General features: G+C 71.8%; 40 protein-coding genes. 13 read left to right on the top strand and 27 right to left on the bottom strand.

Annotation, left to right across the window (positions count from 1 at the left end):
• Positions 1 to 453: 453 nt before the first annotated feature.
• Complete coding sequence (locus ACFYST_RS02275; protein WP_387859292.1) at positions 454 to 14,766, top strand: hypothetical protein; 14,313 nt, start codon at positions 454 to 456, stop codon at positions 14,764 to 14,766.
• A 158-nt stretch (positions 14,767 to 14,924) separates the two neighbouring features.
• Positions 14,925 to 15,335 (top strand): hydroxyphenylacetyl-CoA thioesterase PaaI, encoded by a 411-nt coding sequence (paaI, locus tag ACFYST_RS02280; protein ID WP_387859293.1) that lies wholly within the window; start codon positions 14,925 to 14,927, stop codon positions 15,333 to 15,335.
• A gap of 35 nt (positions 15,336 to 15,370) precedes the next feature.
• Here the strand turns inward: paaI and ACFYST_RS02285 are convergent, their stop codons facing one another.
• Positions 15,371 to 16,231, bottom strand: a complete 861-nt coding sequence (locus ACFYST_RS02285) for an ABC transporter permease (RefSeq protein ID WP_387859295.1) — start codon at positions 16,229 to 16,231, stop codon at positions 15,371 to 15,373.
• Entirely contained in the window at positions 16,228 to 17,139 is a 912-nt protein-coding gene (locus ACFYST_RS02290; protein WP_387635552.1) for an ABC transporter ATP-binding protein, read from the bottom strand. Before ACFYST_RS02290 ends, ACFYST_RS02285 begins: the two co-directional genes overlap by 4 nt.
• A 133-nt stretch (positions 17,140 to 17,272) precedes the next feature.
• Here ACFYST_RS02290 and ACFYST_RS02295 point away from each other — a divergent pair, with 133 nt between their 5' ends.
• Together ACFYST_RS02295 and ACFYST_RS02300 are read left to right on the top strand one after the other, a co-directional pair.
• Positions 17,273 to 18,469, top strand: coding sequence for a sensor histidine kinase (locus tag ACFYST_RS02295; protein ID WP_387859296.1), 1,197 nt, complete (start codon positions 17,273 to 17,275; stop codon positions 18,467 to 18,469).
• Positions 18,466 to 19,128, top strand: a complete 663-nt coding sequence (locus ACFYST_RS02300; protein WP_387859297.1) for a response regulator — start codon at positions 18,466 to 18,468, stop codon at positions 19,126 to 19,128. The genes ACFYST_RS02295 and ACFYST_RS02300 overlap by 4 nt, the downstream gene beginning before the upstream one ends.
• 249 nt (positions 19,129 to 19,377) lie before the next feature.
• Here ACFYST_RS02300 and ACFYST_RS02305 read toward each other — a convergent pair whose 3' ends face one another.
• Positions 19,378 to 19,746 (bottom strand): DUF6193 family natural product biosynthesis protein, encoded by a 369-nt coding sequence (locus ACFYST_RS02305; protein WP_387859298.1) that lies wholly within the window; start codon positions 19,744 to 19,746, stop codon positions 19,378 to 19,380.
• Between the two features lie 34 nt (positions 19,747 to 19,780).
• Positions 19,781 to 20,464, bottom strand: a complete 684-nt coding sequence (locus ACFYST_RS02310; protein WP_387859299.1) for a polymorphic toxin-type HINT domain-containing protein — start codon at positions 20,462 to 20,464, stop codon at positions 19,781 to 19,783.
• A 212-nt stretch (positions 20,465 to 20,676) separates the two neighbouring features.
• Here ACFYST_RS02310 and ACFYST_RS02315 point away from each other — a divergent pair, with 212 nt between their 5' ends.
• Together ACFYST_RS02315 and ACFYST_RS02320 are read left to right on the top strand one after the other, a co-directional pair.
• A complete protein-coding gene (locus ACFYST_RS02315) occupies positions 20,677 to 21,150 on the top strand; it encodes a hypothetical protein (RefSeq protein ID WP_387635538.1) in 474 nt (157 codons plus the stop codon).
• Positions 21,147 to 21,500, top strand: coding sequence for a hypothetical protein (locus ACFYST_RS02320; RefSeq protein WP_387859301.1), 354 nt, complete (start codon positions 21,147 to 21,149; stop codon positions 21,498 to 21,500). The genes ACFYST_RS02315 and ACFYST_RS02320 overlap by 4 nt, the downstream gene beginning before the upstream one ends.
• A 116-nt stretch (positions 21,501 to 21,616) precedes the next feature.
• Here ACFYST_RS02320 and ACFYST_RS02325 read toward each other — a convergent pair whose 3' ends face one another.
• The 13 genes from ACFYST_RS02325 to ACFYST_RS02385 form a co-directional block, all read right to left on the bottom strand.
• On the bottom strand, positions 21,617 to 22,873 hold the full coding sequence (locus ACFYST_RS02325) for a phenylacetate--CoA ligase family protein (protein WP_387859303.1): 1,257 nt from the start codon (positions 22,871 to 22,873) through the stop codon (positions 21,617 to 21,619).
• A gap of 17 nt (positions 22,874 to 22,890) precedes the next feature.
• A complete protein-coding gene (locus tag ACFYST_RS02330; protein ID WP_387859305.1) occupies positions 22,891 to 23,730 on the bottom strand; it encodes an SDR family NAD(P)-dependent oxidoreductase in 840 nt (279 codons plus the stop codon).
• The gene (locus ACFYST_RS02335; protein WP_387859307.1) at positions 23,727 to 25,010 is read right to left on the bottom strand and encodes an MFS transporter; all 1,284 of its coding nucleotides are present in this window, start codon (positions 25,008 to 25,010) and stop codon (positions 23,727 to 23,729) included. The genes ACFYST_RS02330 and ACFYST_RS02335 overlap by 4 nt, the downstream gene beginning before the upstream one ends.
• A complete protein-coding gene (locus tag ACFYST_RS02340) occupies positions 25,007 to 26,227 on the bottom strand; it encodes a phenylacetate--CoA ligase family protein (protein WP_387859308.1) in 1,221 nt (406 codons plus the stop codon). Before ACFYST_RS02340 ends, ACFYST_RS02335 begins: the two co-directional genes overlap by 4 nt.
• The gene (locus tag ACFYST_RS02345) at positions 26,224 to 27,222 is read right to left on the bottom strand and encodes a RimK family alpha-L-glutamate ligase (RefSeq protein ID WP_387859309.1); all 999 of its coding nucleotides are present in this window, start codon (positions 27,220 to 27,222) and stop codon (positions 26,224 to 26,226) included. The genes ACFYST_RS02340 and ACFYST_RS02345 overlap by 4 nt, the downstream gene beginning before the upstream one ends.
• Positions 27,219 to 28,649, bottom strand: a complete 1,431-nt coding sequence (locus tag ACFYST_RS02350; RefSeq protein WP_387859311.1) for a KamA family radical SAM protein — start codon at positions 28,647 to 28,649, stop codon at positions 27,219 to 27,221. Before ACFYST_RS02350 ends, ACFYST_RS02345 begins: the two co-directional genes overlap by 4 nt.
• Positions 28,649 to 30,412, bottom strand: coding sequence for a class I adenylate-forming enzyme family protein (locus tag ACFYST_RS02355; protein WP_387859313.1), 1,764 nt, complete (start codon positions 30,410 to 30,412; stop codon positions 28,649 to 28,651). Before ACFYST_RS02355 ends, ACFYST_RS02350 begins: the two co-directional genes overlap by 1 nt.
• Before the next feature lie 121 nt (positions 30,413 to 30,533).
• The gene (locus tag ACFYST_RS02360) at positions 30,534 to 31,904 is read right to left on the bottom strand and encodes a flavin monoamine oxidase family protein (protein ID WP_387859315.1); all 1,371 of its coding nucleotides are present in this window, start codon (positions 31,902 to 31,904) and stop codon (positions 30,534 to 30,536) included.
• Positions 31,901 to 32,188, bottom strand: coding sequence for a phosphopantetheine-binding protein (locus ACFYST_RS02365; protein ID WP_387859316.1), 288 nt, complete (start codon positions 32,186 to 32,188; stop codon positions 31,901 to 31,903). Before ACFYST_RS02365 ends, ACFYST_RS02360 begins: the two co-directional genes overlap by 4 nt.
• A 190-nt stretch (positions 32,189 to 32,378) precedes the next feature.
• The gene (locus ACFYST_RS02370) at positions 32,379 to 33,899 is read right to left on the bottom strand and encodes an AMP-binding protein (protein ID WP_387859317.1); all 1,521 of its coding nucleotides are present in this window, start codon (positions 33,897 to 33,899) and stop codon (positions 32,379 to 32,381) included.
• A 578-nt stretch (positions 33,900 to 34,477) separates the two neighbouring features.
• Positions 34,478 to 34,657, bottom strand: coding sequence for a hypothetical protein (locus tag ACFYST_RS02375; RefSeq protein ID WP_387859318.1), 180 nt, complete (start codon positions 34,655 to 34,657; stop codon positions 34,478 to 34,480).
• Positions 34,658 to 35,054: 397 nt separating this feature from the next.
• Complete coding sequence (locus ACFYST_RS02380) at positions 35,055 to 35,798, bottom strand: alpha/beta hydrolase (RefSeq protein ID WP_387859319.1); 744 nt, start codon at positions 35,796 to 35,798, stop codon at positions 35,055 to 35,057.
• A 210-nt stretch (positions 35,799 to 36,008) separates the two neighbouring features.
• Positions 36,009 to 36,566, bottom strand: coding sequence for a GNAT family N-acetyltransferase (locus tag ACFYST_RS02385; protein ID WP_387859320.1), 558 nt, complete (start codon positions 36,564 to 36,566; stop codon positions 36,009 to 36,011).
• A gap of 246 nt (positions 36,567 to 36,812) precedes the next feature.
• Between ACFYST_RS02385 and ACFYST_RS02390 the strand changes: the two genes are divergently transcribed.
• Positions 36,813 to 37,970 (top strand): hypothetical protein, encoded by a 1,158-nt coding sequence (locus ACFYST_RS02390; RefSeq protein WP_387859322.1) that lies wholly within the window; start codon positions 36,813 to 36,815, stop codon positions 37,968 to 37,970.
• Positions 37,971 to 38,165: 195 nt separating this feature from the next.
• On the opposite strand, the gene ACFYST_RS02395 is transcribed toward ACFYST_RS02390, so the two are convergent.
• Positions 38,166 to 38,675, bottom strand: coding sequence for an NUDIX hydrolase (locus ACFYST_RS02395; protein ID WP_387859324.1), 510 nt, complete (start codon positions 38,673 to 38,675; stop codon positions 38,166 to 38,168).
• A 73-nt stretch (positions 38,676 to 38,748) separates the two neighbouring features.
• Positions 38,749 to 39,618: an acyl-CoA thioester hydrolase/BAAT C-terminal domain-containing protein gene (locus ACFYST_RS02400; RefSeq protein WP_387859326.1), complete on the bottom strand. Its 870-nt coding sequence runs from the start codon at positions 39,616 to 39,618 to the stop codon at positions 38,749 to 38,751.
• Positions 39,619 to 39,770: 152 nt separating this feature from the next.
• Between ACFYST_RS02400 and ACFYST_RS02405 the strand changes: the two genes are divergently transcribed.
• Complete coding sequence (locus ACFYST_RS02405; RefSeq protein ID WP_387859327.1) at positions 39,771 to 40,289, top strand: GNAT family N-acetyltransferase; 519 nt, start codon at positions 39,771 to 39,773, stop codon at positions 40,287 to 40,289.
• A 120-nt stretch (positions 40,290 to 40,409) separates the two neighbouring features.
• Here ACFYST_RS02405 and ACFYST_RS02410 read toward each other — a convergent pair whose 3' ends face one another.
• The 3 genes from ACFYST_RS02410 to ACFYST_RS02420 all read right to left on the bottom strand — a co-directional run bounded on the left by ACFYST_RS02410 (position 40,410) and on the right by ACFYST_RS02420 (position 42,111).
• Complete coding sequence (locus ACFYST_RS02410) at positions 40,410 to 40,901, bottom strand: hypothetical protein (protein WP_387859329.1); 492 nt, start codon at positions 40,899 to 40,901, stop codon at positions 40,410 to 40,412.
• Between the two features lie 81 nt (positions 40,902 to 40,982).
• Positions 40,983 to 41,519, bottom strand: coding sequence for a GNAT family N-acetyltransferase (locus ACFYST_RS02415; protein ID WP_387859330.1), 537 nt, complete (start codon positions 41,517 to 41,519; stop codon positions 40,983 to 40,985).
• Positions 41,520 to 41,574: 55 nt separating this feature from the next.
• Entirely contained in the window at positions 41,575 to 42,111 is a 537-nt protein-coding gene (locus tag ACFYST_RS02420) for a GNAT family N-acetyltransferase (protein WP_387859331.1), read from the bottom strand.
• Positions 42,112 to 42,344: 233 nt separating this feature from the next.
• Between ACFYST_RS02420 and ACFYST_RS02425 the strand changes: the two genes are divergently transcribed.
• Positions 42,345 to 42,605, top strand: a complete 261-nt coding sequence (locus ACFYST_RS02425; protein WP_387859333.1) for a hypothetical protein — start codon at positions 42,345 to 42,347, stop codon at positions 42,603 to 42,605.
• Here ACFYST_RS02425 and ACFYST_RS02430 read toward each other — a convergent pair.
• Entirely contained in the window at positions 42,565 to 43,173 is a 609-nt protein-coding gene (locus ACFYST_RS02430; protein WP_387859334.1) for a TetR/AcrR family transcriptional regulator, read from the bottom strand. The two genes, ACFYST_RS02425 and ACFYST_RS02430, sit on opposite strands and share 41 nt — an antisense overlap.
• 55 nt (positions 43,174 to 43,228) lie before the next feature.
• Between ACFYST_RS02430 and ACFYST_RS02435 the strand changes: the two genes are divergently transcribed.
• Positions 43,229 to 44,086: an alpha/beta fold hydrolase gene (locus tag ACFYST_RS02435; RefSeq protein WP_387859335.1), complete on the top strand. Its 858-nt coding sequence runs from the start codon at positions 43,229 to 43,231 to the stop codon at positions 44,084 to 44,086.
• Positions 44,087 to 44,093: 7 nt separating this feature from the next.
• Here the strand turns inward: ACFYST_RS02435 and ACFYST_RS02440 are convergent, their stop codons facing one another.
• Together ACFYST_RS02440 and ACFYST_RS02445 are read right to left on the bottom strand one after the other, a co-directional pair.
• A complete protein-coding gene (locus tag ACFYST_RS02440) occupies positions 44,094 to 44,852 on the bottom strand; it encodes a hypothetical protein (protein WP_387859336.1) in 759 nt (252 codons plus the stop codon).
• A gap of 59 nt (positions 44,853 to 44,911) precedes the next feature.
• On the bottom strand, positions 44,912 to 45,670 hold the full coding sequence (locus ACFYST_RS02445; protein ID WP_387859337.1) for a BTAD domain-containing putative transcriptional regulator: 759 nt from the start codon (positions 45,668 to 45,670) through the stop codon (positions 44,912 to 44,914).
• 301 nt (positions 45,671 to 45,971) lie between these two features.
• Here ACFYST_RS02445 and ACFYST_RS02450 point away from each other — a divergent pair, with 301 nt between their 5' ends.
• From ACFYST_RS02450 to ACFYST_RS02460, 3 genes are all read left to right on the top strand, one after another.
• Positions 45,972 to 46,382: a hypothetical protein gene (locus tag ACFYST_RS02450; RefSeq protein ID WP_387635469.1), complete on the top strand. Its 411-nt coding sequence runs from the start codon at positions 45,972 to 45,974 to the stop codon at positions 46,380 to 46,382.
• Positions 46,383 to 46,645: 263 nt separating this feature from the next.
• Positions 46,646 to 47,062 (top strand): hypothetical protein, encoded by a 417-nt coding sequence (locus tag ACFYST_RS02455; protein WP_387859339.1) that lies wholly within the window; start codon positions 46,646 to 46,648, stop codon positions 47,060 to 47,062.
• Between the two features lie 147 nt (positions 47,063 to 47,209).
• Positions 47,210 to 48,181, top strand: a complete 972-nt coding sequence (locus ACFYST_RS02460) for a hypothetical protein (protein ID WP_387859341.1) — start codon at positions 47,210 to 47,212, stop codon at positions 48,179 to 48,181.
• 52 nt (positions 48,182 to 48,233) lie between these two features.
• On the opposite strand, the gene ACFYST_RS02465 is transcribed toward ACFYST_RS02460, so the two are convergent.
• Together ACFYST_RS02465 and ACFYST_RS02470 are read right to left on the bottom strand one after the other, a co-directional pair.
• Positions 48,234 to 49,466, bottom strand: a complete 1,233-nt coding sequence (locus ACFYST_RS02465; protein WP_387859342.1) for a helix-turn-helix domain-containing protein — start codon at positions 49,464 to 49,466, stop codon at positions 48,234 to 48,236.
• A 136-nt stretch (positions 49,467 to 49,602) separates the two neighbouring features.
• On the bottom strand, positions 49,603 to 49,995 hold the full coding sequence (locus ACFYST_RS02470; RefSeq protein WP_387859343.1) for a VOC family protein: 393 nt from the start codon (positions 49,993 to 49,995) through the stop codon (positions 49,603 to 49,605).
• Positions 49,996 to 50,195: the final 200 nt, after the last annotated feature.

The following is a 50,195-nucleotide window of genomic DNA, read 5'->3' on the forward strand; positions in this document are numbered from 1 at the left end:
GCTCCGCGCAGTGAGTCGCAGCCTGCCGCGCAGGTTCACGAGTCGGTGCCGCGTCAGGAGAGCGTCGCGCCCGCGCGTGAGCAGATGGCGCCGCGCGGCGAGTCGCAGTCTGCTGCGCCTGTGCATGAGTCGGTGCCGCGTCAGGAGTCGGTGGCTCCGGCGCGCGAGAATGTCGCTCCGCGCAGTGAGTCGCAGCCTGCCGCGCAGGTTCACGAGTCGGTGCCGCGTCAGGAGAGCGTCGCGCCCGCGCGTGAGCAGATGGCGCCGCGCAGCGAGTCGCAGCCTGCTGCGCCTGTGCATGAGTCGGTGCCGCGTCAGGAGTCGGTGGCTCCCGCGCACGAGAACGTCACCCCGCGCGGCGAGTCGCAGCCTGCCGCGCAGGTTCACGAAACAGCGCCGCGTCAGGAGAGCGTTGCCCCGGCCGCCGAGCGGTCTGTGCCGCGTCAGGAGTCGGTGGCTCCCGCGCACGAGAATGTCGCCCCGCGCAGCGAGTTGCAGCCTGCGGCGCCGGCCCACGAGTCGATCCCGCGTCAGGAGAGTGCCAACCAGCCTGGCGCGCACGACAGTTCGGCGCCGGACGGGTTCACCCCGCAGAACGATCCGCGGGAGCCGAGGCCGAGCGGCGCGTCCGCGATGCCCAACCTGTCAGGTGTGCTCGGCGGTGCCGGGCAGTTGGCGGGGGCCGGGGGTACCCATCTGGACGGTGGGACCCGCCTGTCCGCAGGGCCGGCGACGGTCCGTCCGGCGGGGCCGGAGCAGGTGGCCGCGCACCTCGGGCCGGACGGTCCGGGCGATGCCCCGGCCGCCGCGAGCACCACGCAGAGCCCGATGGCCGGTGCGCCGATGGCGGGCGGGTTCACGCCCGGCCCGGTCGGCGGTGTCGGCGGTGTCGGCGGGCACGGCGGGTCCGGGGCTTCGGCCCACGCCACGCCGTCCCCGACCGTCCCGCACCAGGGCGGTGCCAAGCCGGCCACCACCCCGGACCCGAACGCCGCCCCGGCCGCTGGCACGATCCGCCCCGGTGCGGGTCGCGCCCCCGAGGCAGGCAGCAACGGCAAGCCGACGGCGGAGCAGGCCCACGACCAGCTGCTGGACCGTCAGCGGCAGGAACGCCAGACCGAGCTCGACCGGCTCGGCCGGGCGACGAACGTCCGAGACGCCGTCCAGCAACTCGGTCGTACCCAGCGGCCCGGCCAGCGGCTCCGTCGTCCGGCCGACGCGGACCGGCTGCGGCAGGACATGCCCGGTATGACGCCGGAGCAGCGGGCGCAGGAGCTCGCCAACCTGAAGCCGGAGAACCGGCGTTGGCTGGCCCAGGACCCCGAGTTCGTGGACACGCTGAAGTCCTCGCTGCCGCCGAAGGACTTCGCCAAGGTGGCCGCCGACCTGATCGTGCACGTGGACCCGCGGGCCGAACAGGCCCCGTCCGCGCGCCACGAGGCGCAGCAGCAGGTCGCCCGGATGCTCCAGGACCCGGACACCGCCGCACAGTTGATGAAGAGCGGCGCGGACGTGGTGATCGTCCCGAAGGACGTCCGGATGACCGACGTCCCCGAACTGCACAACCTGCGCGGCGGGACCAACGACTCCGACGCGGGCGGCGGTCGCGGCTACGACGACATGCGCGGCTCCGGCGGCAAGCACTCCGCCGTCACCGAGGAGAACCTGCTCGGCGAGCGCACCACGATCGGCGCGGGCGGCCACTACGCGGACGGGTACTCCACCACCACGCACGAGTTCAGCCACACGCTGCACGAGCACGGGCTGACCCCCGCGGACAAGCAGACGATCACGGACGCCTTCAACAAGAAGAAGGCCGACGCCCAGGACCCGACGAAGTCCGTGCAGTGGCCGGACGGTTCGAGGCCCGGCAACTACTCCTCGCAGGACCAGCACGAGTACTTCGCGCAGGCCACCAACGCCTACCTGGGGACGAACCACGGCCACGACGCGTTCACCCGCGAGCCGCGCAACAACGGCCCGGAGTGGGTGAAGCAGCACGAGCCCGACCTGTACCCGCTGCTGAAGAAGCTGTACGGCGAGAACCCGTCCGCCATCCACGACGGCCCGGCGAACCCGGTGCGCGAGACCACCGCGCAGAACGCCGCGTACGACGGCTTCCGCGAGTTCATGCAGCACGTGGACGGCACCCCGACCCCCACCGGCGAGCACGTCCCGCCGGCGACCGAGCACACGCCCCCTGCGGCTGATCGCACACCTGCGCCGACCGAGCACCAGCCCCCGACGGGTGACCGATTGCCGCACCCGCCGCCGCCCGCCACCAGCGCGGAGTACCAGCACAAGATCGACGGCAAGAAGACCTTCGAGACCCTCGACAGGTTCCTCAGCGACTCCCCGGAGTTCCAGCAGGTCCGCGAGCAGGTGCGGGGTTACGACCGGGACGAGCTGAAGACCGGCGACACGAACGCGGTGCTCTCCCAGTACCGGAACGAGAAGCTCCAGCACGTGGATGTGCTGTCGCGCAACGCCGAGCAGCTCCCGAAGGCGATCGCCAAGGTCGACGAGCGGTTGCAGGCGGTCGAGCACGAGCTGACCACCGGCAACCACCCGCCCGAGCGGGTCGCCGAACTCCGGTCGCAGCGCGAGGGGTTGGAGAACGCCAAGGCGAGCATGCAGGAACAGCGCGACCGGATGGCGATCTTCGAGCACGAGCGGCTCAAGGACCCCGCGCTGGCCCGGGCCCGGTACGAGGCCGAGGTCCGGGTCCTGCCGGGCAGCATCGAGCGGATCAAGGCCGAGCAACTGCGCAACGACGCCCTGCTGGCACAGGCCACGCAGCACCGGGAGGACGGAAAGCAGCCCGACGGCAGTTACAAGAACAAGGTTCACAACGACCGGTACGAAGACCTGAAGACTCACAAGAAGAACCTGGCCAAGGATCTCACGCAGCGCGAGAACGACCTTGCGACGGCGCAGGCGGAGATCACGAAGCCGGCCCCGTCGGCAGCCCCGGCGGGCAGCACCCGCAGGGGCGGGGTGGAGGCGCCGGCCAGCAAGGAGGCCTGGACGGACTTCGACAACACCTACCGCAAGGCGTTCGGGTACTCCGACCAAGGCGTGATGGGCCATCAGCCGCACGCCGAGAAGGTCGTGGCCCGGATGGAGAACCACGCCCCCTCGATCGGGCCGGCGAACATCAACCGCAACCACGTGATCGCCGACTACATGGTGCACAAGTACGTCACGGCGGCCGTGTTCAAGGCGCGTGCGATGGACGAGGGCGACCATCGGGCGGCCTCGGACGCGTTCGGAGACTTCGTCTCCGCGATGTCCCCGGACCAGCACCGGATCTACGACGTATACGGCAAGAAGGCCCAGGCCCGGATCGGCACGGAGGTCTACGACCTGGCCGGGCTGAGGGAGCACGAGCTGACCCGCACTCCCGGCACCGTCGATCTGAAGGCGACGTACGGCAATGAGCGGTTGCCGGGCGCGTTCGAGACCACCGGGATCACCGACCACGGCAGCGCCGAGACCGCGGCGAAGAACCTGGAGCGAGAACTCGGCCGGTCCGGCCTGGACGTGCCCGCCCGCGAGCAGCTCAACCGGTTGAACGCCGCAGTGGCCGGGGTGCACCCGGACAACCCGACCGCGAAGCAACTCGCCGACGTGCACGGGGCGGTGGGCGCGGTCCACCAGAAGATCAAGGAACAGGCGGTCGACGACCTGGCGCTGGTCCACGGCGTCACCGGGCCGCAGAAGCTGGACGAGGCGGCGGCCGTGCTGACCAAGGCCGCCGAGGGGAAGGGCGGGCTGCAGACGCCCGAGCAGCAGCAGCGGCTGGCCGGGAAGTTGGACGACCTGGCCGACCACCTCCAGGCGGCCGGCAAGGACCCGAAGCCGGTCCGCGACCTGGCGGGCGACCTGCGCGACCACCCGGAGCGGCTCACCGCGGACCGGTACGGCGCCGTCGCGGACAAGCTGACGAACGACCGGCCCGCCGTGCGGGATCGCGAGGTCGACACGCTGCTGAAGGAGCCGGTTCCGAAGGGCACGGTCCGGCGGACGGCGGAGGGCCCGGCGGAGCGCGAGGTGAAGGCCGCGCAAAAGACGGTGACGGAGCGCGAGAAGACCATCGCCAACACGAAGAAGGACTTGGCAGCCGCCGAGGCCACGCACGCCACCGCCGAGCAAGCGGCCCAGAAGTCCGCGAAGGCCGCCGCGGACAACCCGACGACCGCGAACAAGAACAAGGCGGAGGCCGACGTCAAGGCCGAGCAGAAGGCCAAGGCCGCAGTCGACAAAGTCGCGAAGAAGCTGGGCGAGGAGGAGGCCAAGCTGCGCGGGGACAAGCAGCACCTGGACGCCAACAAGGCACTGCGCGACCGGGTGAAGGCGGTCTACGCCGAGCAGGTGTCGGGAGTCACCAAGCCCTCGCCCGCGCAGAAGAACGACGCGGGCCGGGTGGCCCGGGCGACCGTCGACCTGGAGACGGTCGGCAAGCAGTACGGCGGCTCGTACGCGCGCGCCGGGGACGGGGCGAAGCACCCGGCCGCGATGTTCGAGCAGGCACTGACCGCACACCTCGACGATGTGCCCGCGCTGATCGAGAAGCTCACGGCCGACCTGTCCAACAGCGCCTCCAACCTGCGGTTCGGCGATGAGTGGGTGAACAAGTGGATCCAGAACTTCCTGGACCCGCACATCATCCGCGAGCCCGATCTGCTGACCGCCGTCGCCCACGAGCAGTTGCCGCCCGAGGTACTGTACGCGCCGCACACCGCCGACCTGTTGCAGGCGGTCCGCAGCCTGGAAGCGAACGGCCTGGTGCCGCTCGAGCTGCGCGACCTCATGGCCCCCAAGACCCAGGCCGACCTGGAGCACCTCCGGACGGCCGAGAAGCTCAGCGACAGCTCGACGATCGTCGTCGAGGACCTCGGCATCCCGTCCCCGCACGCCGCCAAGCTGCCGGTCTCTTCGTCCGGTGAGTTCGCCAACCGCGCAGACGCCACCAAGCTGACGGACGAGCAGCTTCAGCGCCTCGGCGTGGAGGGCCTGTACCGGCCCGACCACGTGCCGCAGCCGGCGCCCGACCACGACGTGGTGATGGCCGACGCCAGCCAGCCCACCGCCCACACCCCCGACGGGGACGTGCAGATGCACGACGGGACGGCGGACGCCGCGGGGCCCGGCCGCAAGCGCCGCCGGGACGACAGCGAATCCGACGAGGAGTTCAGTCGGGAGACCGCGCGCCTCCGCCTGGACGACCCCACCCCGCCCCCGCCGCCCCCGCCGCCGCCCGCGGCCACCGGGCACGGCGCGGGCACCGGCACTCGCGGGTTCGGCAGCCCGGCTGCGCCGCCGCCCCCGCCGCCGCCCGCGGCCACCGGGCACGGCGCGGGTACCGGCACGCGTGGGTTCGGCAGCCCGGCTGCGCCGCCGCCCCCGCCGCCGATGGGCAGCGTCCACGAGGGCGCGTCGGTCTTCGGACACCAGCCGCCGCCGCCCCCGCCGCCGAGCGCTGTCCACGAGGCGCCGTCCCACGACGCGCCGCCGGTGCACGAAGAGCCGTCGCACGAGCAGCCGCACGCCGCCCAACAACCGCCGCACGCCGAGCCGTTGCTGCCGCCGCCCGGCACGGTGGAGCGCTGGCTGGTGCAGAACCCGGCCGAGCTGATGTCGCAGGCGCCGGTGACGGTGAACTACGCCGACGGCGCGATGCAGCGGATGCCCGGGCTGAACCAGCAGCAGGCCAACTCCTTCGTCGCCGCCGTCGAGAAGGCGGACCAGCACTGGTTCACGCTGGTACCGGACCGCAACCACGTCGGGGCGGGCAAGAACGGCTTCGTGCTGACCCCGGCCTGGGAGAAGTACGCCGAGCACGACCCGTCGTTCCCGCGTCCCCCGGCCGGCACCGCGCTGCCCGCGCCGCAGCCCGACCACCACTACGTGACCGGTTCGTACGTGCCGTACAAGACCGGCCGCCCGGACCCGAACCTGCCCGACGCGATCGGCAAGACCGTGGTCCCGATGCACCCGGACCCGTCCCGGCCGAACGACGGCCTGGTGCTGACCGGCGGCATGAACGGCTGCGCGTTCGCGATCACCGACGTGACGCCGCACGAGTTCACCGTCTGGCACGTCCAGTCGTACTCGGCGTCCTCGAACCTCGGGATGACCGCGGACTTCCGGGCGACCAAGTCGGTCACCGACTGGTTCGGCGTCGAGGAGTACATGACGCCCGGTCAGTCGCGGCCGTTCGCGGTCACCAACATGCTCAAGCACGGCGCGCACGGCTGGGAGGTGATCAGCCACGAAGTGGTGGACCACGGCGGCGAGTTCGGGGTCGGCCGGCAGAACCGGCGTCCGCTGAACTTCACCCCGCCCACCGAGGCCGACCGGGTCCGGATGACGGTCGGCACGTACGAGGTGACCGCCCGCGAGCAGTTGAGCAACTTCGACCGGGCGGCAGAGTTGGCGCTGCGCGAGTTCGACCGCAACAGCCCCGGGTACCGCGTGCTGGAGCAGCAGATCGGCGAGTTCCGCGGCCGTCTGACGGACCAGCTGGACACCGTGGCCGCTCTTCAGCAGTCCGGCCGCAGCCTCCAGGACGTGCGCAACGCCGCTCAGCAGCTGACCGACAACGCCGCGCAGCTCGGGCGGGCCGCGAATGACAGCAAGCTGCTGATCGAGGGCACCATGCGGGCGCTGCTGAAGGAGCCCGTCGGGTACGGCGCGGACGCCGAGCCGCACTCGCGGCAGGGGAAGATCGACACCATGCTGGAGGCCCTCGAACCGCAGCGGGGCGGCCACTGGATCGAACGGATGAACCAGGACAGCGCGAAGCAGCTCCAGGCCCACAACGCGGCCCCGGCCACCAGCGAGGGTTTCGGCTCGCCCGCTGCCGACCAGCGCGGTGCCCCGCCGGTCGAGCACGTGACCGGTCGGGACGTGGAGCCGATGGACATCGAGACCCCGCCCTCAACCGACGTGCGCCAGGCGCCAGTTGAGCAGGGTGGAGACACCGCGCCCCGGGAGCAGGGTGGAGGCGCCGCGCCCCGCGAGCAGGGCGGAGACACCGCGCCCCGCGAGCAGGCCCGCAACGACCGCAAGCGCGGACGGGAGGACGACGAGCCGACGCTGCGCCGGGAGACCGAGCCGACCGGGCCGCAGGCCAAGCGGCAGCGCACCCCCGCGTACGAGAACACCGACGCCGTCATGCACGACCGCGGCTACCAAGCGGTGGGCCCGCAGCACGAGTTGACCGGGCAGCTGGTCGACTACCTCGGTGGCGCACCGAAGTTGCATCCGCCGATGAGCAACTCGCTGCTGCAGAAGGTCAATCCGCACCAGTCGCCGGTCCGGCCGGTCGAGGGCTTCCAGCCCGGCAACGACCTGAAGGCCTGCTTCGAGAACGTCGAGGCGTACCGGGACACCCACTTCGGGCGGCCCCGGGTTTCCGGCCAGACCCTGAACGGCACGGTCGAACCGATCCCCGGCAACGTCCTGTGGAAGCGGCACGACGGGCCCGCGCTGTTCGGCGAAGGGCCGGGCGCGGTCAACGAGTTGATGGCGAAGGTGAAGGCCGGTGGGCCCGGCAGCTTCGCCACCGTACTGGGCGCCGGGCCGACCGGCGCCGGCCACGCCGTCGCGCTGGTCCACGACCGGGACGGCGCACTGCGCTGGGCCGACCTGACCGACCGCCGGGTGGTCGCCGCCAGGCCCGGGGAGATGCCCTACAGCTTCGACCCCTCCTGGACGGTGTGGGCCTCCGTCGCGGACCGGCACGAGACCAACATCTCCGGGCCGCACGACCCCCAATTCATGGAGCGCTACAGCACGTTCACCCGCGGCGAGCCGTCGCACGACACGTCCGAGCCGATGGACATCGACGACGGCTTCGGCACCGAGAGTCCGTCCCGGACGGAGGTGCTGGACGAGCACCCGGGCGGTGCGCCGAACGACGCTGCGCCGCAGCCGGGCGCCCCGCAGCCGAACAGCCGGACCTCGTCCGGCGACGACGGACTGGACGCGCCGGGGCTGACGACGCCCAGCATCCCGCCGCCGAGCACGCCCGGCGGTGCCAGCGGCCACGTGGCGGGTGGCCCGAACCCGGCTGGTGGCCCGGCCTCGACGGGCAGCGGCAGCCGTGCGACGGGCGGACCGAACCGCCCCCGGTCGGCCTCGGCCCCTGCCGAGTTCGGACCGCGCACGCCCGCCACCCCGGCCCGGTCCGAGACCGTCGCCGCTCCCGTCCGGCCGGAGACCGCCACCGGCCCGGTCCGGGCCGAGAGCGCCGCTGCTTCGGTCCGGTCCGAGACCGTCACGGAACCCCGCACCGGGACGGGCCCGGAGAACCCCCTGCGTCCGACTTCCCCCGAGGGGGTCGAGCGCGCCGCGTCGCTTGCACCGAACTCCGAGCACACGCTTGAGCCGGAGTTGGGGCCGCCCGGGTTGAAGTCTGAGCGCGCGCCTGAGGCGGAGCTTGTGCCGCCGGCGCCGAAGTCCGAGTACCTGCCCTCGGCGGAGCCCGCGTCGCCCGGGTCGAAGTCTGAGGGCGCGCCTGAGGCGGAGCTTGTGCCGCCGGTGCCGAAGTCCGAGTACCTGCCCCCGGCGGAGCCCGCGTCGCCCGGGTTGAAGTCTGAGGGCGCGCCTGAGGCGGAGCTTGTGCCGCCGGTGCCGAAGTCCGAGTACACGCCCCCGGCGGAGCCCGCGTCGCCGACGCCGAAGTCTGAGCACGCGCCTGAGGCGGAGCTTGTGCCGCCGACGCCGAAGTCCGAGCACACGCCCCCGGCGGAGCTTGCGCCGCCCAGGTCGAAGTCCGAGCACACGCCCTCGGCGGAGCCCGCGTCGCCGACGCCGAAGTCTGAGCGCGCGCCTGAGGCGGAGCTTGTGCCGCCGGTGCCGAGGTCCGAGCACACGCCCTCGGCGGAGCTTGCGTCGCCCGGGTCGAGGTCCGAGTACACGCCCCCGGCGGAGCTTGCGTCGCCCGGGTCGAAATCTGAGCACACGCCCTCGGCGGAGCCCGCGTCGCCCGGGTCGAAGTCTGAGCGCGCGCCTGAGGCGGAGCCTGCGTTGCCGACGCCGAAGTCCGAGTACGCGCCCCCGGCGGAGCCCGCATCGTCCGCGCCGAAGTCCGAGCACACGCCCCTGGCGGAGTTCCCGCCGCCCGGGCGGCGGGTGCCGGTGGCGGGGGACGGGTACTGCCTGCTCCGGGCGGTCGCGGTCGGCGCGCCAGAACTGGCGGGGCCGCACCAGCTTCAGGCCGCGGTCGGGGGCCACTTCCGGTCGCTGCGTCCGGAGGAGTGGCCTACCGAGGTGGTGTCCAACTACCGCAACAACCTGCTCGGTCGGCCGGACCTGCCCGCCGGTGACCTGCTGGCGTACGTCCGTGCCGAGGACCGTTCCAACTTCACGGGGCTGACCGTCGAGCAGCTGCGGGAGTCCGTCGGCGCGTACCTGACCGAGCACCAGCCGCTTCCGGCGGGCCACGAGCGGGCGGCGCTGATCCGGACCGTCCAGGAGTGGGACACCCGTTGGGGGAGCACCGAGGGCGAGATGCTTCCGGCGGCGACCGCCCACGCGCTGGGTCTCCGCCTGCGGGTCGTCGACCACGACGGGATCACCCAGGCCGTCTTCGGCCCCACGGACGGCCGCCCGGTGACGGTGTACCGCGCCAGCGACCACTACGACGGCAGCGAACCGCCGACGCACACCCGGGAGACCGACCAGACGCCGCAGCCGGCCCCGGAGGCCGAGCAGCAGCAAACGCACACCGCCCCGGAGACCGACCACACGCCGCCGCCGACCCCCGAGGCCGAGCAGCCGCCGTCCCACACCGCCCCGGAGGCCGAGCAGCAGCAACCGCACACCGCCCCGGAGACCGACCACACGCCGCCGCCGACCCCCGAGGCCGAGCAGCCGCCGTCCCACACCGCCCCGGAGGCCGAGCAGCAGCCGCACCCGGCCCCCGAGCCGGCGCCGCAGCAGCCGCACCCGGCCCCCGAGCCGGCGCCGCAGCAGCCCGCCGCCGTCGCGCCGAAGCCGATCGCGGGTACCGACCTGGTGGTCGGTCTGACCGGCAACGAGGCGGCCGTCCGGAAGAAGGTCATCGACGTCATCGCGCAGGCCGTCCCGGGCGACCGGGCGGCGGCCCGGGCGTTCGCGGATGCGCATTTCGGGCCGGCCACGCTGCGCCCGATGCTGGGTGCGCTCTCGCGGGGCGAGGTGTGGACGGCGCCGTTCGAGGGCAACGGCTGGAGCGGCAGCGTGAAGCTGCGCGGCCAGGTCACCGAGTCTACGCATCTGCGTACCGAGAAGATCGAGTTCGAGAACGGCGCCGACCGTACCGTGGCGACCGGGACCAATCGCGGTGCGCAGTGGCAGTTCAACCTTGGCGTCCAGGCCCGGGAGGGGCGTGGGATCGGCGAGCCGTCGGAGCTCGTCGCTTACTACCACGACCGCGGTCAGGCCGAGGTCAACCTGGATCTGGGCGGCATGGTGGCGCGGTCGAAGACCAGCGGGCCCGCCGAGGTGTTCGAGTCGACGATGCGGCTGGAGCTGGACTTCGGCGACCTGCGCCACAACGGTGAGCCGGTGCGCGCCGAGGGGCAGGGCCGTACCGAGGCGGTGAACATCGACCTGACGGTGGCCGTCCCCGAGCGGCTCGAGGCCCCGGCGGCCGGCGAGCAACGGGTGCCCCCGCAAAGGCTGTTGGACGGTCGGGTCGGCGGCCAGGAGATCGTGCTCGACCTCGCGCCGCGTGATACGGCAGGGAACCGTCCGCCGGTGGAGGCGCTGCTCGACCGTGCGGACGCGGCGGGCCGGCAGGAGTTCGGCGGCGACTGGCCCGCAGTGCGCGAGAAGGTGCTCGCGGAGGTCGACTTCGCCCGTCTCCAGCGGGACTTGAAGAGCATGACGGCCGGCGAGCCGGTGTCCGTCACGCTCACCGACCGGCGCGGCAAGCAACTCGGCGAGGTGGAAATCACCGCGCGGGTCGGCGAGTTGAGGCAGACCGGCACCACCAAGGAGACCGAGTTCAACATCGGCACCGCGGTGCAGCAGGTGCGCAGCACCTCCTCGAACAGCGGCCACGCGGGTCAACTCGGATTCTCCGCAGCGGTGAAGCCGGGCACCGGCCTGATCGGTGGCGGCGGCGCTGGGCGGCTCGGCCGCGACCACGTGGAGATCAGCGGTGAGGCCCGGACCGCGCAGCTGACCAGCAAGTCGAAGGTGCCCGGCGTGATCTACGACGGCACCGTCCACTTCGATCTGAAGTTCAACGGCAAGTCCGTTGCGCACGACGCGGGTTCGGCGGACCTCCGGGTGCTGGTCGATCGCGCGGACACCAGCGCGGACACCAGCGCGGACACCACCGCGGAGCACACCGCAACCGCACAGCAGCCGGCCGAGGTGGCCGCCCCGCCGGACAGCGTCTGGCGCGGCGGCGACGACCGGGGCGGGCTCGGCGAGACCGTGGTGGTTCGAGACCTGGAGAGCACGGCGGGGCTTCGCGAGGCGCTGGACCGCAAGGGGCGTGAGCGGTTCGGCGAGGACTGGAACTCCGTCCGCGACCAGGTGATGCAGGGGTTCAGCCAGCCGAACCTGGCGGCCCGGCTGACCGGGATGACCCGCGGTGAGGCGCTGGAGGTGAAGATCCCGGGCAAGGAGGGCCTGGTCGTCAAGGCCGTCGCCCGGGTCGAGGAGATGACCTACCGCCGCGAGGACGGCAAGGCGGAACTCAACACCGTCAACGAGACAGGCGCGTTCAGCGTGGCCCGTCGCCTCGGCGCGCGCACCACGATCGAGCAGGGCCAGCTCGGCGGCGCCGTCGCCAAGGGCACCCCGGGCGCCGAGCTCGGCGCCACCGCGTCCGGTCAGCAGCGCCGGCGTGTCGGCGGCCAGGGCCGGCAGGCGGACCGGGTGTACGCCAGCGGCAAGTACAGTGCCCCGCAGGTCATTTACGGGGCCAGGCTGGTGGTGGACGTGCACGTCGGCCGGCCCGGCGAGGCGGTCGGCGGCCGTCCGGACGTCTCGGCGCCGGTCAAGGTCGAGGTGGGCCTGGACGCGCGGGAGACCGTCAAGGCCGAGGCGCCGTCCACCGGGAGCTTCACGCGTCCGGAACAGCGGCCCGAGAGCACGGCGGCCCCCGCCGAGGCGGCCACGCACACCGCGCCGCGCCGGATGACCGAGCGCCACGAGCTGAACGCTTCCTACGTGGTGCACAGCCTCAGCGGCGCCGACAAGGTGCGTGCGGCGGTGGAGGACGCGGTGCGGACGAAGCACGGCGAGCCGTCGGAGGAGGTGAAGCAGCGGATCGGGGCGAGCTTCGACCGGGTCGCGCTCAGGGCGCAGCTCTCGCAGCTCACCCGCGGCGGGCGGATCACCGAGACGGTGGCCGGCAAGACCTGGTCGGCGGAGGTCACCGTCACGGCCAGGCTGGGGGAGTCCACGTACCACTCCCAGGCCGCCAAGTACGAGTTCGAGTCCGGGACGCGCACGTCCAGCGGCCAGGGCACTCTGCGCGACAGCCGGGACCGGCTGAACGGCGGTGGCCAGGTCAGGGCGAAGGCCCCGTTCGTGGCCGTCACCGGCGGCTACACGTACCGGATGGACCGCAGCTACGGCCAGGCGACGGAGACCGTCGGCTCGGCCTCGAACCGGGGCAAGCACGTCGAGCCGGCCGTGTTCTTCGACGTCGCCGTGCCGTACGACGTCACCGTCGCGTTCAAGCGGCTGGGTGTGCCCGACGGCTCGCACACGGCGCCGGTGGAGACGGTGGCGCGGGTGGCCGTTCCGATGCGTGACGCCGAGCCGGTGTCCGGGCCGGTCGAGCGGACCACGGCGACGCAGCCGAAGGGCTTCGTGGAGGGGCGGCGCCTGGACTCCTCGGCGATCGTCACCGACATCCACGCGCTGCCCGGGCCGACGGCCGGGGCTCCCCGCCGGACGCTCGGCGAGTCGGTCCTGTCGCAGGTGGAGTCCGGCTGGAAGCCCGGCGGGCTGCGCGCGTTGCGGCGGAGGCAGGCCGGGCAGCCGGAGTTGACGCGCAACCCGTTCGGCCGCGACTGGGCGGGCATCCGGAGCAAGCTGGACGCCGAACTCACCCCCGACCGGCTCCAGTCCAGGCTCAAGGGCATGACGGCGGGCGACGAGATCGTCGTGCGGCACGGGCGGACCACCGTCCGAGTCGGCGCCCAACTCCGCGACCGGATGGAGTACTTGGGCGACGCGGGCACCACCGAGTTCAACGCCGGAACCGACGTGCAGCGCAGCTTCGCGCACACCGGCGGCACCGGCAGCGGCCACCAGGGCGCGCTCGGGGCGGTCGCCTCCGTCCCCGTACCGGCGGCGCCCGGCGTCTCGGTGACGGCCGGTGTGACCGGCAGCGGTGGCCGCGGCCACGACCAGGTGGACACCCATAACCGCGCCACCGCGACCGGGTCGGCCACCAAGGCCAAGCTGCCCGGCAGCGCGTACGCCGGTGAGGCGGAGCTCCAATTCACCATCTCCCGGAGGCCGTTGGTCGGCACCCAGGTGTGGCAGCGGCGTACGGCGGCGATCGGGTTCGAGACGCTGGTCGAGTCGGGCGAGACCGTGCCGGTGCCGACCGGCACGGTGTCCGGGTCCGGAACCGTCACTGTGCCCGGCGACGGGCAGCCGCGCACCATCACCGTCCGGCCGCCCGAGCCCGTCACCGTCCAGGTGCCGCCGGAGCGGGTCTGGGAGGGCGGCCTGCGCGACACCGACGTGCTGCGCTGGCTCGGCGACGTCGGCGGCGTGCAGGACCTGGTGCGGCTGCGCGGCCCGGAGTACTTCGGCAAGTCGGCCTGGAAGGAGATGGAACCGGTGGTCGGGACGATCACCTCGCACGGCCACCTCTCGGCGCTGTTCGGCACCGCCACCCAGGGCATGGAGGTGTCGGCGACGGTCCCGTCCAACCGGATCACGCTCGGCGGCGGCAAGGGAGTCGAGGTCGGCGTGAAGGTCGTCTCGCTCGAACACCGGGCGGTCGACGACAAGGTCGAGCTGAGCCCGGCCAACGCCGTCTCGGCCGGCAGCACGCGTTACGACCTGTCGACGGGCAACGCGGGCGTTCAGGGCCAGGTCGGTGCCAAGCTCACCGGCGACGTCACCACCAGCCCGGCGATCGTCGGCGGCGTCCAGCGCCTGTGGCGCGAGGGCGGCGGCCACAGCGACGCCGGCCAGGTGGTGTCGAACGGCAAGTTCGCCGTCCCGATGGCGCGTTACGCCGGGCATGCCGAGGTGGAGGTGACGCTGTTCAACGGTGGCCGAACCCCGGTCAAGGAGAAGGGAGTTGTTCCGTTCGCGGTCGACATCCCGCTGTCCGAGACCACCGCGTCCAAGGTGGCGGGCGACCACTACCTGGCGTTCACCGGGCAGCAGCGGTCCGGTGAACTCCGGGTCGCCGAGGGCGCCTGGCGGCTCGCCGAGGTCCGGCGGCTGCTGGCACCCGACGCGGGCCCGGTCCGTACGCCCGCCGAGCACGAGCGGCTGATCGGCACCGTGCGGCTCGGACAGGCGGTCTACGAAGGGGAGTTCACCGCGAGCACCGAAGCCGGCGCCGCCCATATCCGGGCCACCCACCAGCTGGTCGAACTGGCCGGCGGCACCTCGGAGGGCACCGCCGCCCTGCTCGACGGCCTGCTCGGCGGCACGGACGGCGCGCCGCTGAACGCGGACGACGTGCGCCAGGTGATCACCCACATCGAGCGGAGGACGGCCGAAGGGCCGCTCACGCTCGAGGAGTTGACCGCCGCGGCGCAGAACGGCTGGAACGCCTGATCCACCCGAGGCGGAAGGCCGCCGGGCCCGCTCCAACGGGCTCCGGCGGCCTTCCGATTCCGACAACGAGTGTTTCGGCGTGGGGCGTTGACAGTCGATCTGTCCGGTCGATCTAATGCTGACGCCCGAGCAGCGGGCAGCTCACTGGGGGGAGCCGCATGGGAAGCAGCAGGATCGACTCACTGTTCGAGCGCGACCGGGCCTGCCAGGGCGCGGGCATCGTGCTCGACGAGGTGACCGGCGGCCGGGCGGTGGCCCGGATGAAGGTCACCGCGGAGATGGCCAACGCGCACGGCATCGGGCACGGCGGGTACGTGTTCCTGCTCGCCGACGCCGCGTTCTCCTACGCCTGCAACAGCTACGGCCCGGTAGCCCTCGCGCAGGGTGCGCAGGTCACCTTCCTCGCCCCCGCGCAGATCGGCGACGAGCTGATCGCCGAGGCCGTGGAGCGCACCAGGTCCGGCCGGCAGGGCGTCTACGACGTCACCGTCCGGAGCGCCAGTGGCACGGTGGTCGCCGAGTTCCGCGGCCAGAGCACGCTGGTCGCCGGAGTGCCGCACAGCGCCTGACAGTTGGGCCTCACGGCACCCAGGCACTCCGGGGTTCAGACGTCGCGACGGCTGCCGAAGAACAGGGCGGCCAGCGCGCCGCCCACGGCCCAGGCGGCGTAGACCCACCACTCACCGGCCGGATCGGCCGGGAACGGAATGTGCGGGTTGACCGGCGTGCCGACCAGGTCGTGCAGGACCTGCCAGGCGCGGAACGGCGTCGCGTGGTACAGGCAGGCCGACCAATAGTGGTTCTCGCTCATGAAGTTGGGGATCAGCAGCAGCACCGTGACAGTGGTGACGACGGTCGCCACGCTGTGCCGGACGATGGCCGCCAGCCCGAGGCCGGTCAGCGCGCACACCGGCGGCAGCAGGGTGGAGGCCAACAGCGCCCGCCAGATGCCCGGTTCGGCGAGCGAGATGCCGGCGTGCTTGCTCGACAGCACGGCCTGCGAGGCCCAGAACGACACCGCGGTCGCCACCACGCCGAAGGCCGTCATCACCACCGTCAGCACGACGATCTTCGCGGAGATCAGCGCCCGCCGGGCCGGCACCGCCGCAAAGCTGGTGCGGATCTGGCCCGTTGAGTACTCGCTGACCAGCGCGACCGCGCCCAGGCATCCCGTGATCAGCAGGGTGGCGATGCACGCGTTGTTGGTGAAGGAGGCCGCCAGCGATCCGCCGGGAACGAAGAACTCCCGCATCCCGGGAGAGAAATGGTCCCAGTCGTTCACGTCGGCGATCGCCGCGTTGACGTTCAGGAACACCAGCCCGAGCAGGCCGAGGAGCAGGCCCCAGCGGATCGACCGCAGCGAGATCAGCTTGAACCACTCGCCCAGCAGCAAGTCCCGGAAGCGGGCCCGCGGTTCGTCCACCACGAGCGGTGCGGTGGGGGCGACGGAGGTGAGCGCGGTCATCGGGAGTCTCCTGCGAGGTATTCGACGCTGTCGGCGGTGAGTTCCATGAACGCGGTCTCCAACGAGGCGGCGCTGGTGGCCAGTTCGCGCAGCCGCAGACCGTGCCGGTGCGCGAGGTCGCCGACCGTGTCCGCGTCCAGGCCGGTCACCACCAGCCGCTCCTCCCCGTCGGGCCGCACCTGCGCGCCGGCCGCCGTCAGCACCTCGGCCAGCGCGGTCGCGTCCGGGGTGCGGACGGTGACGCTGCTGCCCCGGCCGCGGGCGGCGAACGTGGACAGCGGCTCGTCGGCGATCAGCCGGCCGCGGCCGACCACCACCAAGTGGTCGGCGGTGTGCTCCATTTCGCTCATCAGGTGGCTGGAGACGAACACCGTGCGCCCCTCGGCGGCCAGCCGCCGGAACAGGCCGCGCACCCAGCGCACACCCTCCGGGTCGAGGCCGTTCAGCGGCTCGTCGAACAGCAGCACCGGCGGGTCGCCGAGCAGCGCGGCCGCGATGCCCAGGCGCTGCTTCATGCCGAGCGAGTAGCCGCCGATCCGCCGCCGCGCCACCCCGGCGAGCCCGACCTCCTCCAGCACCTCGTCCACCCGCCGCAGCGGGATCGCGTTCGTCCGGGCCAGCACCCCGAGATGGGCGGCCGCACTGCGCCCGCCGTGCACGTCGGAGGCGTCCAGCAGCGCGCCGACGTGCCGCAGGCCGCGCGGATGGTCGCGGAAGCGGTGGCCCTGCACGGTGACGGTGCCGCTGGTCGGCTCGTTCAGTCCGATGATCATGCGCAGCGTGGTGCTCTTGCCGGCCCCGTTCGGGCCGAGGAAACCGGTGACGCAACCCGGGCGGACGGTGAAGGTCAGACCGTCGACGGCAACCGTGCGGCCGTAGCGCTTGGTGAGTTCGTTGACTTCGATCACGACAACCACAGTTCCGTGACGGGCCGTCGTCCCGCGTCGGCCTGCCGCCGACACCTCCGGCGGCCGATGTCTACCCAGGTTGTACGCCCCGGGTCCGACGCCCGCCGGCCGGGCGGCTGGCTACGATCACCCCATGCCCGTGAACTCGCCCTCCCTGCTCAGACGCGTGACACCCGGCGGCTGGGCGGCGGTGGCCTGGACGGCCGGCCTCGCGTACTCCTTCGTGGTGCTGGTCCGGCTGCCGGGCGAGTCGCCGGACAACTTCTACCGCGGCCTGCTGATGTCCGACGCCAACCAACGCTGGCTCGCTGTCTGCGCGGTGGTCTCGCTGGCCGGCTGCGTGCTGCTGCGCCGCATGCCGCTGACCGCCCTCGGGCTGCTGCTGGCGGGCGCGGTGTTCGGCGCGTTCGCGATGCACTCCAGCACGATGGACGTCCCGCTGGTCCTCGGCCCCGACGTGGCGCTCTGGTACGTCGCGGCGAGCCTGCCCCGCCGCAAGGTGGTGCTCGGCTCCGGGATGGCCGCCCTGGTGCTGCTCGGCTACCCGATCGGACGGGTGTTCGCCGGCTTCATCATCGGCACCTCCACCGAGCTGGCCGTCCTGCTGACCGCCGCCGTCGCCGTCCTGCTCGGCAACTCCGCCGGGGAGTCCCGCCGGCACGCCGCCGAGCTGAGCGAGAACGCCGCCGCGCGGGCCGTGGCCGGTGAACGGCTGCGGATCGCCCGCGAGTTGCACGACATGGTCGCGCACAGCATCGGCATCGTCGCCCTCCAGGCCGGCGCGGCCCGGCTCGTCCTCACCACCCAGCCGGAGGCCGCCCGGGACGCACTCGGCCAGGTCGAGACCGCCAGCCGCGAAACCCTCTCCGGCCTGCGCCGCATGCTGGTGGCCCTGCGCGCCGCCGAGGACGACGAAGACCGCCCCCCGCTCGCCCCCGCCCCCGGCCTCGCCGACCTCGACCGCCTCGCCCGCTCCACCACTGCCGCGGGCGTCGCCGTCGACCTCCGCTGGCACGGCGAACGCCGCCCCCTGCCGCCCGAGGTGGACCTCTCCGCCTACCGCGTCGTCCAGGAGTCGCTGGCCAACGTGGTCCGCCACGCCGGCGCGCGCTCCTGCAAAGTGACCATCTCCTGCGAGGAGGACTCGGTGTCCGTGGAAGTCCTCGACAGCGGCGGCCTGCGCGGCACCCAGCCCAGCGGCGCGGGCTTCGGCCTGCTCGGCATGCAGGAACGCGTCTCCCTGCTGCACGGCACGTTCGCGGCCGGCCCCCGCCCGACCGGCGGCTTCCGGGTCGCCGCCACCCTTCCCGTCGCGGCGGGTGCCCGATGACCGTCCGCATCCTGCTCGTCGACGACCAGCCGCTCGTCCGCGCCGCCCTCTCCATGGTGGTCAAGGACGCCCCCGACCTGGAGATCGTCGGCGAGGCCGGCACCGGGGACGAAGCAGTGCGCCTGGCCGCGGAGTTGGCCCCTTCCGTGATCGTCATGGACATCCGGATGCCGGGCATGGACGGCATCGAAGCCACCCGCCTGATCACCTCGGGCCCGTCCTCGGCCCACGTCCTCGTCCTCACCACCTTCGACGACGACGAGTACGTCTACGGCGCGCTGCGCGCCGGCGCATCCGGCTTCCTGGTCAAGGACATGGGCCTCGAAGAAATCCTCGCCGCCGTCCGCGTGGTCGCCTCCGGCGAGGCCCTCCTCGCCCCCCGCGTCACCCGCCGCCTGATCGCCGACCTCACCGCCCGCCCCACGCCCGGCAGTTCAAGGCCGCCGCTCGCCCTCACTGCCATCACCGAACGCGAACAGGAAGTCCTCACCCTGATCGGCCGGGGCCTCTCCAACACCGAGATAGCCGAGCACCTCTACCTCAGCGTCACCACCATCAAGACCTACGTCACCCGCCTGCTCTCCAAGCTGGACGCCCGCGACCGCGTCCACCTGGTGATCCTCGCCTACGAGGCGGGCCTGGTGACGGCATCCCGCTGACCTCTTGGGCCGTCAGAAGGGCGGCGCTGTGTGTATTTGGCAGCCGTCGGATTCCTGTGCGCTTCGGCAAGCATCCGGTGAGGACCGTGTATGCCTCGGGACGGAAGCCCAGGGCAGCGTCGATCTGAATTCCCGGCAGGGAATGGCCGCCGTCGATGTGATGCCGCTGGCGCTTTCGGCCCCTGCTGCAAATCGCGCGGTGATAAAGGTGTTGGGCCGCCGCAGAGTGCGGCGGCCCAACAGGTGCTGCTAGCTGTTCAGGTCTTGATCATTGGCGATGATTCCTGCGATCAATTCCGCGAGGAGTTCGGCGGCCTCCCTGGGGTCTTCCGTGAGCAGGAGAACCTGGGCGTCCCTGGACCACGCTTTCGATCGGACGGCATATGTGCCTTCCGATCCCACCGCGACGGTCGGCCACTGCTCATCGATCGGGGCCTTCCAAGCGTACCCATCACGAAACACCACAAGGGTGTTCAGGGAGACGGTGGGAAATACCTGGCGAAGAACCGGGATCTCCGAGGCGGCTTGCAGGAGCGGCCAAAAGAGCGGACTGAACCAGCCATTCGTGCCGTGGGGTGGGCGGAATACGTTGAGGAGGCCCTCCCACTCGGAATCCACGCTTCTGTCTTCCACCCTCGGCCCTTTCTGATTGCTAGCACGGCGCTGGTCCGTTGAAGAACGTGGTTGCTGCTCTCGCTGCTGAATTGCCGCAGATGTATTGAAGCTCAAACGATGTCGGCCTTCCAGGCGCTACTCTTCCGGCCAGCACTCCCTCGACGTCCTGCATCCCCTGAAGATTGAACGATATCTTACCGCCTCCCGCGACGACCCTGTCGATCATGGCTTGACCTGCACTGTCGCTCCAATAGTTTGGGTTCGGGAAGATGTCCTTGAACTCTGGAGCATCGTTCATAACTGCCTGCTGCAAATTGGCGAACTGCCCGAGATTTGCGCCACTTGCGCTATCGAATCTGAACCCGAGCGCGAGATGGATGCCGCAAGGGCCATCTGCGTTGTGTACCAGCACGGGGACAGTCCCGGCCAATACGTAGTATGTGTGGTTGTTTTCGACCGTCAGGTTGAGCATGTCCGCCGTACCCGGCCGCAGTTCAACCGAGGTGATCCGGGCCTGACGGTTCTTGCTTGTGACGAGGACGTGGTCCGGAGCCAGTTGGCCTGCGGGGATCCACTCGTGATCGGTGTCGTCCCAGAACGGATGGTCCGACGTGGTTCGAAGGGTACTGATTGAGCCGGTGCCGTCGACAAGGTTGACGTTGACCAGGTCAATGTCATGGACCGGCGCCCCCTCCCTCTGGGCCATCACCCCCCAGGACACCCTCCACTCCTGGACCGGCACCCGCACCGGCACCCCGGCCGACCCGGCCTTCACCCTCACCGGCCCCAACGCCTGACACCCACCACGGCCGGGCCCCGCTCTCGAACTGACAAGGGCGGGGCCCGGTCTCGTGGTCGGTGCTGGGGACATTCGTCGACGACCTGCTGTGCGGAGCGGGCCCGCGGGCCAACATCCGAGCTACTGTGGATGTCATGACTGCGGCCTACGAGGACGTGCCCTTCAGCGAACTGCTCCACCACCCCGCCGCGACCACGCGCAGACTGGACGCCGTCCGTGCGCTGCGCCTGCGCCGCCGCGACGCGGGCGACCTCGCGCTGATGCGCGTCGAGCAGATGGAACGGGACGCCTCGGTCGTGGACTTCACTTCGCGCCTGCTGGCGGGGCTGGTGCGGACCGAGAACATCGATGCCCTCCGCCAGGCACTGCCCGAAGCCCTGCCGTGGACCACGTTCCTGCCGGCGGAGGACCTCGACACCCTGCTCGCGGAGCTGGTGGACACGGCGTGCGGCGCGGTGGCTCTGGACAACCTGGCCCCGGTCGCAGTCCTGCTCACCCAGTGGCGGCACAGCGCCGAGATCTACGCCGACTCCACCCTCCTCGCCATCCTCACCCGCGAGCCCGACGGCGACCTCGGCCCGGCCCCCATGCCCGAGGTCACGGAGTGAGCCCGAAGCGGGGAGACCGGGCCGCGCCGCCGCCGATCGGCTGTGAGTACGACCTCCGTTTCGCCAACACCGAGGCCGCCGACGGCTGGGATCACCTGGGCCGCCAGGCGGCGGGCAACCTGCGCCGCGCGTTCGAGAAGATCCGTGCCACTCCCCGCGCCGTCGACAACCCCGACCGTCAGCACCGCCTAAAGGGCATGCTCGGTTCCGGCATCTTCAAGGGCCAGGAACTCGAGCGCTGGCAGTACGAGGTCACTGGCGGCGGGCGCATCTGGTACCTGCTGGACGACGCCAACCGCACTGCCTGGATCACCTATGCGGGCACGGGCCATCCCAAGGCCACGGACTGAACCTTCCCCAAGCAGGTCGGTTCAGGCGGCAATGCGGCACTTGCGCCCCAGCCCGGGCCCCGCTCTCGAACTGCGAGAGCGGGGCCCGGCCTCGTTCTGCTGGGCGGCGCGCAGCGTCAGTGGGCGGGGCGTTCGTCGATGACCTGTTGGAGTTTGCCGGTGCGGGGGTTGGTGGTGAGTTCGGCGCGGGGGACCCATTCGATCTGGAGGGGGTGGATGGCGCCGATGGCGGTTTCGTCGGCGTAGGTGGGGCGGGCGTCGAGGATGGCGCGGCGGAGGGTTTCGGTGAGGGTGGCGGGGGGTGGGGTGGTGTGGCCGAGGCGGATGATGAGGCCGTCGCGGTTGTCCCAGCGGCGTTGGACGAGTTGCATGCCGGTGATGTGGTGCTCGGGGTCGTGGGCGAGCAGGACGTCGCGGACCTGCTCGGTGGGCATGGAGACGATGCCGACCCGGGCGCCCTCGGTGGAGCGGCCGAGGAGGCGGAACCGGCGGCAGGTGGCGTCGGTCCATTCGGCGCGGTCGCCCGCGGGGTAGCGGAGGATCGGGACCAGGGTGCGGAACAGGTTGGTGACGACGACGCGGCCGGGGACGCCGGGTTCGGTGATGGGCTCGCCGGTGGCGTCGTCGATCAGTTCGACGATGGTGCGGTTCGGGAAGGCTTCGTGGACGCGCAGGTCGTCGCCGGCGGGGACGGGTCCGGCGACCAGGCCGGCGTCCACGGAGGCGTAGCCGATGGAGGAGAGGGCGGCGTTCGGGAAGGCCGAACGGAGCAGCGGGCGAAGGTCGTTGAAGAGGATGTCGCCGCCGAACAGGATGAGTTCGACCTGCGGGGCGGGCCGGTCCTGCTTGAGCAGGGTCTCGGCGACGGCGGAGAGTTTCATCGGTTCGCCGGCCAGTACGTCCGCGCCGAAGCCGTGGATGACGTCGGCGACGTACTCGTCGGGCGCGGTGGCGATCGGCAGGCGGACGTTGTCGATCGGCGCGTGCTGCAGGGCGTACTCGATGAACAGGAAGCCGCTGTAGAACTCGCCGGCCCGGAACAGGTTGGCGACCTTCTGGCCGGGTTTGAGGCCGGCGTCGACCAGGCCCGCGCCGAACGCGGTGACGGAGTCGACGTGTTCCTCGCGGGTCCAGGGGGAGAACTTGGGCGCGCCGGTGGTGCCGCCGGACTTGTAGACGCAGGCGTCGGTGAGCGGGCCGGTCAAAAGCTGGTTGTCGGGCCAGGAGTTGGCGGCCCAGAAGGCGATCTGGTCGATGACGGGCAGGTCGGTGAGCGAGGTGACGACGGCGGGTACGTCGCGGTAGAGCTCGGCGTAGAACGGCGAGTTGCGGCGGGCGTGGTCGACGAGCGCCTGAAGTGGCTTGGCAGGCATATGAGTTGATCCTCAGGCTAGGAAGTGGGGGTGAGGCCGATCCAGTCGTGGGCGAGGCGCTGGATCGCCCGGCCGTCGGGGTCGGAGAGTTTCGCGGAGAGGTAGTCGGCGGCCCACGCGTTGGTGGGGATGCGGAACGGCGGCCGGTCCTCGGCCAGCGCTCGCACCACCGCGTCGGCGACCTCCGCGGCGGGCTGCCCGGCGTTCGCCCAGCTCTTCCCGAGCCGGTCGACGTACGCGCCGAAGGTGTCCGCGTAGGGGCCCGAAGCGGCTTGTACGGTACGGCGGTTGACGTCGGGGAAGTGGCCGAACCGGGTGTCGGGGACGTAGCCGGGCACCACCATCGAGACCTGGACGCCGTGTGCGGCGGCGACGGGGGCGAGTGCCTCCATGAAGCCTTCGACGGCGAACTTGGCTGCGCAGTAGGCCTCGTTGAAGGGTTGGCCGACCACGCCGTGCACGCTGCCGATGGTGAGCAGCCGGCCCCGGGAGGTGCGCAGCAGCGGCATCGCGGCGCGCGAAACGGCCACCGTGCCGAAGAAGTTGACATCGAGGTTGGTGCGCAGCGCGGCGGAGGTGGACATCTCGAGTGTCGGGTCGAAGTTGGAGATCCCGGCGTTGTTGACCACGGCGTCGAGCCGGTCGAGGCCGGCGAAGCACGCGGCGATGGACTCCTCGTCGGTGACGTCGAGTTGGCGGACGAGGGCGTCGGGCGCGGCGGCCCGCAGCGCGTCCGCGCGGTCCAGGGAACGGACGGTGGCGATCACCGTCCAGCCGGCCCGGCTCGCGGCCGCCGCGGTGGCCAGCCCGATGCCGGACGAGCAGCCGGTGATGAGAAGGATCTGACGTTCCGTCATGAGGTGGCATCCGCAAGCTCGGTGACGCTGTCGGCGGCCTTCGGCAGGTCGGCGTCCATTCGGGCCTGGACGCCGAGCGCCGGCAGGAAGGAGCAGGCGGCGAGCAGGGTGCCGCCGACCATGGTCCAGCGGGTGGCGTCGAGGATGCCGAGCGGGCCGGTGAGCAGCGAGACGGCGAAGCCGCCGGCCAGTGCGGCAAGCGGGATGACGCCCCAGGTGGCGGTGCGGAACGCGGCGTGCATGACGCCCTGGTGCTGCGCGGACATCCGGGACTGACGGGCGGGCGCGGAGCACACGTTGATGCACGACATGAAGAAGCCGTAGCAGCCCATGGTGACGGCGATGACCGGCCCGGCGGGCAGGGCTGGTGCGGCGAGCACGCCGAGGCCGACCAGGCAGTGCAGCAGCAGTGCCCAGGCCATGGTCCGTCCGATGCCGAGGCGTCCGCTGATCTTCGGGGCGACCAGCGCGCCGAGCAGCGCGCCGACCGCGCCCGCGGACATCGCGGCGCCGAACACGCCGACGGTGACGTGCAGGCCGCGGTAGGCGAACACCGGCAGCACGGTGACGAACACCGGCCCGCCCGAGTTGAGGGTGACGGCGGCCAGCACCACCCGGCGCAGCACCGGGTCCTGCCAGTTGAGGCGGAAGCCGAGGGTGAGCCGGCGCCACACCGAGCCCTGCGCGACGGTGCGGTCGCCCCACGGCTTCATGAAGCGGAAGCAGGCGGCGGAGACCAGGTAGCTGGCGGCGTCCACCAGCAGCGAGGCGGCGCCGAGCGCGCTGTACAGTCCGGCGGCGATGGACGGCCCGGCGACCTCGGCGACCGAGCCGCTGCCCTCCAACCGCGAGTAGGCGCGAACCAGTTGCCGCTGCTCGACCACGGCCGGTACGGCCACCAGGTAGCCGACGTTGAAGAAGATGGTCGCGCCGGAGACGGCGGCGACGCAGCAGAACAGCAGCGGCGTGGAGAGGAAGTCCAGCCAGTACGCGAGCGGGATGATGCCGACGGCGACCAGCCGGATCAGGTCGCAGACCAGCAGGGTGATCCGCTTGTCCCAGCGGTCCACCAGCACGCCGGCCACCGGGCCGAGCAGTGGAATGCCCAGGTACTGGGCCATCGCGACGATGCCGACCTGGAACGCGGACGCGTGCAGCACGAAGATCATCAGGGTGGGGACGACGAACACCGTCACCCGGTCGCCGACGTTCGAGATCGACTTGCCGAACCAGAACAGGTTGAAGGCCCGGCCGAGTTGCTCGGGCGCGTGCAGTTTCACGAGGCCTCCCGGACCACGAAGCTTGCGGTCTTCCCGGTGCGGTCGTTGCCGACCAGCGCGTCCACCACCCGGACTCGGACGTGCTCCGGGTCGTGCACGAAGGCGGTGCTCAACGTGAAGGTGGCAGACAGCAGTTCACGCCGCAGCGCGTCCGTGTCGGGCTCCGCGCCGGCCGCCGTCAGCAGCAGGACGTCCACCTGCTGGGCGCGCCCGCCCTGTTCGGTGATCACCACCTGGCCGCGGGTGACGCCCGGTTCGCGCTCCACCCGGGCGAGCAACTCGTCGATGTGCAGGCCGAGTCCGCGCACCTGCACGACATTGTCGCGGCGGCCCAGCACCCGCATCGCAGGGCCCGGCCGGCCGCACGGGCAGCTGGTCAACTCGCCCGCGTCGCCGGTGCGGTAGCGCAGCACCGGGTTGAGCATCGCCGGGTCGAGGGAGGTGAAGTCGAGCAGGCCGTCGTCGCCGACGTGCACCAGCTGGTGCGGGAAGGTGTGGAAGGTGTCGGCCGGGCATTCCGGGGTGTTGGAGCCCACCACCCAGGTCTCGGTGGAGCCGAACATGCCGTGCCGCCGGGCCTTCGGTGCGACGACCGCCAGGTCTTCCTCGAGCTGCGGCTGCCAGGCCTCGCCCAGCCACAACACCTTGCGCAGCGACGGGAGTTCGATCCCGGCGGCGCGGGCGTGCGCGAACCACAGCCGCAGCACGCTCGGGGTGCCGCCGATCGCGGTGACCTTCCGGTCGGCGAGGAAGCCCAGCCACTCCGGGTACTCCTCGCGGGTCACCGACCCCAGCGCGATGATCCGGCAGCCGGACAGGTCGGCCAGGCCCGCCGCGAGGAAGTGCGCGCCCCACATCCGGCCCGCGCCCCAGGCGTTGACGAAGATGTCGTCCCGGTCCAGCGGCTGCCAGTGCTCGAACACCTTCGCCATGTAGAACCCGGTCGGCGCGTACCCGACCTTCGGGGCTCCCGTCGAACCGCCGCTCTGGAACAGCCAGGTGGCGCCCTGCTCGGCGGACGGTTCCAGGTGGGCGAGCGCCGTGTTCAGGTCGTCCTTGGCCAGCGGCGGCAGCGCCGCCAGCTCCGCGAGCGTGGTGGGCTCCTGCGCCTGGGCGTACCGCTCGCCGAACTCCGGGACGGTGCGCAGCAGTCCGAGAGTTCGGCGGGCCACGGCCAGGCCGTCGGCGGCCTGCTCATCGGTCAGTGAGAAGCTCATCGACCGGCACCCCCGTCGGTGAGGAACGCCGCGTGTGCGTCGCGGTAGGCCGCGAACCGGGCCCGGGTGACGTCCCGTTGGACCGAGCGGTCCGGGTCGTCGAAGTCCGGGGCGATCACCCCGTCCGGCTCCAGCTCGGAGAACCAGAACCGCTCCCCGTCGTGCAGGAAGTCCACGCAGAAGAACGGGATCGGCAGCTTCTTCACGAAGTACGCGGTGGCGTCGGCGAGTTTGTCCGGGATCTCGCAGAACTCCATCGAGCCGCCGCGGCTCGCGTTCGCCACCGGCGAGCCGTCCTCCGGGGTGCGGCGCAGCACCGCGTACGGCTTGCCGTCGATCACGTACACCCGGTAGTCCACCGTGCCGTCCCCCAGGTAGGGCTGGGCGACCAGCGTGGTGTCACCGCCCTGGGCGAGACTGGCCAGGCCGCGCACGTCCTCCGGCGAGCGGGCCAGGCAGATCCCGCCGCCGCCGCACCAGCCGGCCGGCTTCACGATCGCCGGGAACGTCAACTCGCCCAGCGCCACCTCGTACTGGTGCTTGGAGACGTCCCGGCCGGAGCCGATCCGCACCGACGGGATCGGCGGCACCGGCGAATCCGCGAGGAACAGCATGGTCGCCAGCTTGTCGTTGCCCAGCAGCGACACCTGCGCCGGGAACGGCAGGTAGAACCCCGCCTGCTCCAGCACCGTGCACAGGGCGAGCTGGTTGAACACGTCCATCGACTGGTACGGCAGCGAGTACAGCGCCGTGATGAACAGAGTGTCCTCGGGCGTGACCAGTTGGTCGTCCACGTACACCCGGGGCCGGCCCGGATCGGTGCCGTCCACCGTCACCGCCTCCGGGGCGTGCCGGGACCACTCCATCCCCATTCCGGCGGCGACCTCCGCGAACATGTCCCAGAAGTAGTGCTTCCACATCGCCCCCGACCGGGTCGACTCCCGGTCCGGGAAGATCCAGCACATTCGGCGCAGCGGCGCCGGCACCTCGCTCACGAGTTCTCCAAGAGGTCCACTGGTTCCGGAAGTTGTGCGCCATCGGCGCGTGCTGCCTGCTCCGCCCACCAGGCGCGGCCGTCCGCCGGCAGGGTGTCCACCGGATCCACGTACGGATACCGGCGGCTCAACCGGCCGTCCCCGCCGAGTGCTTCGAGCGAGCGGAGCTCAAGTGCGGTGCGGTAGTTCTTGGTCCAGTACGAGATGCCGCGCACCCGGTCGTAGCCGACCGCCTGGTGCACCCAGCGCTTGCCGACGTGCGGCACGTCCGCGACCAGCCGCGGCGTCGCGTACCCCGGCAGGTAGCCGAGGATCGCCTCCTGCAGGCGCTGCGCCTCGGACAGCGGCAGCCGCCAGTGCTCGGCGTTCGGGATCACGTCGCACAGGTAGAAGTAGTAGGGGAGGATGTTCGCCTCTCCCTGGAGGGCGAAGCACAGGTCGAGCAGCGCCGCCGGGGTGGCGTTCACGCCGCGCATCAGCACGCCCTGGTTGCGGACGTCCCGCACGCCCGCGTCGAGCAGCGCCCGCGCCGCCTCGGCGACCAGCGGGGTCACCGAGGAGACGTGGTTGGCGTGGGTGTGCACCGCCAGGTTGACCGACCGGCGGGCGGCCAGCCGGGCCACCCGCTCGACGCCCGCCAGCACCTTCGGCTGGAGCCAGTGCTGCGGCAGGCCCACCACCGACTTGCTGGCCAGCCGGATGTCCCGCACCGAGCCCAGCTCCAGCAGCCGCAGCAGGAACGATTCCAGCCGCGGCCACGGCACGTTCGCCAGGTCGCCACCCGACACCACCACGTCCCGCACCGACGGGGTGCGCTTGAGGTAGTCGAGCATCTGCTCCTCGCGGTCGGCCGGCCGCAGCACCAGCCGCGCCTTGGCCACCTGCGGCGTGGAGCGGCCGACCAGGTCCATCCGGGTGCAGTGCCCGCAGTACTGCGGGCAGGTGGACAGCAGCTCGGCCAGCACCTTGGTCGGGTAGCGGTGGGTCAGGCCCTCCACCGCCCACATCTGCGCCTCGTGCAGCGAATCCCGCGCCGCCAGCGGGTGGTTGGGCCACTCCGGGTGCCGGTCGGAGCGCACCGGCAGCATGTACCGCCGCACCGGATCCGCCAGGAACGCCTCGGTGAACGCCCCCGGCTCCAGCGCGGCGTCCGCCGCCATGGTGTTCAGCATGTGCGGCGGCAGCAGCACCGACATGGTCGCGAACTCGGCCTGGTCGGCGGCCAGTTCACGGTAGAACCGGTTCTCGAGGAGAGACCCGAAAACCTCCCGCAGCTGCCGCTCGTTCTGCACGCAGTGCGCCCGCTGCCACTGCGCGTCCCGCCACTGCGCGGCCGTCACCTCCCGCCAGCCGGGCAGCCGCCGCCAGTCCGGTTCGACCAACTCCCGCCGCACGTACTGGTACGGCTGGGCTAGCTGACGATCCATCAGGAACGCGCCGAGGAAGGTGCCGAGGAGGTGATCGAGGAGGTGATCGAGGAGGGGGCCGAGGAACCTTCGGTGAACTGGAGGAGCCCGGCGTGCCGGGTGCGCAGCTCCCGCTTGAGCACCTTGCCGGTCGGGCCGAGCGGGAAGTCCATGGCGTTGGACGCCACTTGGAGTGCCGCCAGCTCCGCCAGCCCGGCCTTCGCCAGCTCGGCGTTGGCCGCCTCCAGCAGCCCGTCCGCGCTCGCCCCGTCCTGCAGCCGCACCACGGCGATCGGCCGCTGCCCGCCGTCCGGGTGCGGCACGCCCACCACCGAACAGTCCTGCACCCACTCGGCGCAGTCGGCGAGCAGCACCTCCTCCAGCGGCAGGCTGTACACCGGCCCGTCCAGGGTGTCGATCACGTCCACCGTCCGGTCCAGGTGGAAGAACCGCCCCTCGCCGTCCCGGTACGCCACATCGCCGGTCAGCCAGTACCCGTCGCGCCGGAACGACTGCGTCAGGCGCTCGTTGTTCCAGTACCCGGGCGTGATCGACGGCGCGATCACGGCCAGCAGGCCCACCGTGCCGTCCGGGACCTCCACACCGTCCTCGTCCAGCACCGCCGCCCGCTCCACCACCTCCGACGGCTTGCCGACGCAACGGTCGGCGCGGCCCGTCTCCGGCGAGGTGACCTGCCCGAACAGCGCCATGCCCATCTCGGACGAGCCCAGCCCGTCCACGAACTGCGAACCGGGCAGCGCCGGTTGCTCGGCCCGTTCCTGCGGCAGCAGCCACGGCCGGATCAACCCCGCCGGGCGCTCGCCGAGTTGAACGAGGCGGCGGATGTGCCCGAAGTGCGCGCTGTCGCCGGTGTTGAACCAGGAGTGCACCTTGGACGCGCCCTCCACCGGCAGCTCACCGGTCGCCAACTCCACGAAGGTGCGCGGGAACGAGGCCACCATGGTCGGCCGGAACGCCTCCATCACCGGCTCCACCGTGACCCGCCGCCAGTCCGCCATCACCACCGTCGGCAGACCCAGCAGGGTAGCCGTCAGGAAGTAACTCAGGCCCCCCGCATGGGTGTGCGGCATCAGCGACATCAGCCGGTCGGACGGCTCCGCCGGGAAGCGCACCATCCGGGGCTGCTTGCCCTCCCAGAACTGCCGGTGCGCCAGGATCGTCGACTTCGGCGTGCCCGTCGTCCCCGAGGAGTGGATCAGCGCCACCACGTCCTCGGCCGCGTGCTGGTACGGGTACCCCTCCGGCAGCGACGCCGCCGCCACGTCGAACGCCTGTATCTCGGCCGTCAACGACAGGAAACGCGGCCGCAGTTGCGGATCCTTCCGGTACGCCGAAGCCAGCCGGGTGGTGTCGTCCGCGACCACGCCCACCACGCCCACGTGGCTCAGGTAGCGCACCATCACGTCGTGCCGCATCGCGTCGTTCACCAGCGCCGGCACCGCGCCGAGCGCGGTCAGCGCGAAGAAGTGCAGCAGCGGCTCCAGGCCCTCGGCGATCACCACGCCCACCGGCTCGCCCGGCCGCACCCCGTTCGCGTGGTACCAGGCCGCGTACCGGTCGCGCAGCGCCACCAGATCGAGCAGGCTGTGCCCGCGCAGCACCACCTGCCCCCGGTGGTCCAGCCGGTGGCTGAACGCGAACGGCACCGCACGGTTGGGATTCGCCTCGACCGCCCGGTCGAGGAAGTTGCCCGCACCCAGGGTCGGGTCGGACATGAAGCGCTCTCTGACGGCGAGCGGCGCGATGGATGTCTGATCGCTCATGGCGGCCTCCGGTCTCTCCGGTCTTCCGAAGCAGGACTCGATGCCCGGACACGCCCTCGTGAAGCGCGCACCGGGCCAGGGGAAAGGGGTCCAACTGATTACTGGGTGACGCGAGTTGCGCCTACTGGCCGAGAAGCTCGGCGACCACGCGACGGCCCGATCGGATCGCGCCCTCCAGCAGGCCGAAGAACTCGGTGCTGGTCTCGGTGCCCGCGAAATGCACCCTGCCGTGCGGCGTCGTCAGCGTCGGACCGAGCGCCGACCAGTCACCGGGCCCGAGCAGCGCCGCGTAACAGCCCCTGCTCCAGGGCTCGTTGACCCAGTCCGTGACATGGAACGCGAGCGGTTCCGGCAGCATCGGAAACAGCCGGGACGCCTGCGCGACCGCCGCCGCGCGCTGTTCGGCAGGCGGCAGAGCGGCGAAACGGTGCGCCTCCGCGCCCGTGACGAACCCGGTCAGCACGCCCGGCGACCCCTCCGGCGGAGTGTCGTCCACCGTGGACAGCAGCGGACCGGCCGCGTTCACCGACCACCCCGACAGGCCGTGCGCCCGCCACACCGGCTCCGGGAACACCAGGTTCACCTTCACCGCGCACCCGCGCTCGGTGCGCGACGCCGCTCGCGGGGACGGCAGTCGCGGCTCGAACCCGATCGCGTCCGCGAGCAGCGGCGGCACCGCCACCACCACCGCCTCCGCCCGGTAACTCCCCTCGGGCGTACGGACGATGGCCTCCCGCTCGGTCTGCTCCACCGACAGCACCGGCTCGCCCGTGTGCAGCAGCCCGCCCAGATCCAGCAGCCGCCTGGCCAGCCGCTCGCACAACCGGTGCGAGCCGCCCGCCACCCGGTCCTGCTGCGCGCCGCCCTCGAAGGCGTTCAGATAGCGCAGCCCACCGCCCGAGCGCAGGTAGAACGCCATGTGCAGCACGGAGATCTTCGCCGGGTCGGCCGCCATCATCTCGCCGAGGAACAGCGGGAAGAACAACTTGGCGTCCGGGTGCGACAGTTGCTGCTCCGCCCAGTCGGCCACCGTCATCGCGTCCAGCCGCTCGGCGTCCGGCGAGAGCCACGGCGCGTCCGGGCGGACGGCGGCCGTCAACTCCTCCAACTGCTCGAACAGATCGCCCAGTGCGACGGCGCTCAGCGGCGGGAACCGCCCGTCCCGGGTGGCGTCCGCTTCCTCGCCCGTCAGGGCAAATCGGCTGGCGCCCCGCATGGTGGTCGGCGCGGTCTTCAAGTCGCAGGCGGCGAGCAGGGCGTGGAGCTCGGTGTGCAGGTCGCCCAGGTAGGCCGCGCCCGCGTCGATCCACCGCCCCGGCGCCACCTCGATCCCACGCGTACGCCCGCCGACCTGGTCCCGGGCCTCCAGCACCGTCACCCGCACGCTCTGGCCGGCCAGTTCGACCGCCGCCGTCAGGCCGGCCAGTCCCGCGCCGACCACGATCACCGAACGCGGCGCGGGCCCGGTCTCCGAGTGGGACGCGGCGCTCACCGGGCCGCCGCGATTCTCTCCGCCGCGACGCGGGAGGCGAGACCGGCCGGGGTCGGGTCGGCGAGGAAGTCCTCGAAGGTCAGCTCGACGCCGTGCTCGCGGGCGACGGCACTCAGCACCCGGGTGGCGATCAGTGAATCGCCGCCCAGGAGAAAGAAGTTGCCGTCGGCCGGGACGTTGTCCAGCTCCAGGATCCGGCAGAAGACGGCGACCAGCGACTCCAGCTGGTTCGCGGCTGTGGCGTCTGCCCGGGCGGGTGCGGTGACGGGCATGTCGAGGCTCATCGGGGGGTCTCCTTCGACCGGTGCGGGGTGCGCGTGGTCTGGCGGGGGGCCAGCGGTGCCAGCGGCGCTTGGGTGTGCGGTGCTGTGCGTGGTGCGGTGCGTGGGGCGCGACGGTGTTGCTGAGCAGGCGATCTGACGAGGCGTCAGATTCATGAGCAGTCCTCCGGCGCGTGCGGGGAGGGAGGGTGGCTCAGCGCGGGGCGGCGCTGTGCAGGCGGTGCGAGGCGGCGCGGTCGACCTTGCCGCTGGCGGTGCGGACCAGGTCCGGCACCACGGTGATCCGGCTCGGGACGAGGTGGCCCGGCAGGCGTTCCCGCAGGTAGAGCAGGAGTTCGGTGGCGAGCGCGGGGTCGGGCCCGCCGGTGCGCGGGACGACGTACGCGACCAGGGCGGCCCGTCCGGCCAGCGTGGTGGCGGTGACCGCTGCCGCGCCGACCCCCGGGTGAGTGCCGAGTCCGGCCTCCACCTCCGCCGGATCGACCCGGATGCCGCGGATCTTCACCTCGTGGTCCAGCCGCCCCAGCGGGGTCAGCACCCCGTCCTCGTCCCGGGCCGCACGGTCGCCGGTCCGGAACCAGCGCTTCCCGTCGCGGAGCACGAACCGTTCGGCGGTGGCCTCCGGCAGTCCCGGGTAGCCCGTGGCGATCGCGGGCCCGCCGATCAGCAACTCGCCGTCGGACGTGAGCAGTTCGTCCACGTGGGGGAGCGCCCGTCCGATCGGCGCGCGTTCGGCGGGATCCCAGACGCGGCCCGGCTGCCGGGTGCGCGGGCCGAGCAGGTCGACGGCGTGCGTGATCAGGGTGGTCTCGGTGCAGCCGTAGGTGTTCAGCAATCGGATCCGAGAGCTGCCCTTCAGCCGGCTCCAGTCCGCCAGCCGGGCCGGGTTGGCGGCCTCGCCGCCGATCACCACCAGCCTTACCCGCGGCGGCAGTTCGGCGCCTTCACCGTCCTCGGTGAGGTGCAGGACCAGCTCGTGCCAGAACGCGGTGGGCAGGTCCAGTACGGTGATGCCGCGCCGTTCGACCATCCGTAACAGCCGGGCGAACGACGCCGAGTGCGCCTCCGGATCGAACACCAGCCGGCCACCGGCCGTCAGCGTCGGCAGGATCTCCTCGAAACAGGTGTCCCAGTTCAGCGAGGCGAACTGCAACACCCGGTCGTCCGGCCCGACTTCGAACAGGTTGCGCAGCGATCCGACCGCGGCCGAGATCGCCCGCCGCGGCGTCACCACCGGCTTGGGCTGCCCCGTCGATCCGGAGGTGAACAGGACGTACGCGGGTTCGTCGGGCGCGACGGCCGTTGCCGTCCCTGCGGCCGGTTCGTCATCCAACTCGAGGTACGGAAGCCCGAGTTGATCGGCCTGCGCGCCAGCCCCGCGACCGGCCAGTAACCGGCAGCCGGCCGCCGCGGCCATCCGCTGCTGCCGCTCAACCGGGAACCCCGGGTCGAGCGGCACGTACACACCGCCCGCCATCAGGATGCCCAGAAGCGCCACCACAGTGTCCGGACGATGCCCGGCCGACACCGCGACCGGCCCCGGCCGGCCACTCAGTCGATCGGCCAACCGCTGTGCAGATAACGCGAGTTGCTGGTAGCTGAGAGTGTGCTCGGGAGACTCGATCGCGGCTCGCTCGGGCCACCGGAGAACGGTTTCCGCGAACGCATCCAACAGATCGGAGCCCGATCTGTTGATGCCACCGTTCTTTGACATGCGCGCTCCAAGATAAATGCCCAGAGGTGCCCGTCCGTGCTTCGGCGAACCGGGACTCTACCTTCAGCCCCCCGGCCCCACAATGGTTGTTGAGTCGATTTCCCAAGAGACCTGTAACTGAACTGTGAACTCCCCGCGCCCAGACCTTGATCACCGTCCGTGATCAAGCCCCCCAACTGGTGCCGACCGTCTCGCGACCCCTGTCCGGGGGCATTCGGGCGCTGGTCCAGTCCACCGCGCGACGGTGCGCGGGCGCACCCGTGATGCCGGGTCGGTCCGCCGCGGAATGCCCCCGAATTGCGGCCCGATCCGATAGCGCCCCGCCCCGAATCTGCCTGCTTTGCCTCCGCACGAACGCCGGCCCGCCGCCCCCCGATTGCACCCACTCGGGAATGGAAAGCCATTACCTGCCGCCGCCCCGGCCGCCCCCAATTCGCCCCGCGCCGGACGCTTGCTACGCCGCCCGCTTGTCCGCCCTACGACAACGGAGCGTCACCGAACGACAGTTCGGCGCCGGCGACACCAGCGGCCAGGCGGGTCGGTCCGAGTGCTCAGGCCGGCGGCGGTGTGGTGGCCGTTCATCCGGTCTTCGGCTTGTTCCAGTCCTGGGCCCAGCTCTCCGCCTGTTCCGCAGGCCACAACCAGCGGGCGCCGTACTCCTTCTCATCACCGGGATCCAGCTGGGTCAACGCGCGGACCAGCGCCGGGCTGTACACGGCACGGACCCGGAAGTTCTCCAGGAATCGGCTCTCCACCACGATCCGTATGTACCGGTGCGGCTGTTGCTTTGGTGACGTCCCGACACAATGACGCGTTCGCCTCCGTCGCCCCAGACCGGCGGCGCGATCCACACCTTCGCCCCCGGCGCGAAGTGCTGTAGCCCCCGGCGGATCTCCAGCCCACCGTGGCCGTGACTGGTCTCCTGGGCGACATTGGCCACGACACAGATGCCCAGCGGCTCCGGTCCGGTTGCACTTTCCATGGTTTTCATGATCGCCCAGTACTGGCGTAGTGGCGTAGACCCTTTTCCGGGGTCTGCTCCTGAAACGTCGGCCGGCGCCGTGGGGGACTCCATCGGGGATCTGCGGCGCTCGCCGAGCGGGCGTCCGCAGGCCGGCACGGCCTACCGCATGGTGCCGGCCTGCGGACGTCGTCTCACTTCAGGTGGCGGGCGAAGAAGCGGGCGCCGGCGTCGAGTTCGTGGTGCGGGACGCCGGTGTGGCCGCCCATGTTGGCATGCAGGGTCTTCTCCTTGGAACCGAAGGCGTCGAACAGGTCCAGGGCGGCCTGGCGGGGGTTGCCCTCGTCGTCCCACTGGAGGAGGACCTGGAGCGGGATGGTGACCTGCCGGGCCTCCTCGACGATGGCGGCGGGAACGAGGCTCCCGGCGAAGAGGCCGGCGGCCGCGATGCGCGGCTCGACGGCCGCCAGCCGGACGCCGATGGAGATGATTCCGCCCTCGTAGCCGACCGGGCCGCCGATCTCGGGCAACGCAAGGAGGTCGTCGAGCGCCGCCCGCCACTCCGGGACTGACTTCTCGACCAGCGGGAGGATCAGCGCGTCGACAATCTCCTCGCTGACCGGCTCGCCGGCCTCCATCGCCCGACGCAGGTCGGCGCGCGCCTGGTCGGCGGCGGCCCAGCGGGGACGGTCACCGCTCCCGGGCAGCTCGATGGTGGCCGAGGCGAAGCCGTACTCCGCCGCGTAGTACCGGGCCCGCCCCGCCAACCGGGGGTACATCTTGCCCAGCCCGAGCGGCGGGGGACAGATCAGGATCAGCGGCGCCGGCTCGGACGCGGAGGCGGACGCGGGCGTCCACAGGATGCCGGGGATCTCGCCGAGGGTGAACTCGCGCTCGACGACGCCGTCGTCGAAACGCTGCTCAGAAGTGAAGTGCATGGTCGTGCCTTTCGGGAGTGCTCACAAATGGCGCTCCCGGACGACGACCTATCGCCCGACCGTGACCCCGGAGGGGAGCACCCATGTCGATACTGCGTTCACGGGTACCACCTCCTCGTTCTCTTTCACGGCCACCGGAAAGGTAGCAGCGGTCGCCGCAGTCCACCAAACGAGTTGCCGCGAGGGGAGACCGGGGCCACGGCGAGCTCGTCAGGGGCGGGCGGAGTCGGTGCGGACGTGCAGGTGGCCCTCGGACGGAAACGCGGGCGGTCGGGCGGGAAGGACCGCTTCAAGGTCGAAGCCGCACCTCTCGGCCACCCGGCAGGACGCGCGGTTGTCCACCGCGTGGAAGAGTTCCAGTCGCACCACCGGCACCGAAGAACCGCTGGCCAGCACCCACCCGACGGCCGCCTCCAGCGCCCGGGAGGCCAGCCCCCGTCCACGAACGTCCGCCGCCGTCCAGTAGCCCACTTCCGCGCCGCCCGAGTCGTTGAGTTTCACCGTCACATGGCCGACCGGCGGGCCGGAACCCGCGTCGTCGTTCTCGGAAACGGCGAAGCCGAAGCGCGTGCCGGAAGCCCAGCCCAACTGCTGGCTGTCGATCCAACGACGCGCGTCGGCCTCGCTGTTGATCACCGTCATCAGCCATCGACGCATGGCAGGATCCCGGTGCGCGGCGACAAGGGCGGTGGCGTCGTCGGCCTGCCAGGGACGCAGGCTCAGGGCGGGCAGGCCGGCAGTCGACGCCACGGACAGCAGGACGCTCACACAGATCTCCGATCAGCTCTTGCACTGATCAGTAATCTAGCCGCCGGCCGTCATCGCGAAGGGAAACCCGGGAGCCTTCGGACGAGTCTCACCCGACTCAACTCGGTGCGGCCTGGGCCTCCTTGGGCGGACCGGGTGGGTCATCCCCCCTCGAACGAAGCCAGGCTACGGGCCGGCGTGTCACCTCGCACGCCGTACGGCGGAGTTGTGGCGGACGGGATGGATCGTGCGCCTATGATCTGGCGAATGTCGCCCACCGTGCTGCTGATCGATCTCGCCGTCGTCCTGTCGGTCGCCACCGGTCTGTGGTTCGGGCCGCGGGTGTTGGGTGGGACGCCGCCGGTGCGGGCCGGGTGGACGGTGCGGCCCGAGGTGGGGCTGGCGGTGGTGGTGGGCGCCGTGTACCTCAACCAACTGGTGTGCGCCGCCTACGTGGTGAGGGTGCACGGCGGGGACGCGTCGTTCGTGGCGCGCTACCTGCCTCCCGGGTGGTTCGCCCAGCCGGTGGGGAACCCGGTGGTGCGGGCGCTGGCCGAGTGGATGCCCACGCCGCGGCTGTTCGGGCCGAGTGTGCTGCGCGTGCAGGCGTTCCTGGAGCTGCCGTTCGTGCTGTTCGCGTACGGGACGGCGCTGCGGCGGCTCAGCCCGGCGCTGTACCGGGCGGCGCTCGGGTCCGCGCCGCTCGCGTGGGCGGCCGCGCTCTCCTACACGGTGGTGTTCGGGGTGGTGGAGTGGGCGCTGCGCAACCCGTGGACCGTCCAGGACGTGCTGATCCGCGCGGTCTCCGCCGCCGTCACGGCCCCGCTGGTGCTCACCCTCGCCCGCCGCGACCGTGACCGGGGACTGGAACTCCGGCCCGGATTGGGAGGGTTGCTGCACTTCGCCGTCTCGCTGTGGGCACTCGGCGGGCTGGTGATGGTGGTGTACGACACCGCGCTGCTCTACAACTCCGCCCACCTGCGCACCCGTTGGCCCGAGGCGCTGCTGTGGCTCGCCGTGCTGGCGGTCACCGCGCGGTGGCGGCCCACCACCCCGAGGCCGGTCGGTCCGGCCACGGCCGCGCTCGCCACGGTGCTGCGCCGCGGCCTGGTGCTGTTCCTGGTACCGGCCCTGGCGGTGCGCTACGGCCTGGGCTTCGCGCACCTTCAAGTCGCCCTCGTGGGTGGCCTGTTGGCTGCCGTCGGCGCGCTTTGCCACCGCCAGGTCCGGTCCGCGCTGTTGCCGCTCGCGCTCGCCGCGACGGCCGGACTCGGCGCAGCGTACCTGGCTCTGTACGCGGTCGCCGACACCTACCCGGAGAGCGGCCTGCTCCGTGCGATGGTCGTCTGCCTGGTCACCGCCGCGCTGGTCTGCGCCCTTGCCGACCGTCTGGCCGACAACCCGCCTGCGGCGTCAGTGATTTGAGGAGTCGATCAGAGCCTGGACGCCGTCCAGGATCCGGTCGAGCCCGAACTCCAGCGGGTCGGCGGGCTCGGGGGGCGAACGCGCCGGCGGCGATCGCGCGGGTGAGGGCCGGGAAGCGGGCGGCGTGCCGGTCGAGCAGGTTCCGGTGCTCGCTGCTGCTCGCCCGGGTCCGCACGATGCTCCGACCCCTGCCCGTCACCCGGCCCCCGAGTCCGCGTCCTCGTCGAAGTCGCCCAGGTGGAGCGGCACTTGGCCGGTGCCGTCGCGGAGCAGCTCGGTCAGGTGGTGGGCCAGCCGGCGGGGGCGGACGGTCTGCTCGGTGGTGGCCAACTCCTCGATGCTCCACCAGTGGTGGCCGTAGCGGGCCTCCTCGGTGTCGATCCGCGCCGCTGCCGCCTCGGCGGCGGTGAGGCGGCAGAGGCGGTACTCCTCGGACTGGTCGAAGTGCCGGCCGTCGACGCTGAACCGGGTGCGACGCGTCCAGGCGAGCGGGCCGAGCCGGTCGGCCGCCACCGTCAGCGTGGTCTCCTCGCGCAACTCCCGTACGGCGGCGGCCAATGCGTCCTCGCCGTCCTCGATCCCGCCGCCGACGGTGAACCACCAGCGGGCGCCGTCACGACGCGGATCACGGCCGCAGAGCAGCAGCAGGCGGTCGCGGTCGTCGAGCAGCAGGATGCGGGAGGTGCGGCGCCGGTGCAAAGTCATGGGGCGCCACGTTACCGGCGGCCCTTGTGCGCCGGCCCGGCCGGCAGCGGCGTCGCGGCGAAGTCGGCTTCTGTCAGCCGGAGTTGAGCCCCCGACGAAGCAGGTCGAGCATGGCGGCCCAGGCTGCTTCGCCGAGCAGGGATTCGCCGTGGGCCGTCCCTCCGTAATCAAAGACCGCCGAGGGTGTGGCGGGGCCTTCGCCCGGGAAGCACAGCCGGTGTCCGGCGTCGTCGCGGCTCACCAGGCGGACCTGGGCGCCAACTGTCCGGCGGCGTGCGGCCAGTTGCTCGGCATAGCGCAGGGACGGCCACATCTGGTCGTCGCCGCCCGCGACCAGCAGGAGCTCGGCGGACATCTTCTCCACCGGGATCGCGGCGGCGTCCAGGCGCTCGGCGTAGGTCCGCTCGCTGAGTTCGTACCAGCCGAGGATCGACACCGGACCGTCGCCATGCCCCTCGGGCTCCCAGCGGTCGCCGGCCAGCGGAACGAAGGGCACCGGCCGCCCCTGCCACGTCCAGGAGGACCGCCAGGGCTGGTTCTGCCCGTCCAGCCCCGGGCCCACGTTGCACCAGACCAGCGAAGTCGGCGAGAGGGCCACCACCGCGTCGACACGCGGCTCGTGGACCGCGGTGAGCAGCGCGGCCTCGGCGCCCTTCGACACGCCGAGGATGCCGATACGTTCCGCGCCACGGGCTCGCAGCAGATCGACGGCCGCCACGAAGGTCTCCAGCGGCACCTCGCAGATCCCCGGCGGCTGCCCCGGCCCGCCGAACCAACGGATGGCCAGCGCAAGGAACCCCTGCTCGGCGAGCAGCCTCGCCCGCACGCGGTCCACCCGCCCGCTCGACCCGGCCAGCACGAGGACGCCCGTGCCGTTGCCCGCGGCCGGCTCCATCAGGACCCCTTCCCAGGGGGTCGTCAGTTCGTGTTCGACAACGGTCACGGATTTCTCCTGATTCGGAAGGGAGTTGAGTTGAAGGCCGGCCAAGGAGTCGCACAGGTGGGCGCGTTCGGCAAGCTCCGGGTGGGGCCGGAGACGGTCTTGGAACGATTGTGCCGTGTGAGGGAAGGTCGGGTGTCTGACATGCTGGGCGCGTGACAACGACTGGTTCTTCGATCCGCCTGGCGCGTCCTGAGGACGCGTCCGCTCTGGTGGCCCTGCAGCAGGCGCTGGACCACGAATCGGAGTTCATGCTGCTGGAGCCCGGCGAGCGGGAGCCCGATCCGGAGTCGGTGGAGGCGCGTCTGGCCGGTTGTGCCGACGGCCGGGACCCGTCGTATCTGGTCGTGGCGCTGACCGGGCCGGTGGTGGTCGGCTATGTCGATGTCACCGTACTGCCCTTCACCCGGGCCCGCCGGAGCGGCTACGTGGTGGCCGGTGTACGCGCCGATCACGCCGGCCGGGGCCTGGGCCGGGCGCTGATGGAGAGCGCGATCCGGGAAGCCGGCTCGCGCGGGATGGGCCGTCTGGAACTCACCGTGATGGAACACAACCACCGTGCTCTCGGTCTCTATCTGCGGTGCGGCTTCCAGGTCGAGGGGCTGCGAAGGGCCGCGCTCGACGTGCACGGCCGCCGAGTCAGCGAGTACTACATGGGACTGCTCCTGGACTGAGCCCTCGCGGGTCGCGTTCACGGGTGGCGGACGGTGATGACGGTGTCGGCGTCGGCAAGGTCGAAGACGGCGTCGGCGTGCGAACTCAGTGACAGCGACGGCGTCGGGCATCCGCAAACCCTACGGTCGGGGGTCGGCGCCCCGGTGTACGGACGAAGACATGACCCGGCCGGAGGTGGAGACGGTGATGTCCACGCGCACGGCCATCTGCACGTTGTCGGCGTTGGACCGGCGGTAGCTGAGCAGGTAGGCGCCCGGGGTGTCGGTCGGGGTCAGCGTCGGGGTCAGCGTCGGGGTCAAGCCCCCTCGCGGTACCTCGGTCTCGTCAGCCGCGGCAACCACGCCGAAGCCCGCCGCATCGTGATGGAGCGGCACGTACAGCCAGATGACGGCCGTGACTGCCGCAAGGCCGGTGCCGGTCGTGGCCAGGCCGTGCAGCACGTCACGGCGGCCGAACAGCGGCCCGCGACGGCGGAGCCACAGCCAGACGACCGCGGCCGCCGTGCCGATGAGCGCACCGAGTGCGTTGTCGACGAGGTCCGCTCCGTCGCAGGCGCGGCCGTGCCCAGCAGGGTCTGGCCGACCTCGGTCGCGGCGGAGAGCACCGTGCACGCCGCGAGGACGGTCAGGGGCCGGCTGCCCGAAAACCTATCGCACGCCCTGATCTTGAACGGCAGTGCGTAGGCGGGGGGTTCAGCGGGGTTGCCGGACGCCGAACCACTGCTCGGCGGTGAACTCCTCGAACCGTTCGACCTCGGTGAACCCGAGCTTCGTCGCGAGCCGCATCGCCCGGTCGTTGGCGGACTGCGTGCAGAGCACCACCGGCTCGCCGGGAAGCGCGCCGTCGAACCAGCCGAGGACGGCCGTGCACGCCTCGGCGGCGTACCCGCGTCCCCACGCCTGCGGCAGGAACAGGTAACTGAGTTCGGCCTCCTCGCCCTCCGGACGGACGTGGCCGGGGCGGTCCGCGTCGCGCCGGTCGAGCGTGACGAGACCGATGGCCGTGCCGTCGAGCTCGACCGCGAACAGGCCGGGCTGCCGGGTCGGCGTCTCGGGCACCGCCCGCTCGACCTCCGCGCGCGGACGGGCGCCGCCGAGGTACGTACGGACCTCGGGCGAGCTGAACAGGTCGACCACCGCCGCCCGGTCGCGGGCCTCGGGCTCGCGGAGGACGAGCCGCTCGGTGCGGATCGGGGCGGGCGGCCAGGCGGTGACTCCAAGATCGGTCATGCCCGAAAACCTACCGCACGCCCTGATCCTGAACGGCAGTGCGCAGCTGGGGGGTTCAGCGGGGCCGGCGGACGCCGAACCACTGCTCGGCGTCGTACTCCTCGAACCGCTCGACCTCGGTGAACCCGAGCTTCGTCGCGAGCCGCATCGCCCGGTCGTTGGCGGTCTGGGTGCAGAGCACGATCGGCTCGCCGGGGAGCGCGCCGTCGAACCACTCGAGCGCGGCCGTGCACGCCTCGGCGGCGTACCCGTGGCCCCACGCCTGCGGCAGGAACATGTAGCCGAGTTCGGCCTCCCCGCCCTCCGGACGGACGCGGCCGGGGCGGTCGGCCGGGCGCACCTCCAGGGTGACCAGGCCGATCATCGTCCCGTCGAGCTCGGCCACGAACACCCCGGACCGCTGCCCGGGCACCTCCGGCACCGCACGCTCCAACTCCTCGCGCGGGCGGGCGCCCCCGATGTGCGTCCCGACCTCCGGCGAGGCGAACAGGTCGACGAACGCGGCCCGGTCGCGGGCCTCGGCCGGCCGGAGCACCAGCCGCTCGGTGGCGACGGGAGCGGGCGGCCAGGCGACAGTTCCATGATCACTCATGCCGGGCAACCTACCCGGGGCCGCTCGACTCGCGGGCCGGAACAGCCAGTTCGGGGATCGCCGCCGCCCGTAGTGCTCCACGGGGTCGGCAGTCGGCCGGGCGCGGCCGGTCCGGCGGCGCGGTCACGTACCTCGACGACCGGCGTCGGGGCCGACCGGACGGATCGTCAATCGGCAGGCACGAACACCTGGTGCAGGATGGGGTCAACAGCGTGCTCCCGGAAGAAGCTCTCGTGGTCGACCCCGCTCTCAAAGCCGCCCTGGTCCGCCTGCGGGCCGTGAAGTCGCAGCGGCCGACCGGCGCGGAGCCCCGCGAGCTGGCCGACTGGTGGGAGAAGATCGCCGATTTGCTGGATTCGCTTGCGGCTGTGTTCCTCTTCGAGGACGACCGGGTCAAGGCAGCAGCGGAGGCCGAGGCGGCGCGGGCCCGGGCGGACGAGATCAGGGAACGCCTCAACCAGCAGGCGCGAACAGCTCGTCGAGGTGGTGGGTGAGGACGGCGAGCGCGGCCTCGCCGTCGCGTTGGCCGCCGAGGACGCTCTGGCCGAGGCCGTTGACCATGGCGGCGAGTCCGGCGGCGGTGATCTCGGGGTTGCGGGCGGGGGAGAGGGAGCCGTCCTGCTGGGCGGCGTGGAGCTGCTTGGTGAGGAAGGACTCCAGCAGGTCGGCCTGGCCGGTGCCGTGCTTCTCCAGCGCCGCCGGGTCGTTGAGGACCAGGGCGTAGTACGCGGTGTAGGTGCGGGCGATGCGCCGGCTCTCGGCGTCGGTGGGCAGGATGCAGGCCAGCACGGCGGTGATCAGCGAGCGCGGGGTGGGCGGGTTGCCGGCGGCGGCGATCCAGCGGGCCATTCGGGCCTGGAGTTGGGCGCCGAGGCGGGCGAGTGCGTCGAGCAGCAGGCCCTCCTTGGTCTCGAAGTAGTACTGGACCAGCCGCAGTGACACGCCGGCCTCGGCGGCGACCGCGCGCATGCTGGCGGACTGCAGTCCTTGGGTGTCGGCGATCCGGAGCAGCGCCTCGGCGATCTGCCGTCGGCGCTCCTCGTGTTCGACCTTCGTGTTCATGATCCGGCCTCCCTGGTACACCCGTATCATGCCGTGATACACATGTACCATGCGAATGAGCGAGTTCAGGAACGCCCAGGCCGCCGCTCGATTCCAGGCCGCCTACGACCATGCCCTGGCCACCCTCTGGCCCGGCCCGCGCACCGCCATCGACGTCCCCGGGCCGTACGGCACCACCCGCGTCCACCGCACCGGCACCGAGAGCGGGCGGCCGATCGTGCTACTCGCGGCCTCCGGCGGCAACTCCCTGATGTGGCACCACCACCTCGGCCAACTCGCCGAGCACCACCCGGTGTTCGCCCTCGACCCGATCGGCGAACCGGGCGCCAGCACACAGACCGCGCCGATCGCCGACGGCGCGGACGCCGCCGCCTGGCTGGACGGCGTCCTCGCCGAACTCGGCCTCACCGACGCCCACTTGGTCGGCTGCTCGTACGGCGGCTGGGTCGCGCTCCAGCACCAACTGCACCACCCGGGCCGGGTTGGCGCATTGACGCTGCTCGACCCGGCCGGATTCAACGGCTTCGGCTTCCGCTTCTACGCCTGGCTGATCGCCGGCGGCCTCGCCGCGTCCGCACCCCGCGCGCTGCGGCCCCGGCTGGCCCGCGCGGTCGGCAACAGTGCCGTACTGGAAGAGGAGTTGACGCGGTTGTCCCGCGCCGCGATGGGCTTCCGTCGCGCCCTGCCCGTCCCGCCGGTGCTCACCGACGAGGAACTGCGCCGGATAGACCTGCCCGCACTGTTCCTGCTCGGCGCACGCAGCGCACTGCACGACTCCGCGGAGGTCGCCGCCCGGCTCGAACGCGTGCTGCCCAGTGCCCGGGTGGAGATCGTCCCGGACGCCGGGCACTCGCTGCCGATGGACGCGCCCGACCTGGTCACCGAGCGGATCCTTGCCCGGAGCCGGACCTGACGTCACGTCACATCGCGGCCCGCCCCGCGCCGTTGGCGTCTCGCGCCGCCACCGCGCACTGCCAAGTCGCGTACAGCAGAACCGCGGTGACGGCATCCATCAGGACGTTGACCAGTGGCTGAGTCAGCTGCATCGTGATCACATAGAGGTAGCTGAAGCCGCTGTAGAACGAGGACATCGCCATCGAGAGCACGAACGACGAGACCACTGCCGGGATCAGCGTGATGGCGATGACGCGCAGCACCGTCCGCCAGTCGCCGCGCAGCACCGCCCAGGCCCGGCGCACGCCCGCACCCTCCATCAGCACCGCCGTCGGCAGCAGCGTGAGTGCGATCGCGCCGAGCAGTGCGGCCAGATCGAGCACCATGCCGCCCGGCGGGAGCAGCAGCGCGGAAGCGGCGCTGTTGCGGGTGGACTCGGGGAAGAGGAAGCTCGTCATGATCACCAAGTGGCGGGCGCGCGGCACCAGCAGGGCCACGGCCAGCAACGCCACCCCGGCCCCCGCCCTACCCAGCAGGCCCCGGCGGCCCGACAGCAGCTCCAGCTTCGGCGCCCACACCAGGGCCGAGACCGCCGCCCCGACCAGTATCGGCAGCACCAGGGTGATCGCCAACGGGGCTTCGACCGCCGATCCGATGAACCCCAACGTCCACTCCGCGACCACCGGCACCAAAGCCAACAGCAACAGCCGCCACCAGCAGGCCGCAGCCCGCGACTTGACGATTCCCCACCAGCTCGCGTCCGTGCGCGTCTCTTCGTACACCACGCGGTGAGGGTAGCGGCCCGCGACCGGAGTGGTGGCCGCCGGGGTTCGCCGAACGGGCGTCAGGACGCGGCCCAGGTGAGCACCGCGGTGCCGCCGTGCAGGATCTGGCGGTGCACCTCGCGGAGTTCGGGACCGGGTTCGACACCGATGGCGTCGGCGAGATGGCGCCAGACCCGGTGGTAGGCGGCGAGGGCCTCGGACGGGCGGCCGGAGCGGGAGAGCGCCGTCATCAGCAGCGCCCAGAACCGTTCCCGGTCGGGGTGGCGTGCGGTCAGCTTGCGGAGCTCGGCGACGGCGGTGCCGGTGCGGCCCAGACGGAGCAGCGCCTCGACGCGCAATTCGCGGACATCGAGGCGGAGTTCGGAGAGGCGGACGGCCTCCTCGTGGTGCAGGACGGCACAGGCGATGTCGGCGAGTGCCGGGCCGCGCCACAGCGCCAGGGCCTGATCGAGGGAGCTCAGGCCATCGCCCGGACAGCCCTCCCGGACCTCGTGCGCGCCCTGCTCGTACAGCCGGACGAACCGGTGGGCGTCGAGCTCGGCATCGGTGATCGACAGCCGGTAGCCGCCGGAGCCGGTCTCCAGCCGCGGCCCGAGCGGCCCGAGGGCGCGCCGCAGCCGCATCACGTAGCTGCGCAGCGTGGTGGCGGCACCGGCCGGCGGGCGGCCGTCCCAGACGAGTTCGGCCAGCGTGTCACTCGGAACGAAGCCGGGCCGCAGTAACAGGGCCGCCAGCAGGACGCGTTGGCGGGGGGCCGGTAGCGGGCGCGGTCCGGAGTGATCGGAGATCACCAGGGGGCCGAGTATCCCGAAGTGCATCTGTTCCTCCTCGTGTGCGGGTGGACCCGGGACCGCGGCCCGGGACGGGGAGTTGTCGATCGCCCCTGCCTACCCATGGTTCGACGGAGCGAGCCACGCCGATGCCGCCGATCAATCAATTCCGGTCAACCGGACAGCCGGACCCGCAGGTCGGGGCGGGTTCCTGGACGCCACGCAGGTGCGACGGGTATGCCACGGGCCTGACGAAGGATGGGCTTCGCGGGGCCACCGATCACTGGAGGGGCCCGCGACCACTCCGGTGCCGGATGTTCCGGCACCGCTGTTGAGGGAGGACCACGGGATGCGTCTTCGCAAGCTCATCGCGGCGGCCGGCATAGCCACCACGGTGGCCGGCTTCGGCCTGGTCAACGCCGGTGAGGCCTCGGCCTTCAGTGTCGACTGCAGCAACTACAACGCCTGCCTGTACTACAACTCCGCGGCGTACGGCTACGGTGCCTACTACGAGCAGCAGCCCAACATCTCGGACTACGCGGGCCTCACCTTCCGCGCCGGCAACAACGGCAGCTCCGGCGCCGGTGTCGCGGTGAAGAACCACGCTGCGGCGGTCGACAACCGGTGGATCGGCAACTTCACGATCTACTACAACAGCAACTACAACTGCTCCGTCGCCTGCCAGACCATCGGGGCCAACACCCGGGTGGACCTGAACGCCTCGGTGAAGAACAACAACGCCTCGGGCAGCTTCGGCTGAGCCGACGCATCAGCAACTGACTGAACGTCAGTAGAGCTGCGGCCCCGGGTCGTTCGCGCGACCCGGGGGCCGTGCTCCGCTCCGGCCGGTCGGCTCGGGCCGGGGTCGCTGCGCCGCCCCGACTTCGAGGAGTACCCACCCATGCCCCGCCGCAGGCGCTGCGCGTCACGGGGCCGACGAAGCGGGGTCACCGAATGCTGGAGGGCCCCGCGGCCGCTTTGGTGCCGGACGTTCCGGCACCGTCGTCGAGGAAGGACCACGGGATGCGTCTTCGCAAGCTCATCGCCGCGGCCGGCGTCTCCACCGCGGTGGCCGGCCTCGGCCTGGTCAACGCTGGTCAGGCTTCGGCCTTCGGCGCCGACTGCGCCGGGAACACCCATGCCGTCTGCCTGTACTACAACGACTCCGCGCACGGTTACGGTGCCTACTTCATGCAGACCGGAGACATCCCGGACTACACGGGCTACACCTTCCAGGCCGGCCTGAACGGTGCTGCCGGTGCCGGTGTCGCGGTGAAGGGCCACGTCGCGGCCGTCGACAACTGGTACGGCGGCACCTTCATCTTCTACTTCAGCAACAACTACAACTGCTCCGTCGCCTGCCAGGCCATCCCGCCCTGGTCCAGGGTGGACCTGAACACCTCGCTGAAGAACACCAACGCCTCGGGCAGGTTCAACTGAGCCGACGCGTTGTCAGCCGATTCACGTCGGTGAAGCTGCGGTTCGCGCCGCCCGCCCGACCGAAGCTCCGCCCGACCGAAGCTCCGCCCGACCGGTCCAGGCCCCCAACTGCTCTGCCGCCGCCCCGACTTCGAGGAGTATTCGCCCGTGCCCCGCCGCCCGCGCCGTTCCCGCCGTACCTCCGGCCTGCTCGTCCTGCCGCTGCTGCTGGCCGCCGGCTGTGCGGGCGCCAACGCCGCTTCGTCGCACGCCGGTTCCGCGAGCCTGCCGCCGCTGCCGAAGCCCTCGGTGGGTGTCGCGCCGGTGACCGACTCCGCGAATGCGCTGCCGCTGCCGCTGGACGGCTACCTGCTCAACCCGGCACAGATCGCCTCCGTGCAGCAGGCACAGGCGAAGCTGGTCGACGCCTGCATGGCCGGGTTCGGCCTGGACTTCCACTTCCCCCCGGCGCCCAAGGAACTGCGCGAACCGGACGCCCCGACCACTCGGGTCGACGGACGGTACGGCCGGCAGAACGCGCAGTTGATGGCCCGCTGGGGCTACCACCCGGAGGGCGGCACGCCCGCCGACGGCGGCGTCCAGAAAACGACGCCACCCCCGGAGGTCATGGTGGCCGAGACCGGAACCGACAAGCCGACGGAGCGGTTCGGGCCCGGTGGGCAGGTGATCAACGGTCACAAGGTGCCCGAGCGCGGCTGTCTGGGGCAGGCCAACCGTCGGCTGACCGATACCCCCGACGGGCAGATCGGCGACCCGCAGAGCGCGATCGACGCGAAGTTCCGCACCATGGGCGCCGCGCAGGACGATCCGCGCACGCAGGCCGCGTTCGCGCAGTGGGCGGCGTGCATGAAGGAGCACGGTGTCGCCGAGTACACCGATCCGCTTGCGGCGATGTCCGACTCCGAGTGGATGCGCACCCCGCAGCCCGGCGAGCGCGAGCTGAAGGTGGCGGGCGCGGACGCCGACTGCCGGCACCGCGCCAACGTGGTGGGGATCTGGTACAGCGTCGACTACGCCTACCAGCAGGAAGTCGTGGACGCCGACCCGGCCGGGATGGCGAAGATCAAGGCCGGGCTGGAGACGCAGGTCCGCAACGCCGCTGAGGTGCTCGGAAGTTGACGACGGCCGCCGTTCGCCGGGACCCGCAGGTGGGCGGGCCCCGGCGCTCGGCTCAGCCGTTGATCGGATAGCGGCAGGCCTCCGCACGGGCGGCCTGCAGGGCGTCGCCGGTGAGGGTGTCCGGCCGGCCGGTCTGCCCGGTGCCGACCAACAGGGCGTCCGAGACATCGGTCGGCGCCTGTCCGCCCAGGCAGGCGGCGGCCACTACCGGGACGTCCGGCTGCCCCTCGGCGGCCGAGCCGGGCTGCCAGGTAGTGCGGAACTCCTGCTTGGCAGTGGTCATCGCCAGCTGGTGCCAGTGCGGCCGGTCGGCACCGCGGTCCTGGTAGTAGGCGGCGAACCCGACGATGCCCAACTGGTGCCCGCTGACCGAGAGTTCGACGGTGGTCGGGTCGGCGGCGAAGGGACGGGCGGTGAGTGCCAGGTCGGACGGGCCGGGGAGCCCGCCGGGACAGGCGGCGGGCGGCAGTTCGCGCGGCGGGTTGCCGTGGACGACCGCGGAGGAGATGTATCCGTCGCCCAGCTTGAACCAGCGCAGGTCCGGCGAGTTGCCGGTGGCGTCGATCACCACGTCGCCCAGGCAATAGGCGGTGAACTTCAACCGGCAGCCGGCCGGGAGCTCCTGGAGCACCTGCCCGCCCAGTGAGGGCGCGTCCCGGACCCGGGTGGTGTCGGTGTACGTCCGGCCGCCGAAGCCGCCTTTGCTGCTGACGGGTTTCGGGCATCCGGGCGGGAGCAGGGCCAGCCGGTCCGAATTCTCGGTGGAGAGGTGGAGTGCGAGCATGCTTCCCGCCAGCGCCGTCACCACTCCGGCGGCCAGTGCGACCGGGCCGCGCCACGGCCGTTTCGGCACCGGCTGCGTGAGGTCGAGCGAGACCGTGGTGAACGTTTCGGCGGGTACGGGTAAAGAGTGTAAAGAGCCGAGCGGAGTGGTCGCGGTGGCGGTTGCGGTCATCGTGGCGGTGGACTCCCGTACCGCAGCGGCGAGTTCGGCATCGGCCGGGTCGCGACGGAGGCCGGTGAGTTCGGCTTCCAGCCGGTGCCAGCGGCGGCGCCAGTCCTCCTCGTCGCCCTGGCAGGCGCCGACGAAGGCGAGCGTGACCTCCAGGCTGGGGCGGCGCAGACCGGCGGCGGCGTCGCTCAAGGTGGTGGCGCTGAAGCCGGCGACGCGGGCGAGGGACCGGTAGGTGGGGTTGCCGACGGACTCCCGGAGCTCGCGCAGGCCATGGGCGAAGGCCTGCAGTGGCCCGTCGGTGGGGTCGAGGGGGCGTGGTCTACGGGCCAACGTGACTCTCCTGCGAAAGGGGACAAGGCGGGCGTTCGTATAGACCAGATACAGCCCGCCATTCTCCATGATCGGAGAGCGACCGACAACCAAAAGTTTCGCAATCGAAGGGTGGAGACGTGGTACGCCCCTTCGGTCACGGCCCGGGGCGGACGATCTGCACCAGATTGCCGCAGGTGTCGTTGAACACCGCCGCCGTCACCGGCCCGAGTTGGGTCGGCTGCTGGGTGAACTCCACGCCGAGGGCACGCAGTCGCTCGTACTCGGCCTGCACGTCGTCCACCGCGAACGAGACGGCCGGAATGCCGTCCGCGACCAGTGCCTCCTTGTACGGCGGGACGGCCGGGTGTCCCGACGGCTCGAGCAACAACTCGGTGCCCGCCGGCTGCTCCGGCGACACCACCGTCAACCACCGGGCGCCGCCGCCCAACGGCACGTCGTGCTTCACCACGAACCCCAGCACCTCGGTGTAGAAGCGCAACGCCCGCTCCTGGTCCTCGACGAACACCGAGGTGATGTAGATCCGCATCCCGCCGCCCTCCAAGCCTCGCCGCCGACCCACCGACCCTACGGCCGACCCCACACCACCGGCCTGCGGCGCGCCGGGCGCGGACGAACGCAGAAGTGCGGTCAGAAACGGGAATTTCGCGATGGGTTACTCCGGGCATCGCCCCCCCTGCGGCTGACTGACCTCACCCGCCCGCGGCACGCCGGGCGCAGCCGACCCGG

This window comes from Kitasatospora sp. NPDC004614, from assembly GCF_042873675.1.
In the GTDB taxonomy this organism is placed as follows: Bacteria; Actinomycetota; Actinomycetes; order Streptomycetales; family Streptomycetaceae; genus Kitasatospora.

Excerpts from the sequence above, each read along its gene's own strand:
- ACFYST_RS02340 (WP_387859308.1), bottom strand. The coding sequence starts at position 26,227 with ATGAGCTTCTCACTGACCGATGAGCAGGCCGCCGACGGCCTGGCCGTG.
- ACFYST_RS02415 (WP_387859330.1), bottom strand. The coding sequence starts at position 41,519 with ATGACCGATCTTGGAGTCACCGCCTGGCCGCCCGCCCCGATCCGCACC.
- ACFYST_RS02330 (WP_387859305.1), bottom strand. The coding sequence starts at position 23,730 with ATGACGGAACGTCAGATCCTTCTCATCACCGGCTGCTCGTCCGGCATC.
- ACFYST_RS02390 (WP_387859322.1), top strand. The coding sequence starts at position 36,813 with ATGTCGCCCACCGTGCTGCTGATCGATCTCGCCGTCGTCCTGTCGGTC.
- ACFYST_RS02370 (WP_387859317.1), bottom strand. The coding sequence starts at position 33,899 with ATGTCAAAGAACGGTGGCATCAACAGATCGGGCTCCGATCTGTTGGAT.
- ACFYST_RS02350 (WP_387859311.1), bottom strand. The coding sequence starts at position 28,649 with ATGGATCGTCAGCTAGCCCAGCCGTACCAGTACGTGCGGCGGGAGTTG.
- ACFYST_RS02285 (WP_387859295.1), bottom strand. The coding sequence starts at position 16,231 with ATGACCGCGCTCACCTCCGTCGCCCCCACCGCACCGCTCGTGGTGGAC.
- ACFYST_RS02355 (WP_387859313.1), bottom strand. The coding sequence starts at position 30,412 with ATGAGCGATCAGACATCCATCGCGCCGCTCGCCGTCAGAGAGCGCTTC.
- ACFYST_RS02380 (WP_387859319.1), bottom strand. The coding sequence starts at position 35,798 with ATGCACTTCACTTCTGAGCAGCGTTTCGACGACGGCGTCGTCGAGCGC.
- ACFYST_RS02325 (WP_387859303.1), bottom strand. The coding sequence starts at position 22,873 with ATGCCTGCCAAGCCACTTCAGGCGCTCGTCGACCACGCCCGCCGCAAC.
- ACFYST_RS02450 (WP_387635469.1), top strand. The coding sequence starts at position 45,972 with ATGCGTCTTCGCAAGCTCATCGCGGCGGCCGGCATAGCCACCACGGTG.
- ACFYST_RS02295 (WP_387859296.1), top strand. The coding sequence starts at position 17,273 with ATGCCCGTGAACTCGCCCTCCCTGCTCAGACGCGTGACACCCGGCGGC.
- paaI (WP_387859293.1), top strand. The coding sequence starts at position 14,925 with ATGGGAAGCAGCAGGATCGACTCACTGTTCGAGCGCGACCGGGCCTGC.
- ACFYST_RS02300 (WP_387859297.1), top strand. The coding sequence starts at position 18,466 with ATGACCGTCCGCATCCTGCTCGTCGACGACCAGCCGCTCGTCCGCGCC.
- ACFYST_RS02395 (WP_387859324.1), bottom strand. The coding sequence starts at position 38,675 with ATGACTTTGCACCGGCGCCGCACCTCCCGCATCCTGCTGCTCGACGAC.
- ACFYST_RS02430 (WP_387859334.1), bottom strand. The coding sequence starts at position 43,173 with ATGAACACGAAGGTCGAACACGAGGAGCGCCGACGGCAGATCGCCGAG.
- ACFYST_RS02435 (WP_387859335.1), top strand. The coding sequence starts at position 43,229 with ATGAGCGAGTTCAGGAACGCCCAGGCCGCCGCTCGATTCCAGGCCGCC.
- ACFYST_RS02420 (WP_387859331.1), bottom strand. The coding sequence starts at position 42,111 with ATGAGTGATCATGGAACTGTCGCCTGGCCGCCCGCTCCCGTCGCCACC.
- ACFYST_RS02445 (WP_387859337.1), bottom strand. The coding sequence starts at position 45,670 with ATGCACTTCGGGATACTCGGCCCCCTGGTGATCTCCGATCACTCCGGA.
- ACFYST_RS02315 (WP_387635538.1), top strand. The coding sequence starts at position 20,677 with ATGACTGCGGCCTACGAGGACGTGCCCTTCAGCGAACTGCTCCACCAC.
- ACFYST_RS02455 (WP_387859339.1), top strand. The coding sequence starts at position 46,646 with ATGCGTCTTCGCAAGCTCATCGCCGCGGCCGGCGTCTCCACCGCGGTG.
- ACFYST_RS02365 (WP_387859316.1), bottom strand. The coding sequence starts at position 32,188 with ATGAGCCTCGACATGCCCGTCACCGCACCCGCCCGGGCAGACGCCACA.
- ACFYST_RS02470 (WP_387859343.1), bottom strand. The coding sequence starts at position 49,995 with ATGCGGATCTACATCACCTCGGTGTTCGTCGAGGACCAGGAGCGGGCG.